Source organism: Erwinia sp. JH02 (assembly GCF_013074405.1).
Taxonomy (GTDB): Bacteria; Pseudomonadota; Gammaproteobacteria; order Enterobacterales; family Enterobacteriaceae; genus Erwinia; species Erwinia rhapontici.
In genome coordinates, this window is sequence record NZ_JABANZ010000002.1 from 576,717 (window position 1) to 633,269 (window position 56,553).

Here is a 56,553-nt window from a genome sequence, read left to right on the forward strand (position 1 = left end):
ACGATGGGCTTCTGATAGCCGGTTTCAACAACACAGAGCAACACGGTTCCTGTGGGGGCTGACCTTTTGTTTCGGTCAGTCCCTTGGACCCATCCACGCCTTTCCTGAAACCTTCCCACTATTCCCCGCATTTTTTGACTTTGGACAAGGCTACCGTCAGTAGCCGTATGCCAAAAGATGAGAATGAGTATTATCTGATGATAACCTCACACGGGAATAACAATGATGATAGCCAATACGCTTACCCGCTTTAACCAGCTGTTTTCTCATCCTGATTTTGCCAAATTATTGCTGCGCCTGACGGTCGGCGGCCTGATGCTGTTCCACGGCTGGCATAAGCTGCATTCCGGCATTGGCGGCATTCAGGGCATGCTGGCCGCGCACGGGCTTCCGTCTTTCATCGGTTACGGCGTGCTGATCGGAGAAGTGGTGGCCCCGCTACTGTTGATCTTCGGCATTCTCTGCCGCCTCTCAGCCCTGACAATCATTGGCACCATGGTGGTGGCGTGGCTGCTGGCGGGTCTCGGCGACACCTTCAGCCTGAGCCCGGTCGGAGCCTGGGCGATTGAGAGCATGGCTTTCTTTGCGTTCGCCTCACTGGCGATCCTGTTCCAGGGCGGCGGAAAATATTCGGTCGTCGGCCACAGCGCCTGGCGTTAATCGGGCCCTCTTCTGTTCAACGCATCCGCTGCGGGTGCGTTTTTTATCTCCCCCCTCTGACCTCACTTCTTCACCCAACATGGTCCTACCAATCGTAAAAAAACAGTCATCCCGGCCACAGAAAAGCAAAAATTGCGCAACAATCATTGTATTCAACTAACAAAATATTAACTATCAGCAGCTGTTAACCCCAGACAGCTGAATTGGTAGGACCATAATCAGCAGGGGGAGAAAAACTCTGGAGAACCCTGCATGCAACCCTGGCAACAAGTGTATGACCCGCTGAACAATATCTGGCTATCCAGCCTGATCGCCGCCATCCCTATCCTGTTTTTCTTCTTTGCGCTGATTAAGCTCAAGCTGAAAGGCTACCTCGCCGCCACCATCACCGTGGTGCTGGCGCTGATGGTGGCGCTGTTTCTTTACCGCATGCCGGTGGATCGCGCGCTGGCATCGGTGGTGTATGGCTTCTTCTACGGACTATGGCCGATTGCCTGGATTATTATCGCTGCTGTTTTTGTTTATAAAATTTCGGTGAAAACCGGGCAGTTCGATATTATTCGTGCCTCAATTTTGTCGATCACCCCCGATCAGCGCTTGCAGATGCTGATTGTCGGCTTCTCGTTCGGTGCGTTTCTTGAAGGGGCCGCCGGGTTCGGTGCACCGGTGGCGATCACCGCTGCGCTGCTGGTCGGCCTTGGCTTTAATCCACTGTATGCGGCGGGTCTGTGCCTGATCGTCAATACGGCCCCCGTGGCCTTCGGGGCAATGGGGATACCGATTATTGTTGCCGGGCAGGTCACGGGGCTGGACAGCTTTGAGATCGGCCAGATGGTTGGCCGCCAGCTGCCGTTCCTGACCATTATCGTGCTGTTCTGGATCATGGCGATCATGGATGGCTGGCGTGGGATCAAAGAGACCTGGCCTGCGGTGATGGTGGCCGGGGGATCGTTCGCCCTTGCCCAGTATCTCAGCTCTAACTTCCTCGGCCCTGAACTGCCGGACATCATCTCTTCGCTGGTGTCGCTGGTATGTCTGACGCTGTTCCTGCGCGTGTGGAAACCGGTGCGCATCTTCCGCTTTAAACCGGCGGATAATGCCCCTGAACAGCCACTGGTGGTGGAGAAATACCGCACCGGGCAGATTGTCCGTGCCTGGATGCCGTTCCTGTTCCTGACCGCCACCGTTACGCTGTGGAGTATTCCCCCGTTCAAGGCGCTGTTTGCACCTGGCGGTGCGTTGTACAACCTGGTGGTGAATATCCCCATCCCGTTCCTCGACAAGCTGGTGGCGAAGATGCCCCCCGTGGTCAACGCCATCACGCCTTACGCGGCGGTGTTTAAATTCGACTGGCTGTCGGCGACCGGTACCGCGATTATCGTGGCGGCGCTGATCTCCATCGTCTATCTGAAGATGAAACCTGCTGATGCCCTGTCGACGTTCCGCAGCACGCTGAAAGAACTGGCATTGCCCATCTACTCTATCGGCATGGTTCTGGCCTTCGCCTTTATTTCTAACTACTCCGGACTGTCAGCCACGCTGGCACTGGCGCTGGCCCATACCGGCCCTGCGTTCACCTTCTTCTCGCCGTTCCTCGGCTGGCTGGGCGTGTTCCTGACCGGGTCGGATACCTCGTCTAACGCCCTGTTTGCCGCCTTGCAGGCCACCACGGCGCAGCAGATTGGCGTGTCCGATCTGCTGCTGGTGGCAGCGAATACTACGGGCGGCGTGACCGGGAAGATGATCTCTCCGCAGTCGATTGCCATTGCCTGTGCGGCGGTGGGGCTGGTCGGGAAAGAGTCGGACCTGTTCCGCTTTACCGTGAAACACAGCCTGATCTTCACCTGTATGGTTGGGGTGATCACCACGCTACAGGCCTACGTGCTGACCTGGATGATCCCATGACCGCCTCAGGCTCACTGATCGATCGTCTGCGAACGCTGATCGCCGATCGCCAGCTGATGGCAGGCGCCCGCCTGCCATCCGAGCGTAAACTGGCGGATGAACTGACGGTGTCGCGATCCTCACTGCGTGAAGCCCTGAAAAAGCTGGTGGGTGAAGGGGTGCTGTTCAGCCGCCACGGCGGGGGATATTACCTGTGTGAAGCGCCGCCACCGTGGTCGGAACAGCGCATCGTCCAGCCGCTGAAAGCGCTGGTGGCAGATGATCCGGACTACCGTAACGATATTCTGGAAGCACGTCATGCCATCGAAGCCAGCACCGCCTGGTATGCGGCGCTGCGGGCGACCGATGCTGATAAAGAAAAGCTGCAGAGCTGTTATGACGCCATCCAGCAGCAGGAGAGTCTGTCACCGGAGATGGCCACGCAGGCCGATGTGCGCTTTCATCTGGCGATTGCTGAAGCCTCGCATAACGTGGTGCTGTTACAGACCATGCGCGGCTTCTTCGATCTGCTGCAATCCTCCGTGGCACACAGCCGCCAGCGTATGTACACCGTACCGACGATTTTTGCTCACCTGACGGAGCAGCATGAAGAACTGCTGCTGGCGATCCTCGCGGGCGATGCGGAACGGGCCAGCCAGGCGGCGAAAAGTCACCTGGGTTTTGTGCAGACCACGCTCAAAACCCTGCATGAAAATGAAGCCCGGCAGCAGCGCAGCACTCGCCTGCCGGATGACGATACCGATGTCACAAGGGAAGAAAATCGATGATTATTTCAGCCGGAACCGACTACCGTGCCGCAGCCAAACGCATCCTGCCCCCGTTCCTGTTTCACTATATTGACGGTGGCGCTTACGCAGAACATACGCTGCGGCGTAACGTCGATGACCTGGCGCAGATCGCGCTAAAACAGCGTGTGCTGAACGATATGTCCACCCTCAGCCTGCAAACCACGCTGTTTAACGAAACACTGTCGATGCCGGTGGCGCTGGCCCCGGTCGGGCTGTGCGGGATGTATGCCCGCCGTGGTGAAGTGCAGGCAGCGAAAGCCGCCGCGGCGAAGGGTATTCCGTTTACCCTCTCCACCGTATCGGTGTGTCCGATTGAAGAGGTGGCCCCGGCGATCTCCCGCCCGATGTGGTTTCAGCTCTATGTACTGAAAGATCGCGGTTTTATGCGTAATGCGCTCGAGCGTGCCAAAGCCGCAGGCTGTTCCACGCTGGTGTTTACCGTGGATATGCCGACGCCTGGCGCGCGCTATCGCGATGCGCATTCGGGGATGAGCGGCCCGAACGCCGCCCTGCGCCGCTACTTGCAGTCCGTTACCCATCCGCAGTGGGCCTGGGACGTTGGGCTGCACGGCAAGCCGCATGACCTGGGCAATATCTCCGCCTATCTCGGGAAACCCACCGGGCTGGAAGATTATATTGGCTGGCTGGCGAATAACTTCGATCCCTCTATAAGCTGGAGCGATCTGGAGTGGATCCGCGAGTTCTGGGATGGCCCGATGATCATCAAAGGCATTCTCGATCCTGACGACGCACGCGATGCGGTGCGCTTCGGTGCCGACGGCATTGTGGTATCCAACCACGGCGGCCGTCAGCTGGACGGCGTGCTGTCAACGGCGCGTGCGCTGCCCGCCATTGCCGATGCGGTGAAAGGCGATATCGCCATTCTGGCCGACAGCGGCATCCGCAACGGTCTGGACGTGGTGCGGATGATGGCGCTGGGCGCGGATACCGTGTTGCTGGGCCGTGCGTATCTTTATGCGCTGGCAACAGCAGGTCAGGCTGGGGTGGAAAATCTGCTGACGTTGATCGAGAAAGAGATGCGCGTGGCGATGACGCTGACCGGCATGAAATCAGTGGCGGATATTTCGCGTTCGGCACTGGTGGAGAACGGATTGGGTTAAACTCAACTTAGCGCAAGGGCCGACCACTGAGAGATCCCCAGTCATTTTTTGTGGCTGCCAGTTTGGCTTCCGGTCTGAGGCCAGTTTGAGCACGCCGGATCGGCAAAACCCGCATCCTTGCGGGCCTCGGCTCGCGGCATCCCTGCCGCGTGACGTCCGGCTTACCTCAAGCTGGCCCCATCCCCGCAAAAACTGTGCTCGCGGTCAGTTTTAAAACCACCATCACATGACGCTCTAAGCGGGAAAGCGAAATGCCCTTGACGTTGACCTGAACAATCCTGCAGGCCATCGTCACAGGTCGATCAGAACAAATTATCGCAATATTATGGCAGCTTTGAAACCATAGGGAGCGCCATGAAAACTCAGTGGCTGCCCCGCCACACTTCTTGTCCATCTCAACAAAGCCCACCGTTGCCCACTGCTTTAGCTTCAACAGGTCAACTCCACTTTGCCTACGGGAAGCTCAATCATGAACGATGTGCACTATCTCAGCCTGTCAGAAGTCGGCCAGCGTATTCAGTCACGCGAACTCTCTTCCGTCGAGGTCACACAACACCTGCTCGCACGTATCGCCCGCCTCGACCCGACGCTGCACAGCTACCTGCATGTCATGAACGAAAGCGCACTGCAACAGGCGCAGCAGGCTGATGATGAGATTGCCCGGGGGCACTTCCGTGGCCCCTTGCACGGCGTTCCCATCGCCCTGAAAGATCTGATCTGGACCAAAGATGCCCCCACCACCCACGGTATGAGCATCCATAAAGATTTCTATCCGGCGGAAGACTCCACGGTCGTGGAACGGTTCCGGGCAGCCGGGGCGGTCATCTTAGGCAAGCTGGTACAGACAGAAAGCGCCTTTGCCGATCACCATCCCGAGGTCACCCATCCCATCAATCCCTGGGGAGAGCCGCTGTGGACCGGCGTGTCGTCCAGTGGGTCCGGTGTGGCCACCGCCGCCGGGCTGTGCTTTGGCGCGATAGGTACCGACACGGGCGGCTCCATTCGCTTCCCGTCCAGCGCCAATGGCCTGACGGGCATCAAACCGACCTGGGGCCGCGTCACCCGCCACGGTGCATTTGAACTGGCCGCGTCGCTTGACCATATCGGCCCGATGGCGCGTTCCGTCGCCGATGCCGCCGCCATGTTGCAGGCCATTGCCGGGCGCGATGAAAAAGACCCGACCTCCAGCACCCAGCCCGTTCCCGACTACCTGGCGCTGATGACCAAAGGGCTGAAAAAATGCCGCATCGGCCTCGACAGCGCCTGGGCGCTGGACGGTGTGGATGCCGAGACACGCAGCGCCCTGACTCAGGTGCTCACCACCCTGACCGCGCTGGGGGCAGAAATAGTCCCGATCACCATGCCAGACACCGATGAAGCGGCCCGTGACTGGAGCGCACTGTGCGCGGTAGAAACGGCCGTCGCTCATGAAAAAACCTTCCCGGCGCAGCGCGACCAGTACGGGCCAGGGCTGGCCGGATTACTCGACCTCGGCCACTCGTTGAGTGCGCTGGAGTACCAGAAGCTGTGGCTGCGCCGTGCCAGCCTGCGCGGCACCCTTAATGCGCTGTTTGAGCAGGTCGATCTGATCTTCGCCCCCGCCAACAGCTTTGCCGGGCTGACCTGGGAAACCATGGACCGCTTCGGCACCGACGACGAGCTGTTCCGGGGTGTGCTGCGCTTTACCAGCGCGTTTGACAGCAGCGGCCACCCGACCATCACCCTGCCCTGCGGCAAAACCGCCGCGGGTGCACCGATCGGCTTCCAGCTGGTCGCGGCCCACTTTGATGAAACCCGCGCCATCCAGGGCGGCTGGGCCTGGCAACAGGTGACCGAATGGCACCGGATGCACCCCGAACTGTAACCTGTCGCCCCGCTGCGGCGCACCCGCTCCCCGCGATGGTGCGCCCGGCTTTGCCCTTCTGCCATGCTGAAAAAATCCCTTTAACATCATCACGTTAAAAACCGTTAATTTTCTCTTTGTCCGCGCGTTATGGCCCTGTTTTTGCAGTATCAGTGATGAGTTCGCGAAGAATATTGCGCTGATGCCCGGTCACTCTGCGAGGAAAGAGCATGAAAGAGTATTTTTCCACTGAGGATTTTGAATCCCGCCACCGTTTTGATGCCTGGCGCGATGCCGTGTGTTCGCGGCTGATCAATGCCCGGGCACAGCAGACCCAGGCCACGGAGTTCTCGGGTAGTTTCACCTACAGCACACTGGCCGATGTTGATATTGCCAGCCATACCTCGCGCACTGCGCTGGTGTGGCAGCGCACCCCACAGTGCATCCGCCAGCACCCGGCCAGTGACTACTATATCGGGTTATTTCGTAGCGGTAGCGGTCAGCTGGAGCAGAATGGTCACCGCAGTACGGCGCAGTCAGGGGATATGGTGATTTATGATGCTGCACGGCCGTTTAACTTCGCCATGGATCAGGCCGCGATCAATATCATCCGCCTGCCGCGCACCGTGTTTGATCACAGCGCACCGGGGATTGATGCGCTTGCCGGTGTCAGGCTTGATGCCCATCGTCCGGGCGTCACCACCTTACGGCAGATGATGCTGGAAGCCTTCGATTACAACAGTGATACCGAGAGTGCCGGGCACACCGGGCAGTTTGCCAGCACGTTGTTTGAACTGATTGCCGCCGCCATTAACCTGCAAAAAAGCGATGCGTCAGGCAAACCGGATCTGTATGCCCGCATGGTCGCCTGGCTGAAGCAGAACCTGCATCAACAGCAGCTTTCGATTGCCAGCCTCGCCAGCGCCCACCACGTTTCCCCCCGCACCGTCAGCCGCCTGTTTGCCGCCCACGACAGTACGCCGATCGGCACGCTCTGGCAGCTGCGCCTGGTCGCCTGCCGCAAAGTGCTGCTGGAAGGACGGGCGCGCAGCATCACCGAAGTGGCGTTCGATCACGGCTTTAACGATATGTCACATTTCAGCCTGGCCTTCCGCAAGGCCTTTGGCTGTTCGCCCACCTCACTGATAAAAAAACGCAGCGTCAGCCTGCCTGGCGAGTGAGGTTCAGGCTGTCATCAATAATGCGGTCGGCCACCTGCTCCAGCGTACAACGTCGGTTCATCGCTTCAGAGCGCAGTAAACGGTGGGCGCTCCCTTCATCAAGGTGGCGCTCACTCATCAGCAGCAGTTTGGCCCGGCTGAGTTTGGTGTGAAGAAACAGACGGCGCTGGCTTTGCGTCAGTTCCTGCTTCAGATGACGCAGCTGTTGCGCCACCTGCGCGCAGGCGTTTAGCTGTGCCGCCAGGGCGAACGGGTTAAGCGGTTCGGCGATGCTTGCCTGTGGGGAGAGTTCCAGCATCAGTGCCAGCGCGGCGAGATCCTGATAGTTCACCAGCGCTATCAGCGGCACTTCGCGCTCGCGCAGCGCCTGGCTCAGGGCCAGCAGCGCCGGGCGATAACGGCAATCGATGCGCACCACCACCACATCCGCCTGCGGCATCGGCTGTGCCAGCGGCCAGCAGTGCAACATTGTGCAGCCCAGCGCAACCAATTGCCCGGCAACGGCATCAATCTCGCGGTTGGCCGGATGCACCATGCACACCTTCAGGCCGTTTAACCCACCCAGCGTTGTATCAGTACCCATCGCATGCATTTCCCGTCAGTGCAGCACGACAACAGGCCGTACCATCATCAGAGAAGGTAACGCGTTGTGCTGTGCCACACTGTGCCGCGCAGGACGGGTATTATATTCAACGCGCCAGGGTTTGCGGGCAGACCGAAACAGAAGGTCATCCCTACGCTACATGGAACCCGATATGCTGTTCGGCAATCGCCTGCGCGCTGGTCTGGCGCGGGTCAATCACTTCAACAATCGCCCCCTTCTCAATCACATGAATACGGTCGGACAGCGCATAAAGGAACTCGATGTCCTGCTCAACCAGGATAATAGAAATATCCATTTCATGGCGCAGCACGCGTAGCGTCTCGATGATCTCCTCACAGATATTCGGCTGGATCCCTTCCGTTGGCTCATCCAGCAACACCAGCTGCGGTTCACCGCACAGGCAGCGGGCCAGCGCCAGCAACTGCTGCTCACCGCCGGACAGCGATCCGCCGGGCTGAGCCACCAGCCGCTTCAATCGCGGAAACAGCTCCAGCATCCGCTCCACCATCGGTGCCGCCTTGGCGAAGTTTTTCACACAGCCCATGCGCAGGTTTTCTTCCACCGTCAGCGTGGGAAAAATCTGCCGCCCCTGCGGCACAAAGCCAATGCCCGCCACCGCGCGCTGATGCGCCTCATAGCGGCTGATATCAATGCCGTTCAGCAACACCTGCCCCTGCCAGCCGGGCAGTTCGCCCATGATGGCGCGCAGCAGCGTGGTTTTCCCCATGCCGTTACGGCCCAGAATGCCAGTAAAGGCTTTGGCACCGACAAACAGATCAACGTTATGCAGCACCGGCACTTTGTCATAACCGGAAACCAGCCCTTTCAGTTCAAGCATGTTTGATCTCCGTATTTCCGAGGTAAGCTTCTTTGACCGCCGGGTTCTGCGTGACCTCGCGGAAGGTGCCTTCCGCCAGTACCTCCCCCTGGTTAAACACCGTCACCTGCTGAGCGATCATGCTGATAAATTCCATGTCATGCTCCACCACCACGACCGTGCTGTTGAGGTTGATCTCTTTGATAAGCTCGGCGGTTTTGCGCACTTCGTGCCAGGTCATCCCGGCGGCAGGCTCGTCCAGCAGCACCAGATCGGGTTTTGAAATCAGGATCATCCCCAGCTCCACCCATTGCCGCTGACCGTGCGACATCTCAGACAGCACCGTGTCGGCGCTGGCAACCAGATCGATCTGCTCCAGCACCTGGGCAATATGCTGCGGGATCTGCGCTTTCGGCAGTTTGATCGCTGCCGCCTGCCACAGATTTTCATAGACGCTTAAGCCCTCGAATACGCTGGGCACCTGGGTTTTAATTCCGATGCCGAGCCGGGCGATGGCCCAGGGTTTCAGGCCGGAGATGACCTGGTCGCGGTAACGGCACTCGCCGCGCGTAGGCAGCACCTGGCCACTCAGCATCTTGAAGAAGGTGCTCTTCCCCGCGCCGTTCGGCCCGATCAGGCAGCGTAGCTCGCCCTCACGCAGGGTAAAATCCACCTCTTTCACCGCATGGACGCCGCCAAAACTGACGCCCATTTTCGTTGTCTGCAGAATAATCCGGCTGTTCACAGTTTCACCTCCGACATCTCAGCATCCGCTTGTGGTCTGGCTTTACGCCGTATCAGCCGCTGTAAGGTAGGCAGCAGTCCACCAGGAATCAGCAGCACAAAGGCGGTGAGGATCACCCCCAGTACCAGATTGGTGTCGACGCTCTGCTGCGCCCCAAGCCGGGTCACCAGCCACTGCAACGCCACACAGCTGATCACCGGGCCGATTAAGGTGCCGCGCCCGCCGACAATCACCCAGATAATGATCTGCGCCGACTGGCTGATGCTGAAGACGCCGGGGCTGACGAATGCCCCCCAGTTGACGTACAGGCAGCCCGCCGCCCCGGCAATCGCACCGCCGATGGCAAAAGTGCCGAGCTTATGGGCCGGGACGTTATAGCCCAGCAGCCCGGCGCGCTGTTCGTTTTCACGGATCGCCACCACGGTTTTGCCAAAGCGGCTGGCCAGCGTCAGCTTCAGCAGCGCGTAACAGAGGATCAGGCAGAAACCGGTGACGGTGAAAATCGCTTCCGGCGACAGAATATCGTCGGGGCTGAACAGGCCGTTCAGCGTTGGCACGGATGGCATGCCGTTAAAACCGCCGAGCAGCGCTTCACCCAGGCGGTATTCGCTGCCGGAGGTGGAGTTCATCCAGTTAAACAGCACCAGGCTGACCGCCAGGGTGATCGCTCCCAGATAGACGTCGCTGACGCCGCCGTAAAAAATCACGTACCCCAGCAGTAGCGAGAACAGCGTTGGCACGACAATCGCTGCCACCACAGCCCAGGTGGAGTCGCCAACGTTAATCGCACAGATAGCGTAGGTGTAAGCGCCAATACCGAAAAACGCCGCCTGACCGAAGCAGAGAATACCGCCATAGCCCCAGATAAATGCCAGGCTGAGCGACAGGATCGCCATCACCAGAAATACCGTCAGCGACAGCAGCGTGTACAGCTCCAGCGCACCGGATAACCATAGCGTCACCCCCGCCGCCGGGATCACCACCAGCAGTGTTTTTACCCATTCAGGCCATGTTTTCATCACAGGGATCTCCGAAAGAAGCGACCAGTAATGCCCTGCGGCAACAGGCGCAGCAGAACAATGGCCGACAGCAGCAGCGCTACCGCACCAAACACCGGCGTAGACATAAAGGTGACCACCTGCGAAATAGAACCAAACAGCGTTGAGGAGGTGAGCGTTCCGGCAATGATCGCGCTACCGCCGCCGATCACGGTGATAAAAGCTTTGGCGATATAGCTGATGCCGATCGTCGGGATCACCCCGGTGATCGGCGCCAGCAGTGCCCCGCCGAGGCCGGAGAGCGCCGCCCCCAGACCAAAGGTCAGGCTGTAGATTTTTCCGGGGTTGGTGCCCAGCGCCGCTGCCATCCGTGCATTTTGCATGGTAGCGCGGGCGCACAGGCCGATGGTGGTGAACTTCAGCAGCAGCCACAGCGCCAGCATCAGACACAGCGAGAAGCCGATCATAAACAGCGCATAACCGCTGGTATTCAGGCTGCCAATGGTCACGCCCCCAAGCGGGGAGCTGATGCCGAGCGTCGTATTGCCAAACACCATGGTTGCCGAGCCGATAATCGCCAGGCTCAACCCCCAGGTCGCCAGCATGGTGTCGATGATGCGCCCGTAGAGGTTACGGATGATCACCCGCTCCACCACGATGCCAAAGATCCCCACCACCAGCGGTGCCAGCACCAGCATGGAGATCCAGATCGGCACGCCCCACTGATTGGTCGCGAGGATCGCCACATAGCCCCCCAGCATCATAAATTCACCGTGTGCCATATTGACGATCTTCATCATGCCGAACACCACCGCCAGCCCAAGGCTCATGACAATCAGCGTGGCAATCGCGTTCAGCACTTCAACGCTGTAGATAATGATCCAGTCCATATTCCCTCCTTACAGCTGTATCTGATACTGCTTGGTGTCACGCGGATTCTTTTTCAGATCGCACACCATTGCAGTATCCAGCGGTGGCTGCTGCGCATAGGTTTCGAGGATCTGCATCTGGTGGTCTTTGACCTCCGCGATATGCACATCCAGCGTCAGATGATGGGTGCCCGCATCGACGGTCGCTTTACCGCTGGGTGAATCAATCGACAATCCGCTTTCCAGTGCTTCAATCACCTTCATCCGGTCGGTATCCCCCGCTTTTCTCACCCCTTCCGCCCATAGCAGGAAGCCCTGATAGGCGCCCATCGCCAGGTCGCTGACATAAGGGGCATTCGGGCCATACTTCTCTTTGAAACGCTTAACGAAGTCGATATTGGTCGGCTGGTTGATCTCCTGCATATAGTTGGCGCAGATCAGCATGCCGTTACTCTCTTCCGGCGAGAGGATGATGTGTTCATTACCGCTGCCGAAGCTGGTGGAGGTCATCGGGATTTTTCCGGTCATGCCTGCCGCGTGCCACTGGCGGTAGAACGACAGGTGCGCCCCGCCCACCAGCGCCGACCAGATAAAGTCCGGTTTCGCCGTCTGGATTTTCGAGATGGCGGCACCAAAGTCGGTGACGTCCAGCGGGAAGAATTCGACGGCCACGGTTTCCCCACCGTTATCGGCAACATACTTCTTCACCCAGGAGGAGATGATCTGGCCGTAGTTGTAGTCGGCCGCCAGGATGTAAACCTTTTTGCCCCACTTCTTCATCGCATAAGGCACCATCTTCTCAACGGTTTGCGCCGGGGTGGAGCCGGAGGAGAAGTAGTTACGGTCGCAGACACCGCCTTCATACTGCGCCGGGTAGAAATAGAGGGTGCGGAAGCGGTCGAGTACCGGGCGGATCACTTCACGTGAAGCAGAGGTGATCCCGGCGTGTACCACGGCCACTTTATCTTTCAGCGCGGCCTGCTGTGCGTACTGCGCATAGAGCTGCATATTCGACTGCGCGTCATAGGTAATCATCTGCAACGGCCGCCCCAGCAGGCCGCCGCTGGCGTTAATTTCGGAGGCCGCGAGGTTGATGGCATCGGCCATCGGTTTACCGTAAATATCCAGGCCGCCTGACAGGTCGAGAATGGTCGCTACTTTGATCGGGTTGTCGCCCGCGGCAAAGCTGAACTTCGGTAACCCCAGCGTTGCCATGCCGACTGCGGATGCCACACTGCCACTGATAAATGAACGCCGACTGATAGCCATAAACACTCCTGATGCTGTTTTTTAATTTATTTCCCCCACGGGAAGCCCTTCATGATCGCCATGAAAGAGAAAGGGGATGTTGGGATGGTTAACGTTGACTGACGCCATTGTCAGGCTAAAGGGTTAGCAGGATTAACTAAGCAATTAACAGGCCAGGATTGCGGGGGCAGGCAGTACGCCGCGTGGGCACTGTCGGTGTGTTTATCAGAGCGATATATGCACTATCCTGGCACACAGCAATGTGCAGATATGGTGCATAACATATTGATTTAATTATTTATTGTTATGGCAGGCAGGTAACGGAGGTTGGCATTTTGAACACAGTGTTATGATGAAAAAGATGTTTTAAAATCATCATCGGCAAGCCCATCAGACCACTTAATCATGAATAAGAAGGCGTCATTTCCTCTTCTGCAACTGATGTTTTTTTGTTCATCCATATTGCAGAATGCTCCTCACAAAACTATAGTACTCAGTACCACAAGGAAAAGAGGCATTACAGCGCGGTGAACGATTATGGAAGAATCGAACCGTGGGTATTTATGTGACCAACCTTTTCGAAAGAAGCCTTAAGAAGCAAAATATCCCAGACACAACACTGTGCAAAATCGCTCAGGAAATTGTCAGCGGACTTTTCGATGCAGATTTAGGCGGAAATGTTTACAAAAAGCGCATCCCTTTACAGCGAGGCAAAAGCGGAGGGTCGCGCTCAATTGTTGCCTTCAGATTGGGCGAAAACCTATTTTTCATTGATGGCTGGATTAAAAGCGATGTCAGCAAACGCGGACAGAAAGAAATTCCAGATGATGATTTGGAAACCTATCGCGATATTGCTCACGATTTTCTCAGCATGTCAGCTCAGACTATTAATAAGGCAATAGAGACAGGCAGATTAAGAGAGGTACATTGTTATGAGCCGTCTTAAACAACTACAGGAAATGGCGCACAGTTTTAATGAAATAGGTGCCGTTTCAGATGAGACAGTGAAACGCCTGGATGCTCGCATCAGAGCGCAGGAAATTCGCGAAAAGTTGCCAAAAATCATGGTAATGGAAGGCAAAGATATCCGGGCTATGCGTGACCGTTTGGGGATCAGCCAGGCCGGACTTGCCTATACGATGAATATGACAGTAGCCAGCATCTCAAAATGGGAACGTGGAGAGAAAAAGCCAAATGGTGCCGCACTTCGCCTGTTAAACACCCTTGATCGTAAAGGGATTGAGGTTTTTGCGGAGTAACGTCGAGCTGAAAAGAAGGTGCACACCATCAACACGGCCGACCGGAAAAAAGAGCTGGCCCGTACGCCAACATCATCATGTCGTGGGGCTAGCTTCCCCGGTTCTCCCGACTCAGCCCCCGCCACACATCGCCACCCGCAGAGTATTCAGAATGTAGCGGATAAAAATAGCGGCTCTGCCACTGCTGTGTTTTGAGCGCCTGGCGCGACAGAGGTGTGACCCAGGGCGCGTAAACCCGCAGCGCACGCTTGCCGCCCACGCCCTGGCGGGAGAACACGCCCTGTTTCACCAGAATGTCGCCATCAAACAGAAAAATACCGCGGTTCTCCTCATCAAAAACGGCCACCATCACGGCGGCAATGTCCTGCTCGCTGTCCAGCGGGGCAATCTCATCACCCACGGCTGGCCGCTGCCATAGCGTGACAAACTGACCGACTTTCGTCGGGGTAGTACGCGCAACACGGAAAACCACGGTTTGATGATTGACCGACAGGCGGCAGGCTCCGTAGTCGGCACTTTCTGCCTCGCGCTGCGGCGCATGGGTCACGACCAGCCCGGCAGGCAGCAAAAGGTTTTCAATACACTCGCAGAGTTGCACTGGCAGCAGGCCGTTTGCCGGGTCGGTCTGCCAGGTCAATGGGTGGGTAACGGTATCAGACACAGATCACTCCCTGTTAAAAGCACGTATCAGTTAGGCACTCCGGCAATCACTTTAGTCGATTATGCCGTCAGTAAAACACCGATGGCAGCATCGTTCTGAAGATAATCCTTTTCCATTCCGGGTCACGTTGATCAGGCCGCTGTCCAGCGTTGGTACGGGGCGATCGGAAAAATGATCGCCCCCTACATCAGATCGAGATGCCGTGGAGGTTTTAAAATCCACAGCAAGCACTCTCTTGCGGGGATGGGGCCAGTTTGAGGTAAGCCGGACGTCACGCGCCAGGACGGCGCGTGCCGAGGCCCGCAGGGATGCGTCTTTTACCGATCCGGCGTGCTCAAACTGGCCCCGGACCTGACACCGGACTCTCCGCCACCAGCACGGGGCGATCGGAAAGACGATCGCCCCCTACATTAGATCGAGATGCCGTGGAGGTTTTAAAATCCCACAGCGGGCACGCTCTTGCGGGGATGGACCAGTCTGGAAAAAGGGTTGCCTTGACAGGCGAAGAGGTTCACAGCGTCCTGATTAGCCGGGCAGGATTGCCGGCATAAATTCCCTTGATGGTCACCGGCTTCACGACCACACTGCCCGCGCCAATCACCGCACCGCTGCATATCGTTTCCGTCAGAATGGTCGCGCCGCTGCCCACGGTAACATGGTCGCCCAGCGTGATGCGCAGCCAGTTTTGCGCATCCGCATCCGGTTTACCGCTGTGAAACAGATCGTTGGCAAAGGTGACGTTATGCCCGATAAAGCAGTGATCGCCCAGCGTGACGTTCTCACAGATAAACGTGTGCGACTGAATACGACTGCCGCGCCCAATCACGCATCCTTTCTGGATCTCGACAAACGGGCCGACAAACACATCATCCTGTAACACACATTCATAGATGTTTGCCGGGGTCATCACCCGAACATTTTGCCCGCTGACCACATTGCGAATGTCACTGTCGATAATCTTCATTGCACCCTCTACTTATACAGCGCCAGATTCCCCGTCAGTTGCGTGATCTTCTTCTTTGGCCCGATTAAGCCAATCGCGACCAGCTCAATCTGTGGGCTGCTGACTGTGGAAATACGTTCCCCATACTCTTCATACGTCCGGCACGACTGTGCCAGCGCGCTAAACGGCATGGCGTAGATATCCTCATCCTGACTGGCGATAGACAGTAATTGTTGCACATAACTGCCCTCTGCCAGCAGCACAGGCAACGGGGCATAGATCACCCCCGGATAGTTCACCCCATCGCCACTTTGCAGATCCGGCCCCACCAGATTGTCGACCGTGCGGCCAAAGCTGATGCCAATCACGCTGGCAGCATTCATCGCCAGCCCGGGGCTGAGTTGATTGTCGATAATAATCGTACAACGGTGCTGCGTGGCGTCAAATTTCATCGAAATTTCCTGGTGTCAGTCACAATAATCAGGCGAATATTATTGCGCAGCGTGGCGGGAAAAGGTTGTCTCAATCTGTTGTAAAAATGCCTAAAAAGGGCAAGATTAACCTATTGAAATATCAATATGAGAAGAAATGGACCTGATGACCTTAAACACAATCGACATGAAAATTCTGGCGCTGCTGCAAAACGATGCGCGCGTCACCAATCAGACGTTGGCCGACCATATCGGTATGTCGGCATCGCCATGCTGGCGTAAAGTGCGCAAGCTGGAAGAGGATGAAGTCATTCAGGGCTATCGCGCCGTGCTGAATCGCAAGAAAATTGGCCTGGGGGTAATGGTCTTTGTCCGCGTATCGATCGATAGCCACAACGAGGCCGAAGCACGCAAATTTGAACAGGAAGTCACCGCACTGGAGGATGTGGTGGCCTGCTACAGTATCGGCGGCGATGCAGACTTTCTGTTACAGGTGGTAGCCCAGGATCTGGATGCCTACGCTGACTTTGCCATGAAAGTGATCCGCCGCCTGCCAGGCATCAAAGAGATGCAGAGTATGTTTGTGCTGAAAGAGATTAAGCCGCTGGTCAGCTATCCCATTAAAGCCGGGTAAATACCCCGGCAGAATTGCGATTAACAGTTAATTGCGTATAATTCGATTATTATTTGCGCGCAAGAATTAAGGTGCATAACGATGAACGAAACAATCGATCACGCCACGTTCAATAAGTTGGCAGAAGCCGGTGCAATCAACTCCGTCCAGGTGGTGGCTCAGCCCGGAGGCTGGATATTGTTGATCCGCTATGGACGCATAGAGAGCCAACTGACTACGCAACGCAGCCGCAAGACGCGTCTGTTTAAACGACTGGAGTCATTGGTTATCTATTTGAAAGACCTGGGCATCGAACGCTTTGATATTGACTCTTCAGGCTTTGACCCACAAATAGGACCAACGGGTACACGGCCCGATCGTTCTGCGGCGCTTAAACGCGCCCATGAAGCCGCAGCGTATGAGCAGTGGTTTAGTGAACAGGTTTTGATTTCACAGAATGATGACAGCCCTTCCCTTGATCATCAGCAAGTCCGGGAAATTTTTGCCGCGAGGAAGCGCGCTCTGCTTAAGGAATAATCATGGAACTGGTATGGAAGCCACATGCCCTGAAGGACAGGGAAACCATCATGGATTATATTGCCAAAGACAACCCGCTGGCCGCAGTTGAACTGGATGATCGCTTTGAAATTATCGCAGAATCAGCATGTCGTCACCCGGACATGTACAAAATGGGGCGAGTGCCCGGCACTCATGAGGCGGTGGTACATCCCCATTACGTCATGATTTATCAGGTCGATAGTTGTAGCCTGCAGATACTGCGTATCCTGCACACTGCCCGTCAATGGCCATAACCGCCACCATTCTCGCCTACACGACCATCACTGTCTTCCCTTTGCCGATCAGTTGATCCAGCACCTCTGGCGGGGCGGCATCATCGGTAATGATGGTGTCGATTTTTGCCAGCGGCAGGACCTGGTTAAAACCTTTGCGGCCGAACTTACTGGCATCGGTTACCACCACCACTTTATGCGCGGCCGCCGCCATGACGCTGCTGATGGCAAACCCTTCGTTAAAGGTGGTGATGCCGTTATCCGGGTCCAGCCCATCGGCCCCGACAAACATCAGATTGGCAGAGACGTCGCGCAGGGCATATTCCGCAATGGAGCCGTGCAGCGAAATGGTTTTATGCCGCAGCGTGCCGCCGCACACCACCAGCGTAATATCTTTGTTTTCCGCCAGGATAAAAGCCGCGGGCAGATTGTTGGTGATCACCGTGATATTGCTGAAAGCCACCAGCTCCTCGGCGATCAGTTTGGTGGTGCTGCCACTGTCGAGGATCAGCGTATCGCCTTCCTGCACCAGCCCTGCGGCCGCAATGGCAATGCGTTTTTTCGGCCAGGAGGCCAGCTGATAACGGTCCGTCAGGCTGACTTCCGCATGATACTGCACGGCCTCAGGCTCCTGAAGCACACTGCTGACTCTGGCGGCACCGCCGTGAAAACGTGTCAGTAACCCTCTCTCTTCCAGCAGCCGTAAATCTGCACGGATGGTGACTTCGGTCACGCCTAACTTCCCCGAAATATCGTTAACCAACAGGCTTCCCTGAGCATTGACCAGCTCAACAATCTTCCTCCGGCGTTCAAACGTATTCATAACGGCTCCTGAAATGATGATAGGCGAAAGCTTAAACGGAAGTATTAGAAAGTAAAAGACAATAAAGACAAAGAAAGATAACGAAAGAATACGAAAAGATTATGACTCCGATCACAAAAGAACAGGAAGCCAATTGCGCCACATTCGAAAACAAACGATTGTTTGCGTAGTCAGCCGGAGGGTATATGAGAAAGATCATTGAACAACACCAGCGAGATCCACAGATTGGCATCTGCTCAGTCTGTTCTGCACACCCGTTAGTGATCGAAGCGGCACTGAGAATGGATCTGCACAGCGATCGTGCGGTATTAATCGAGGCCACATCCAATCAGGTCAATCAGTTTGGTGGCTACACTGGCATGACGCCGGAGAGCTTTCGTGATTACGTGCTGACGATTGCCGACCAGGTGGGGTTTCCGTCACAACGTCTGATCCTCGGCGGCGATCATCTTGGGCCGAACTGCTGGCAGCATGAGCCCGCAGAGCAGGCGATGGCCAAATCCCGGGATCTGATCGCTGCCTATGTGCAGGCGGGTTTCAGCAAGATCCATCTTGATGCGTCCATGCCCTGCGCAGACGATCCCAACCCGTTACCACCGGAAACGGTGGCGCAGCGTGCCGCTGAGCTGTGTTGTATTGCCGAGATTACCGCAACACCTCAGCAGAAAGCCGCACTGACCTACGTGATCGGCACGGAAGTTCCGGTGCCGGGTGGCGAAGCCAGCGCCATTAATACAGTGCATATCACCCACGTAGCGGATGCAGCGGCGACGATTGAGCTGCATCATCAGGCGTTCCGCACTGCAGGGCTGGAAGACGCCATCGGGCGGATCATCGCCATCGTGGTGCAACCTGGGGTTGAGTTCGATCACAGCAGCGTGGTGCACTATCAGCCCGCACTGGCACAAGGGTTGCGCGACTTCATTGCCACCACGCCGCTGGTGTATGAAGCCCACTCAACGGACTACCAGACCCGCAGCGCCTATCGTGCACTGGTGCAGGATCACTTCGCCATTTTGAAAGTCGGCCCGGCACTGACCTTTGCCCTGCGCGAGGCCGTATTCGCTCTGGCCGCGATTGAGCAGGTGTTGATCGCCCCGGAACAGCAGAGCCAGATCCTTGCCGTGATTGACCAGGTCATGCTTAACGAACCCGGCTACTGGAAGAAGTACTACCGCCCGGTATTCAGCGACTCGCTGGTGGATATTCATTTCAGTCTGTCTGACCGCATCCGTTATTACTGGCCACATCCGCGCATTCATCGCGCCTTCAGCCAGTTGATGGATAACCTGGCAACGACAGCGATCCCGTTAGGTTTGCTCAGCCAGTATCTGCCACAGCAGTTTTCCCGCGTGCTGTGCGGCGAACTCACCCCGACACCGACCCGTTTAATCATCGATAAAATTCAGGACGTCCTGCGCGACTATGCCTTTGGCTGCGAACGTCAACCACAGACACTGAAAGGGGTCAGCCATGCATGATTATCGGTTGTTCATCACGTCAGGCGTGCATTTCGACAACGCACAGCAGGTGCTGACGCATATAGGAGAACGGATGCTGGCCGAAGGTGTAGTGCTGCCGGGTTACCCGGCGGCACTGCTGGCGCGGGAACACCGTTACCCGACGGGTATTGCGCTGGAAAATCACGCCGTTGCCATCCCGCACTGTGAAGCTATCCATGCGATTGAACCGGCCATTTATCTGATCCGCCCGGATAAACCGATCGAATTTGACCAGGCCGATGACGACGGAAAAGTGGCCGCCACGCTGATTATCGCGCTGGTGGTTACCCATCCACAACAGCAAATGACGTTACTGCGGGCACTGTTTAGCCAGCTGCAACAGCCAGAATTTATTGAAACGCTACTTAACGTCCCGGAAGCAGAGATTGCCACCTGTTTTAACCGGCAACTGCTGGCGACGGCGGCCTGACCCTTGTCTTACCTGACCCTACAACAGGAGTGACCTATGAAAAGAAAAATTATCGTTGCCTGCGGCGGTGCCGTCGCGACCTCCACTCTGGCAGCAGAAGAGATCAAAGAGCTGTGTGAAGAGCACGACATCACCCTAGACCTGGTGCAGTGCCGCGTCACCGAGATCGAAACCTATATGGACGATGCCGACCTGATCTGCACGACCGCTCGCGTGGATCGCACGTTCGGTGATATCCCGGTGGTCCATGGGATGCCTTTCGTTTCCGGCGTAGGAATTGATGCGCTCCGGCAAAAAATCCTGACGCTGTTGCAGGGGTAATTCTATGTTTACTGAAATTATGCGTTACATCCTCGATCTCGGCCCGACGGTGATGCTGCCGCTGGTGATCATTCTCTTCTCGGTCGCGCTGGGTATGAAGCTGGGGGATGCGTTTAAATCCGGGCTGCATATCGGCATTGGCTTTGTCGGTATCGGGCTGGTGATTGGCCTGATGCTGGACTCCATTGGCCCGGCCGCAAAAGCCATGGCCGAGCATTTCCAGATCGGCCTGGAGGTGGTGGACGTGGGCTGGCCGGGATCGTCCCCCATGACCTGGGCATCACAGATTGCGTTAGTGGCGATCCCAATCGCCATCGGGGTGAATATCCTGATGCTGATCACCCGCATGACGCGCGTGGTGAACGTGGATATCTGGAATATCTGGCATATGACCTTCACCGGTGCACTCGTGCATCTGGCGACGGGATCCTACTGGCTCGGCATTCTGGGTGTGGTGGTGCATGCCGCGTTCGTCTACAAACTGGGCGACTGGTTTGCCCGCGATACGCGTAACTTCTTTGGTCTGGATGGGATTGCCATTCCACACGGCACCTCTGCTTATATGGGGCCTTTCGCCGTGCTGGTGGATGCCGTGATCGAAAAGATCCCCGGCCTGCGCAAGATCCACTTCAGTGCCGACGATGTTCAGAAGCGCTTTGGCGCCTTTGGCGAACCGGTCACGGTGGGCTTTATCATGGGGCTTATTATTGGCGTGCTGGCCTCCTATGATGTGAAAGATATCCTGCAACTGGCGGTGAAAACCGCAGCGGTAATGCTGCTGATGCCGCGCGTGATCAAACCGATCATGGACGGCCTGACACCGATCGCCCGACATGCACGCAAGCGGCTCCAGGCTAAATTTGGCGGCCAGGAGTTCCTGATTGGTCTCGATCCTGCCCTGCTGCTCGGTCATACCGCCGTAGTATCTGCCAGCCTGATCTTTATCCCACTGACAATTCTGGTCGCGGTTCTGCTGCCGGGTAACAAAGTGTTGCCGTTTGGTGACCTCGCAACCATTGGTTTCTTTGTTGCGATGGCGGTTGCGGTACACCAGGGCAATCTGTTCCGCACACTGATCTCCGGCGTGATCATCATGAGCATCACGCTCTGGATTGCCACGCAAACCATCGGCCTGCATACCCAGTTGGCGGCCAATGCCGGTGCGCTGAAAACCCCCGGCGGCATGGTAGCGTCCATGGACCAGGGCGGCTCACCGATCACTTATCTGTTCATCCAGCTACTGACCTGGCAAAACGTCACGGCCCTGATGGCGATTGGCTCGGTCTATGCCATCGGCGTGTTCCTGACCTGGCGGCGTGCACGTCAGGCGATACCCGCACCTGAGGCGTCTGATCTCACCGAACCGTCGAAATAACTCGCGGGGGTCAACCCCGCGTTACCGGAGTAATCAACATGAAATCTGTCGTTATACACGCCGGAGGCAGCGTTACGGTTGAAGAAAGACCGTTGCCTCATCTCGAACAGCCCGATCAGGTGCTGGTACAGGTTGAATGTGCCGGTCTGTGCGGCTCCGATATTCCGCGCATCTTCCACGAGGGGGCGCACTTTTACCCAATTATCCTCGGCCATGAGTTCAGCGGCCGGGTTGCCGCCTGCGGCAGCGATATTACCGATTTACATCCTGGCGATCGGGTCGCCTGCGTGCCATTGCAGCCCTGTTTTGCCTGTGAAGAGTGCCAGCGTCAACTGTGGTCGCAGTGTCGGCATTATCAGTTTATCGGCTCACGCAGCGATGGCGGAAACCGGGAGTTTATCGTCCTGCCGCGCCGTAATCTGTTCCTCCTTCCTCCGGGAACTACCGCGCTGGCGGGGGCCTTTTTTGAACCGCTGACCGTCAGCCTGCACGCCATGCAGTTGGCGGGGGGCTGTGAGGGTAAAGAGGTGTTGGTTATCGGTGCCGGCACCATTGGTCAGCTGGCGTTGCAGGCGGCAAAAGCGCTGGGCGCTCGCAGCGTTAGCGCGATTGATATCAATCCGCAACGTCTGGCACTGGCGCAGCAGCTGGGAGCCGATCGGGTGTTTAACAGCGCTGAGCTGACCGCTGCTGATATGCAGCCCCTGCTGCATGATCAGCGCTTTGATCAGTTGATCCTCGAAACCGCAGGCACCCCGCAAACAGTAGAACTGGCCATTACCCTGGCCGGCCCCCAGGCACAACTGGCGTTGATCGGCACGCTACATCGCGATCTCAACCTCAGCAGCAGCACCTTTGGGCTGATCCTGCGCAAAGAGCTGCACATTCTCGGTAGCTGGATGAACTACTCCGGGCGCTGGCCAGGCGTGGAGTGGCAGCAGGCCGTGGCGCTGTTCAACGCCGGGTGCATTCAGCTCACCCCGCTGATGGCCGAACTGGGCGATGCCGACACTTACGCCAGCGCCATCAGTGCCCTTCATGGTCAGCCGATGAACGGCAAGATCATGCTGAATTTTCAGAATAATTAAGCAACAGGAGGCGTTATGTACTTAGTGTCTAACCGTGAAATGTTGAAGAAAGCCCAGCGCGAGGGCTATGCCGTTCCGGCGTTTAATATCCACAACCTGGAAACCGTCCAGGTCATTGCGGAAACTGCCGCCGAACTGCGTTCCCCGGTAATTATGGCCGGGACACCGGGCACCTATCAGTACGCCGGGCTGAACTATCTGGTTTCCATCTGTCAGGACGCTGCACGCCAGTACGACCTGCCGATAGCGCTGCACCTTGACCATCACGAAACCTTCGATGATATCCGCCATAAAGTGCAGGGGGGTATCCGCTCGGTAATGATTGACGCCTCACATTTTGCCTTCGCACAGAATATTGAGCGGGTACAACAGGTCGTGGCGTTGTGTCAGCGTTACGATGCCAGTGTGGAAGCCGAGCTGGGCCGCCTTGGCGGTCAGGAAGATGACATGGTCGTCAATGAAGAGGACAGTTTCTTTACCGATCCGGCAAAAGCGAAAGAGTATGTGACGCGCACTGGTATTGATTCTCTGGCGGTAGCCATTGGCTCGGCACATGGGATGTATCAGGGTGAACCTCAGCTGGATTTTGCCCGGCTGGCGGCAATCCGTGAACAGGTAGATATTCCGCTGGTGCTGCACGGCGCTTCCGGTATTCCGGAGGCGATGCTGCGCGAAGCCATAGCGCTGGGGATATGCAAGGTGAACGTTGCCACCGAGCTGAAAATCGCTTTCTCCAGCGCGGTGAAGTCCTGGTTTGGTGAACATCCCGCCGCCAGTGACCCACGAGAATATATGGCACCGGGCAAGGCCGCGATGAAGCAGGTGGTGGCAGAGAAAATCCGCATTTGTGGCAGCACCGGGCGGCTGTAAAACGCCACAGAATGACGGGCGGGTCTCTGTACTTATTAATGAGCATAGGATCCTGTTTGCAGCACGGCCTGGACCCTGCACAATGGCTGCCTGATCAACCTCTGGAGTTTGACTGAATGGCGTTAAAAAAAATATTGATGACAGGTGCCAGTGGACGTATAGGGCGAACCTTCTTCAGCGCGATGAAAGATCATTACAGATTTGTCCTGACTGACCGGGTGGCAGCAGATTATGACGTCTCCTCACCACACCGTTTTATATCGCTGGACCTGTCAAAGCCGGGTGCGGCAGCGGAACTGCTGGCCGAAGAGCCGGTTGATGTGGTCATTCATCTGGCGGGAATACCTGACGCCGATGCGTCTTTCACCGATCTGCTGCCCGCAAATATTTTGACCACGACCTATTTAATGGAAGCCGTGGCAGAAACCCCCTGCCAGCGCTTCATTTTTGCCAGCAGTGCACAGACCATTGAAGGATATCCTGTCGACGTACAGATCCATCCCGGAATGGAAGTGTCGCCCGCCAATTTATACGGTGTCACGAAATGTTACGGTGAAGCGCTGTGCTCATTTTATGCCACGCAGCGCGGCCTGAGCTGCGTCGCACTCAGAATCGGTGCGTTTGAACAAAGGCACGCCGACAACCTTCATAACGCACGTGATTACAGTGCATGGCTCAGTCCGGAAGATGCTGTCAGGCTGCTGACGGGGGCGGTTGAAGCAGAGAATATAACGTTCTTCATCGGTTACGGCATTTCGGATAATCGTTTCAAGCGTTTTGATCTGACCCGTACCCGGGAAGTGCTGGGCTATCACCCTTCAGATAATGCATTCAGAGAATTTACACCTGAGAAACTCGCGTTCTGATGAATACGCTCCCGGGGTGTTCATGCTGATGACCCTCCCGGGCGCCTCTCTCCCCGACAGACGACCCTTTCATTATTGATGTGTATTGCGCCCGAGATAACCCCCCTCTCCTGAGATGAATTTCAGATAAACGGATATTTTATAACGTCTTTGACTTTGCCAATAATACGTAATGAGGTAATGTTTGCGCTTAACAGGGCCAGTATTTCCTGAGGCAACGACTCGACTATCCTGGAATATCAATGAAAATCGAATACAGCACGGTAGCTGAACTGCGCCGCGAGTTTATGCGTAGCGTTGTTGCACCCGTTGTGGCCGTGGTGCTTTTTTCCCTTATGGGATGTGGGTTTACTGCATATTGGGTCACCGTGCAAAGCAATGCCAAAGCACAAGAAAAACAACAACAGGTTATTGAAAACATTTTCGCCCAGCACCTGGTCGACTTTACTCTTCAGCACAAAAACCTATTGAATGGACCGGATCTAATTTCACAGCTGGCGAAGCCCACAGAATTTGGCAGCTGGCTGTTTCATCTTGTTGGCGATAATGAAATGTATCTTCTGGATGCAGAGCAGCGTCCAGTGGTCAGCTGGCTGGAGGGCAAGCTGACCCCCGTTTCCAGCTACGATGCGCTCAGCCCGTCACTATCGCACTGGCTGCTTCCCACGGCATCGCCGGCTCTTATCCATGATTTTATCCGCCTGCGTGGCCGGGTTGCGGAGGTGGTGATCGGCACTCTGCCGGATCATTCCGGGCGACGACTGGTGTTTATCCGCTATCTGCATTACAGCTTTATCGATTTCCTTGAGCATCGCGGTGTGGTCAGCCATTTTCGCTTTACCCCCAGCGTGCCAGACCAGCCCAATAGCGCTGGTTTTCTTCTGACCTCAGCAAGCGGTATTCCCGTCAGCAGTGTCTCCTGGATACCCATGCGCCCCGGCAGCCAGATGCTGATGGTGACAGGCCCGCTGATTGCGGTGGCCATTTTGAGTATCACACTGATGTGCATCATTATGACGCGCCGCCTGTGGCATTCATCCCTCAAGCTCTCCAGCTCAATGCGCCGCCTCGCCGCCAGCGAAGCGCACGCCCAGCATCTGGCCCGCCATGATGTGCTCACCGGCTTGCCCAACCGCGCCTGGATAGAAGAACAGCTCAATGAGCGATTGCATCAGTTACCTCTGAAGCGCGGGAAGCTGGCGCTGCTGCTGCTCGACCTCGATCGCTTTAAAATGATCAACGACACCTATGGCCACCATACGGGCGATGATCTGATCGTCGAGATCGGTCAACGGCTGTCGTCGCTGTTACCAGTACAGGATGCTGTCGGACGTCTGGGTGGTGATGAGTTCGTGGTGATGATCGGTGATGTAGAAGACGATCAGCAGGTTGCCGAACTGTGCCAAAAAATTATTGCCCGGCTGGCCGAACCGATGACGCTGCGCGGTCATACGCTATGGGTAGGCGTCAGTATTGGGGTGGCACTGTCACCACGACATGGGCTGGAGCGGCTGGAACTGATGCGCAAAGCCGATATTTCCCTCTACGCTGCCAAAGCGGAAGGACGCGGGCGCTACTGCCTGTTTGTTCCGGCCATGGATGAAGCCCTGCAAAAACGTCAGCGGCTGGCGCAGCAACTCCATCTGGCGCTGGAAAATGAGACGGGATTAATGCAGTGGTATCAGCCGATTATGGATGTCAGTGGCCAAAAAATCATTGCCGTCGAAGCGCTATTGCGCTGGCAGCATTCGCAGCTTGGCAACATCTCGCCGGCGGAGTTTGTGCCGATTGCCGAAGAGACCGGGCTGATTATTGCTCTGGGCGAGTGGGTGCTGGAGCAGGCCTGTAAACTGGCGATCACCTGTCCAAAACTGATCGTTGCCGTCAATGTTTCACCCCTGCAATTCCTTGCCCCTGGGTTTATTGACAATCTGATGGCGATTATGGCGCGGCATGGGATCAATCCGCAGCAAATCGAACTGGAAATTACCGAAGGCGTGCTGCTGGAAAATGAACAGCATGCGCTGAAAACCATTAAGACCCTACGCGCCGCCGGATTCTGTATTGCACTCGACGATTTCGGCACCGGTTATTCCAGCCTGAGCTATCTGGTCCAGTTCCCGGTTGATACCATTAAAATCGACCGCGCCTTCACTCAGTCGCTAGGGGTACGCGAAAACTCAGCCACCATCGTTGAATCGGTGATCAAGCTGGGGCACAGTCTGGGTATTACCGTTACCGCCGAAGGGGTGGAAACCGAAGAGCAGCGATTGATGCTGGCCTCGGCAGGTTGCGATCGTTTACAGGGATTCCTTCTCAGTAAGCCACAGCCGGCGGAACAACTGCATGCGCTGCTGCGCGAGAGGCATGGCTGAGCGCCGTCAGGCTTATTTTGGTCGCCCCGGGCGCATATCTCCGTATAATGCGCCCCCTGATGATAGCCCGCTCCGGGTGAATTGAGTTGATGTGATGAAAAAGCTGTTCTCGCTGTTAGTGCTCGCTGCCGCCGTACTGTCGTTGTGGTGGTTTATGTTCAGAAGCCCGGCCCACGATCCGCATTATGACGCCGCTGCCTGTGCCGCCGTCGATGTGCTGGGCACGCCGACCAGCGAGCAGGACTTCGCCGATAAAATTCGTACAGTTATTATTAACGAAAACAGCTCTTACTCGGTCAAACAGGTCAGCTACGACGAGCGGCTGGGTCGATCGTCGATTGAGAAGTACCAGGCGCTCAGCGTGGAGCAAAAAAAGGCTGCCGCAAAGGATGTAGCCAGCTGCATTGATGTGATGAACGCCGCCGGATACTGACGCTCCTCAGGCAAAGCGGAAGACCGCAATCGCCTGCTGAACAGCCTCAGCCTGACGCTGTTGCAGTTGAGCCACTTCCAGCGTTTCTGCCACATGCTTCAGGTTGTGCTGCACGCTGCTGTCAATGCTCTCCACGCTGTCTTTCATCTGCGTGATACTGGTGAGCTGCTGGTCGTTCATATCGGCCAGCTCCTTCACCAGGTCATTCAATCCGTTGATGGTTTGAATAATTTCCTGCATGGTTTTTCCCGCCTCGGCGACCTGCTCAGTACCGCTGTGGGTGCGTTCTACAGAGGTCGAGATCAGTTGGCGAATATCTTTCGCCGCATTTTCGCAACGCCCGGCCAGAATGCGTACTTCCGCCGCCACCACGGCAAAACCCTGACCGTGCTGACCCGCGTTAGCCGCCTCAACGGACGCATTCAGTGACAGGATATTGGTCTGGAAAGCGATGCCGTCGATCAGTTCCAGAATGACATTAATGCGTTGCGACTCCTGCTCGATCTGCGTCATCGAGTTCACCGCTGAGGCGATATTCTCTCCGCCGCGTTTTGCCACCCTGTTCGCGCCCTGCGCCAGCTGCTGTGCGGCATGCGCTTTTTCACTGGTCAACGTGGCGGCTTCACTCATCTGCTCCATCGCCGTTGCAGCAACGGCCAGTGCATTCGCCTGCTCATCGGTGCGCTGCGAAAGCGCAGCATTACGTTGCAGAATACTGTCTGACTCCTCCAGCAATGTGCTGACCCCTTCGCTCACCTGATTGAGCGTGCCCCGCATGGTACCCAGCGTACTGCTGAACGTGCGGGCAAACGGCGTTTTGCTTTCATTGCTTCCCTGCCCCAGCGTCAGGCGCCCGGGTTCGCGGTTAATCCACGCCGCCAGCTCAGCCACTTCGCACGCCGCGCGGGCATCCGCCGCCATACGGTGGGCGATAAAGATCAGGATAGCGGTTTGTGCCACGACGAAAATGGCGTGGAACACCACCATATGGAAACCGGGATGCGTAAAACAGACGATGCCGTAGAGGTCGTTTTCCTGAAAATAGTTGAACAGAGCATGGTGCACGGCAGCGGTGGCAGCGCCCATCAGCAGCGGACGAAAGTCGCGGTAAGCGAGTAATGCGGAAAGCAGGACAAAGATGGAGAAGTGGTATTCAACTTCTCCCTGACCGAGTTGAATCAACAGCGCGGAAAACGCGATCAACGTAAAAGCAAACCACAGCCGGGTGATCAGGCGGCCAGGCCAGACATAACGTACCAGCGTGGCGACAATCGCCAGCGCCCCGCCAACGCCGAGCGCCAGCATGAAGGAGTCCATCATCCAGCCAATGAGACAGGCAATGGCCCACATGCCCCACGACAGGAAAAGCATCAAAAAATCAGCCTGTTGCCAGATTTTTACCAATGAAACCATCTCACTGCTCCCGCCAATAGCCGGCGGTAACGATGTATCGACCATAATTGTTTCCCGGGCAAGTAAAGTGGGCATCCTGAAAGATCATTAACGGCAGAATTGGCGAGGATCTTTACAACTATATAGCGTTATCTTGCGGGTGGGGTTACGGGGGCGTTATCAATCTGTGAGGAAACAAGTAAAAAAGGCCGCTTTAGCAGCAGCCTTTTACTGAAACGACATCATTTTAAAAAGATTTACTAAAGTGACATCCGGCGTCATCTTCAGACTTCTTTATTTATTCACTTTCTCATCCGCCGCAGACAGGGTCGCTGAAAAAGGACTGCATGTAGAAATTTCCCTGGTGAGGCCGAAATTTTGCCTTGCCAAACTGGAAGGACAGCAGGATATTAGTATCGTCTGATTCACATCGCCGCCCATGACTCATACTTTAGGCATTTTTATCATTCCGGGATAGGGGGAAAAACACTCTTGAAATACCTGGGAATAAATGATAATTACGCGTGGTTAATATACAAGTTATCTTATTAATTGTTATTCGAATAATGAGAGCATGAGGCTAATGAAAATCACTGTAACTGATACGCCCGAAAATGCTGATGAAGCGTTTGTTATCAACAGCCTGTGGCAGCACAATGCAAAAATAACCCCCGTTGATATCCACCCCCTTTTTCTTACGTTACGCGACGAAAACCAGCAAATCTTTGCAGGCCTGGTCGCAAGAACCTGGTGGGGGGGGTTGGAAGTGCAGTATTTGTGGGTCAGCGATGCCTGCCGGGGTAAAGGTGTGGGGCGTGACCTGATGCTGGCAGCAGAACAAGAAGCAAAACAACGCGGCTGTCATATGGCCTATGTTGATACGTTCAATTTCCAGGCCGTCGGATTTTACGAGAAGTTAGGCTACTCCGCTTATGGCGAACTCGGCGATTATGCACATTTGCATACGCGCCACTATCTGGCTAAGAAGATCTGAAATACACCTCAGGGGGAAAAATGGAATCACCGGAAGATAAACCACGATCAAGCCTCAATGCTCTGATTGCCATGATGGAACACTTATCCGAACCCTGGGGTATCAAGGCCCCCGATTCAGAACACCTGTATATGAATAAAGCGGCGTACTTATATACCAATACGCCGAAAAACTTTGCGATTGAAGGCCGATTCGACAGTGATTTTCCTGCCGCATGGGCCGAATGTGAAGACGAGCTTATTGAGCACGATCGTCGCACTCAGGCGTGTAACGGACGGGTTGCCGTGATCGAAACTCACTACTGGTATGGGCAGAAAACCTTAACGCCCTATGTCTGTGAAAAAATCCCACTGTATGGAGAAAATGGGGATTTTATCGGTATTGCATGGAACGCTAAACTGCTCAACACCATGTCACCGCTGAAATATATCACTCAGCAAAAACCCGGGGTGCTGACAACCGAAGTCGATAACGATGTGTTTACCCGTTCCGAACTGGATACGCTTTTTTTGATGCTGCAACGCTTATCTACGAAAGAAATAGCGCGGATTTATAATCTCAGCCATCGCACCGTAGAGAACCGGATTTATAACATCTATCAAAAAGCCGGGGTGCATACCCTGAGCCAGTTCGAAGAGTATTGCCGCCACGCAGGGTTGGACAATTTTATACCGGACCGTCTGATTGAAAAGGGCATCCAGTTTATTTAATTTTTGCTAAGGAAACTCCGTGATTCGTATTGAAGACTACCCGTTAAGTCGCGTACCTGAAAATAAGCGCGTCTCATTTTTAAGCGTTGCCGTGGTCCATATGGGTATGCTTACCGCACTCGACCAATTTATGCTGGGGGCGGTACTGGGGGATTCGATGAGTCTGGCCTCCGCTTTCCTGGCCATTCTGGCCGGCAGCGTGATCTTTGGCATCGTGACCTTCGGGCTGGGCTATGCCGGGATGAAAGAAGGCATATCCGGGAGCTTACTGGCGCGCTGGTGCGGTTTTGGTCGCATCGGTTCGGTGTTGATTGGTCTGGTCGTCGCCGTCAGCCTTCTCGGCTGGTTTGGCATTCAAAATGCCATCTTCGCCAAGTCGTTGAATTTTGCCCTCGGTGGCGCCCTGGGGTTCCCGCTGGCCGCCAGTCTTTCCGGCCTGCTGCTGACCGTGCTGGTAACCTTCGGGTTTAAAGCGCTGCGCGTAACCGCCCGTATCGCCGTGCCGCTGTTTATTTGTCTGGTGGCGTTTATCTCCTTCCAGACGTTGTCCGGCCACACTCTTCAGCAAATTATTGACCTGCCGCCCACCGGTAGCCCGCTGACCATCAGCGCGGCCATCACCATGGTGGTTGGCGGGGCGATTGTTGCCAGCCTGATGACGCCGGATCTGACCCGTTATTCACGCTCATCCAGGCATGTGGCCGGCGTGACTCTGCTGACGATTATTGCCGGAGAGTTTATCGTGAACGGGTTGGCCATTATGATTGCCCGCACGCTGCAAACGGCCGATGTCGTGACGATTATGTCGCAGGTAGCCGGCGGCGTCGGGTTACTGGTGGTGATTCTTTCCACACTGCGCGTGAACGATTTAAACCTCTACTCCTCTTCTCTCGGGGTGATTAACGCCGTCGAAGGTATCTCCGGTAAAAAGTTACAATACCGGAATACCACGCTGGTGATTGGCGTGCTGGGCACCCTGCTCTCGGTGCTGGGTATCCTTGACCGCTTCGTTGACTTCCTCACCGTGCTGGGCGTGGTGTTCCCTCCGATCCTCGGCATTATGCTGGTTGACTATCTGCTGCTGCGCACACACCGTGCCGCGCTGGATAAAAGCCGTGCAGAAGGAAAACTGCCTGGGGACAGCGAAACACCAACCATTGGCTGGATAGCGATTATCGCGACGCTTGTCGGCAGTGTGATTGGCCTGATGACCGAGTGGGGTGTGCCAACGATTAACTCGCTGCTGGTGTCGTGCGTGATTTATTACGTGTTATCGCTGGCGTTGCGTGACCGGGCGGTGGTTCCGTCGCGTTAAGAAACCCTTAAAAAATCGGGCAGAGCACGCTTCGCCTCTGCCCGGTTGGACACACCATTCAAGCGCTATGATAACCTGTCCGTTGTCAGACGATGCTGCTTAATCGCTGTATTTAACAGCACATAGCCACAGCCCGCAATCAAGCCCGCCAGAGCAGATAACAGGACAATCAGCGAGCGTTTTGGTGCATCACGTTGAAGCGGCACCATGGGAGCGCGCATATATTTAAATGGCTGGAAAATCAGCTTGTCGATGTTCAGCTCATTGATTTTTTCAATATACAGATGACGATTCTGCAAATCAGCATTCAGCACGGTCGGGGTCTTAAGAGACTCGACGATTTTCAGCTTACGATCGAGGCCATCTGCCCCCAGCGTCACCGGAAAATCCGGGTCATCCTGATTGGATGAACCATGGCTCCATGACGGTTTCTGCAACCCGGCAGCCTTGGCGATTTCAAGGGCATATTGCAGGCGTTCGAGATTGATACGATAGGCCGTTTCCGCGCGCGCGCTGTCGAAATTATATTTCCCAATGGCCTGGCTTTTACGCATTTCAACCTGATAGCGAAGACGATGATATACATCATCTTCAACCACGGTTGTCACATAGTTAATATAGCCCTGCAGCAGGTCACGCGCGACAACCGGATTTTCAGCACTAAAGGTCACATCGTAGTAAAGATATTCTTTCTGATTCGCGGCTTTATCCTGCAAAGAGCTGCGCGATGAAATATTCCCCTGCAGAATAGCATTGATTAAGCGATGACGCATTTCCGGCGTATTCGCTTTATTTTTAGAGAGTTGTTTAAAATAATCGGTACTGACCAGATATTTTTCACGCAGATTATAGGCGTCAAAATTACGCATAAATTCGGATAACAAAGAACCCGGCGAGATATCCGACTGAATATCCAGCACCTCCAGCGCGGCGAGCATCTTATCCATGCCTTGCAGCTGCGTCGCTTGCGGTATGATCAGCTCCGCTGAACTGGTCCAGCGCTGCGGCAACAGGTAGCTCACCGCCACGCCACCTGACATGGCAATAACGCAAAAGAACATAATGGTGAATTTACTTCTCACCAGAATACTCAGTAGTTCAATTAAATTTATTTCATCATCGGAATGATCCGGTTGAGACAATCCGCCGACGTGCGCAGAACGCACAGGGTCTATTATTCTGGGGGGATTCATGGCATAACTCCTGTAGCGCCAGTAAGGTAGGAATATTCTCAACACAGTCCAGTGCAGTATTTAGCGATAAGATAATACTTATAAAAACGATAATTAAATCATCGTTACTTAACAATGTTTTCTTAACAATATTGGCTTAGATAAAATCGCTCTGAATAATAGCGCAAATGGGCGCCAAAAAAAATCAGTAAAATTACTGATTTTTTTCGGGCCAATCATTCTGCAACAACTGAAACGTCAGGTTCGCCCCAGATAAGGCCCCGCCACCACTGATTCACGCACGATAAGCTGGCCGTTAAATGCCGGTAACGGCTCACCGGGCTGCCCATCGAGCATCAGTACCAACTTTTCCAGCGTATGCCGGATCATCTCTCCAACGGGGACATGAACCGTGGTGAGCGGTGGAACAAAAAACGATGCCATCGGAATATCATCGAAGCTCAGCAGAGACACATCCTGCGGAATGCGTTTTCCCGCGGCAGACAGCGCCCGGGCAGCACCGATGGCCATATCATCGTTACTCGCAACCAGCGCGGTAAACTCAGCGCCGCGCGCCAGCAGCTCCAGACCGGCTTCATAGCCGCTCTGGAGCGACCAGCTGCCCTGTGCCACCCGCTGCGGGTTAAAGGCGATATGGTGCGCCTGAAGCGCTTCACGGTAACCTTTCAAGCGGCTGATGCCCGTAGGTGAACCGTCGGATCCCGAAATAAAGGCAATATCACGGTGCCCCTGAGAAACCAGATAATTAACGGCGTCCAGGGTGTTCTGTTCATGGGCGGCAAAGACGCAGTGCTGAGGATGTTTTTCCAGCTGGCGGTTCACCACAATAATCGGCTTGCGGGTTTGCTCAATAATCTCATCCAGTTCGGCGGTATTGAGGAAACGGGGATAGATGATGATCGCATCGCAGCGCAGATCCAGCAGGAACTCAATGGCCTGGCGCTCCTGACGGGCATCATGCTTACCGTCGGCCAGTAACAGCTGGCGGCCATGCTGCTCGGTTAACGTTGCCGCCTGGAATAACAGCTCACTAAAATAAGGACCGTTATATAAGGTATTGGTGACCACCAGCCCGATATTTTGTGATTTATTGGTCGCCAGATTACGTGCCAGCAAATTAGGCCGATAGCCAGTTTCTTCAATCGCTTTAAATACCCGATCCTGCGTGGTTTTACTGACGTAACTATTTCCTGCCAGCACCCGTGAAACCGTGGCTTTTGAAACACCGGCTTTTTTTGCGACATCCAGCATGGTAATCATCATGGTTTCCTGAAAGCTAAGTTCTGCTTGTTATAATAACCTGTTTTATCGTGCGCCCATACCTAATATGATAACACAATGAAATTATTAGCTTTAGTGTCTGTTAGTGACGTTTTCATCTCACCTGTCAGTTGCCTCTTTCTACGGAAAAAAACCGTTTAAACCTGCCTGCAACGTTATTAGCGATATATCCATTACCCGCACAACTTTGCTGTTTCACCTGCTTTGTCTCTGACCGATGCGATCCCGCTCACAGAACAAATTATTGAATATGAAACCGGTTGCAGAAACAGGTCAGTTTCAGCTATCTATTAAAGAAACCTAGACCGGAGAACAACCATGAATAAAATCTTACTCTGTTGTGCCGCAGGTATGTCCACCAGCATGGTGGTGCAGCGTATGGAAAAAGCCGCTAAAGAAAAAAATATTGCCGTGGAGATTAATGCGGTTGGGCTGGACGAGTTTGTTGAGCAGATCGCCGATTACGACTGCTGCCTGCTCGGCCCGCAAATCAAATACAAGCTGGTGGATTTCAAGCCGCTGGCCGATGAACTCAACAAGCCGATCGCCGTGATCAACACCATGGATTACGGCATGATGAACGGCGAAAAAATCCTCGCAGACGCCCTCTTGATGATCCAGAACGGCGGGGCCGCCAAATGAGTCGCTTCAGCGAGTCCCTGTTCGGCGTGATCGAGAATCGCATCAGCCCGATCGCGGCCAGGCTCTCCAGCCAGCGCCACGTGGTGGCGATCAAAGATGGCTTTATCTCGTCGATGCCGTTCCTGATTGTGGGTTCGTTCATGCTGTTGTTCGCTCATCCACCGTTCGGTGCCGACAGCCAGTGGGCTTTTGCTCAGTGGTGGCTGGGCATGGTGGAGCGTCATTCAGCGCAAATCATGATGCCCTACAATATGACGATGGGCATTATGGCGGTCTATATCGCCGCCGCCATCTCCTATAACCTCGCCATCAGCTATAAGATGAACGGTTTTATGGCCGCCTGTCTGTCGCTAATGTCGTTTCTGCTGGTCGCCGCGCCGCAGGGCAATGGCGCACTTCCTGTGGGTTCGCTGGGGGGAGAAGGGATCTTTACGGCGATTATCGTCAGCCTCTACTCCACTGAGCTGATGCACTTCCTGCAAAAACACCATATCGGCTTTAAGCTGCCAGAGCAGGTTCCGCCGAAAATTCGCCAGTCGTTCGATCTGCTGATCCCGATCCTTGCCATCTTCCTGACACTGTTCCCCCTCAGTCTGCTGGTACAGGATCAGTTCGGTATGCTGCTGCCGCAGGCGATTATGGCGATCTTCAAACCCATTATCTCCGCGTCTGACTCACTGCCAGCGGTACTGATTGCCGTGCTGCTGTGCCATCTGTTGTGGTTTGCCGGTATCCACGGTGCGGTGATCGTCGGTGGGATTTTGCAGGCCTTCTGGCTGACCAACCTCGGCATTAACCAGCAGGAATTAAACGCAGGCCAGCCGATCACGCAAATCTTTATTGAGCCATTCTGGCAGTTCTTTATCGTGGTGGGCGGTTCCGGTTCCACCATGGGCCTGGTGTTCCTCTATCTGCGGAGCCGTTCGGCACACCTGCGCTCCATCGGCAAGCTGGGTCTGGTGCCGAGTATGTTCAATATCAATGAGCCGATTATCTTCGGTTCCCCGGTGGTGATGAACCCGCTGCTGTTTATCCCGTTTATTACCGCACCGCTGGTCAATGCCATTATTGCCTGGGTGGCCACGCGTACTGACCTGGTGAACCACGTGGTTTCGCTGGCCCCCTGGACCACACCCGGCCCGATTGGTGCCGCCTGGTCAACGGGCTGGGACTTCCGCGCCGTGATTCTGGTGGGCGTGCTGATTGTGGTATCAACGCTGATTTACTATCCCTTCTTCAAAATGTATGAGCGCGAGCTGTTGAAGCAGGAGAAGCCAACCCCGTCGGATACTGAACTGAAAGCCGTGGAGAACTGATCATGGATATGGAAACCACCGTAATGGAACTCATCATTCACGCCGGCGAAGCCCGCTCCTGCTCAATGCAGGCGCTGCGTGCAGCACGGACTTATGACTGGCAGGAAGCGGACGCACAGCTGACGGCCGCGACAGCCGCTGCCAGAGCCGCGCATAAGATCCAGACGGCGCTGATTGGCGCTGATGAAGGGGTCGGCAAGGTGCCGGTGAACCTGATTCTGGTCCATGCGCAGGATCACCTGATGAACGCCATGCTGTGCCGTGAGCTAGCGGAAGAGATCATCATCCTGCATCGTGAAGTGCAGGCGTTGAAACAGGCCAAATAATCTCGGGCGAGGCATGCCTCGCCCCAACACGTATTTCGCAGGGATCATGCATGCCTCACCCTGCACGTATTTCGCAGGGGTCATGCATGCCTCGCCCTGCACGTATTTCGTAGGGGTCAGGCATGCCTCGCCCTGCACGTATTTCGCAGGAGTCAGGCATGCCTCGCCCTGCACGTATTTCGCAGGAGTCAGGCATGCCTCGCCCTGCACGTATTTCGTAGGGGTCAGGCATGCCTCACCCTGCACGTATTTCGCAGGGGTCATGCATGCCTTGCCCTGCACGTATTTCGTAGGGGTCAGGCATGCCTCGCCCTGCACGTATTTCGCAGGAGTCAGGCATGCCTCGCCCTGCACGTATTTCGTAGGGGTCAGGCATGCCTGACCCGTCAAAAACGCAAGGAGAACAGGATGCAATACCGCAAGCTATCGCCCTTCCCTGACGGTTTTTTATGGGGAGCTTCCACCTCGGCCTATCAGGTAGAGGGGGCGTCGAACCAGGACGGTAAAGGACCCTCGGTCATTGATAAAGCCCGTTTCGATCCGCGCCTGACAGACTTCACTGTGACCAGCGATCACTACCACCGCTTTGCCGAAGATGTGGCACTGTTCGCTGAACTGGGCCTGAAAACCTACCGTCTTTCTATTTCCTGGAGCCGCCTGTTCCCGCAGGGAACCGGTGAGATCAATGCCAAAGGCGTTGAGTTCTATCAGAAGCTGATCACCGCACTCACCGACAAAGGGATTGAGCCGCTGGTCACGCTGTACCATTTCGATCTGCCCTGGGCGTTACAGGAGAAAGGTGGCTGGTCCGATCCCGCCACCATCGCGGCGTTTGAGCACTTTGCCCGCACCTGCTTTGAGTTGTACGGCGATCGGGTGAAATACTGGCTGACCATAAACGAGCAGAACATGATGATCCTCAAAGGGGATGTCATTGGTACGCTGCCCGCCGGCACACCGGACCCGCACAAAACCCTGTATCAACAGAACCACCATATGATGCTGGCGCAGGCGCGGGCGATGATCGCCTGCCACGAGATGTTGCCTGCGGCAAAAATCGGCCCGGCACCGAATATCTCCTGCGTCTACCCGGCCAGTTCCAAGCCCGAAGACGTGCTGGCGGCGAATAACTTCACCTCTATTCGCAACTGGCTGTACCTCGACCTCGCCTGTTATGGCCGTTACAACACCATTGCCTGGCGCTTTATGCAGGAGAAAGGCTGGCTGCCAACGATTACCGATGCCGAGATGGCGTTGCTGAAGCAGGCGAAACCTGACTTTATCGCCTTCAACTATTATGCCTCCGCGACCGTTGCCGCCGAGTTGAGCGATGAAGGGGAAGGCAACCAGAAAGTTGACCAGCAGATGGCCGGTATCGATAAAAGCGTTTACGTTGGCACCAATAACCCGCATCTGAAGAAAAATCAGTTTAACTGGTATGTTGACCCGGTTGGCTTCCGCATCACTGCCCGCGAGATCTACGATCGTTACCACCTGCCGCTGATTGTCACTGAGAATGGTCTCGGTGCCTTTGACGAGCTGGCCGCCGGGAATAAAGTGTATGACGACTACCGTATTGCTTATCTCAGTGACCATCTTGAGCAACTCCAGTTAGCGATCAGCGATGGCGTCGACCTCTTCGGTTACTGCCCGTGGTCAGCGATCGATCTGGTCAGTACGCATCAGGGGATCAGCAAGCGTTACGGCTTTATCTACGTTAACCGTGATGAGCACGACCTGAAGGATCTGGCACGCTACCGTAAGAAAAGCTTTAGCTGGTATCAGCGCGTGATCCAGACCAACGGGGCGAATTTAAATAAAGATATCGAGTATTAAATCCCGGCATCAATCGTTGGGGATTTGTAGGGGCGAGGCACGCCTCGCCCGCATCATTAAGACGTTGTTAATCTCACCAGAAAGGATGGATTATGTCAGAGCAGCAATTACCAAAAGATTTTTTATGGGGCGGCGCGGTTGCGGCACACCAGGTTGAAGGCGGTTGGGACCAGGGCGGTAAAGGTCCAAGTATTGTCGATGTCTTATCCGGCGGCGCGCACGGCGTGGACCGCGTGATCACCGATGGCATTGACCCGGCGCATCACTACCCGAATCACCTGGCGGTGGATTTCTACCATCGCTACAAAGAAGATATCGCGCTGTTTGCCGAGATGGGCTTTAAGTGTTTCCGTACCTCGATTGCCTGGACGCGCATTTTCCCGAAAGGCGACGAGCTGGAGCCAAACGAAGCGGGCTTACAGTTCTACGACGACCTGTTTGATGAACTGCTGAAATACAATATTGAACCGGTGATCACCCTCTCCCACTTCGAGATGCCTGAGCATCTGGTGAAAGAGTACGGCGGCTGGCTGAACCGTAAAGTGGTGGATTTCTTTGTGCGTTACAGCGAAGTGGTACTGAAGCGCTATCAGCACAAAGTGAAATACTGGATGACCTTTAATGAGATCAATAACCAGCGTAACTGGCGTTATCCGCTGTTCGGTTACTGTAACTCCGGGGTGATTTTTAACGACCACGAAAAACCCGAGCAGGCGATGTATCAGGTTCTGCATCACCAGTTTGTTGCCAGTGCGCAGGTGGTAAAACTGGGTCACGAGATCAACCCGAACTTGCAGATCGGCTGCATGCTGGCGATTGTGCCGCTCTACCCGTGGTCATGCCACCCGGATGATGTGATGTTCGCGCAGGAATCGATGCGTGAGCGCTATCTGTTCGGTGATGTGCACCTGCGCGGTTACTACCCATCGTACATTCTGAAAGAGTGGGAGCGTAAGGGTTACCAGATTGAGATGCAGCCGGGCGATGAGCAGGCGCTGCGTGATGGCTGTGCTGACTATCTGGGCTTCAGTTACTACATGAGTAATGCGGTGCAGTTCTCTGCGAAGGACAGCGACGACGGTCGTCATATTGAAGGTTTCCCGGGCAGCCGTCCGAACCCGCATGTAAAAGCCTCCGATTGGGGCTGGCAGATTGACCCGGTCGGCCTGCGCTACACGCTGAACGCCTTCTGGGAACGCTATCAGAAGCCGATGTTTATCGTTGAGAACGGCTTTGGTGCCTACGATACCGTTGAAGCCGATGGTCAGATCAACGATGACTACCGTATTGCTTATTTGCAGGCACATATTGAGCAGATGAAAATTGCGGTACTGGAAGATGGCGTTGATCTGATGGGTTACACCCCATGGGGCTGCCTCGACTGCGTGTCATTCACCACCGGCCAGTACAACAAACGTTATGGCTTTATCCATGTGGATAAAAACGATGACGGTACCGGCACCATGGCGCGTTCGAAGAAGAAAAGCTTCGACTGGTATAAGCAGGTGATCGCCAGCAACGGTGCGGATCTGTAACGTGTTGCGGTGATGTGGTGTCAAAGGACCACAAAGGGCAGAACGCCGGGACGCCGTAAATCCATCCCTGGAGGCTCCAGCCGCCGCATCCATGCGGCGGAGGCCCGGCTAACCTGTCCCTTTGTGGTCCCTGTCTGACAACATCGTCGCTGTTGAAAAAAGTCACAGCAACACCGTGCTAAATGGCAATCGGGGCTATCCGGGTTAGCGGACCGTTGAGCGCAGGGATGCGCGAACACGAGCCCCCAGGGATGGGTTTACGGCGTGTCCGCGTTTCGGATAGCCCTGATAGGCCGAATGACGGTTTATCAGCGATAAATCAGCCCTTCTTCCCCCCCGATTTACCAATCGACCGATGCAGATCCTGAATGCGCTTCATCGACTTCATGGTTTTCTGCGGGGCAGTAGACGCCAGCGACATGACCAGCATCTCCAGGCATAGCAGGACGGAACCGTGCAGAGGGACTTTGCCGTTTTCCCCGCCGCGCGGCACGGTGATCACCGTATGCGCTTCCCGGCTAAAACGGGAGTCGGGCGCATTGGTCAGTAAGATGGCAGGGATCCCCAGCCGTCGCGCTTCGGCCAGCGTGGTGAGCCCTTCGCGATGCGCCGATTTCTGCCCCATCATGATCAGTACATCGCCGCGTTGGAGATCTAACAACTGTTCCGCCAGCAAAATTCCGGTGCGATTCAGCGCATACGCAGGCGTACCGATACGCGTTAATAATCGCGCCGTGTAGTCAGCCAGAATTCCGGAAGCCCCAATCCCAAAAATCGCTACCTGTCGCGCCTCGGCCAGCAGAGCGACGGCTTGTGCCATCGCCCGACGATTCTGCGGTTCACTTAGCGCTTCACAAGCACGCTGATGCCCTTCCACCACAAAATCAATGCTGGCATTAATATCGCAGGACAGCGCGCTGACCGTGGTATTCATCTTCTCCGCTGAGTTGATCCCTGGCCCCAGGAAACGCTCGATAGTCAGCTTTAAATCACGTAACCCGGCGAAACCCAGCGCCTGCATGGCCCGGATTACCGTCGCATCTGAACTCTGCGTCGCAGCGGCGATCTCCATCGCCGTATTCTCCAGCACCACATGACGGTGCTCGTTGATATAGCTGGCCACCGCATATAACCGTGGGGAGAGTTGATGCGCACGTGCGCGAAAACGCTCGCCGTACAGATCCACACGCCTGCGCCCGGTAGACAAACTCATGGCTGCCCCGCTTTTTCCGGCAGCGTGCGCCCGGAAAGATGCGATTGCACCTGTGCCACCAGCAGCCCCAGCGAGGCATAAGAGTTCGAGATCACTTCGTCGCGTGACAATAAAATGTAATGCCCTTCGCGACAGGCGCGTAAGAAATCACAGAATCCCGGCATGACCCGATTCATATCGGCGATCTCATCAGCAGGTTTACCTCCGGTATCAGCCCGCCAGGTATCAAAAATATAATCTGCATCCAATTCAGGGAGTCTTTCTGCGCTGACATCGACTCTTCCTCCCTCAGGGATCGCGTCCACCAACGGAGGAAAACGAAAACCGGCATCGCGAAGCACCCGCCCAAGCGAATGGTAGCTGTGATGCACGGTTAGCTTGCCATTGTTGGCCTGTAATACCGATACGGTAATGTGCTGCGTATCCACCACGTGTTTAAGCTGTTTGATCTGCTCCTGGTAGCGGCGTTCCAGAATCGCGAGCTGTGCCTGGCTGCCCGTCAGTTGCGCCAGCTTGCTGTAGATACGCGGAGCGCCCCCTTTAAGGTGGTCAATACTGACCGTCGGGGCAATTTTCTCCAGCTGTTCAACCGCCACATTGCGGGCAGGCTCGGTGATGATCAGATCCGGTTTGGCCGCAGCAATCGCTTCAATATCCATATCGGCAGTGCCAATAAACTGAATGGACGAGTTATCGAAATCCACCCCGGTGAGCAGACCGCTTGAACGCAAAAAATGGCTGCCGTCCGGGCGCGTGCGTCCGTGGCTGGCCACAGGCGGTACACCCAGTTCAATCAGGGGAATGGTGATATCCAGATCATGTAGCGAGACGATACGTTTCGGATGCATCGGCACGACCACCTTGCGACCCAGATCGTCGGTAAACGACTGCGTGGGCACCGCAGCAGCAGCGGTAGCCCCGATTAGCAGCAGCAGAGAAAAGAGAAAACGCATAGCAGTTCCTTTAGTAGGGGCGAGGCACGCCTCGTCCGGATTACAGCGCATCACGACGGCGCCAGAGCAACAGCAGGAAAAACGGCCCGCCCACCAGGGCAATCACAATGCCCGCCGGAATTTGCAACGGGGCAAAGGCCAGCCGCCCGATGGTGTCCGTGACCAGCACCAGCAACGCCCCAATCAGCGCGCTGCCGCTGAGCAGCGCAACCTGCCCGCCGCGCAGCAGAAAACGCGCCATATGCGGGGCGATCAGCCCGACAAACCCCAGGCTGCCCACGCACGAGACGCTGGCCGCCGTCAGCAGGACTGGCGCGGCAAAGCGGATCAACGCCAGATGCTGTAGCCGCACGCCCAGACCGCTGGCCGCCTGATTACCGAGCAGCGCCACATCAGAGGCACGGGCAGTAAGAAACAGGATCAGCGCGCCCGGCAGCGCCCAGCAGGCGGCAACGGCCAGCAGTGACCAGGTCGCGGCATGCAGGCTGCCCGCCATCCACACCAGCGCCGTCTGCACATCGCGCACGTCGGCGGTGGTCATAAATACCCCTATCCCAGCCGAGAATGCCCAGGAAACGCCGATGCCGATCAGAATAAAACGGGGACGCGAGAAATCCCGCGCCAGTGCCACCACCAGCAATGCCACCAGCAGCCCGCCCGCCATCCCCGCCAGCGGCCGCCACAGCAGACCGAGCGATGGGAACAACAGGATCAGCGTCAACACCACCGCGCTGGTGCCTTCTTTCACCCCGATCAACCCCGGATCGGCCAGCCCGTTACGGGTAATGGATTGCATCGCAGCGCCCGCCATCCCCAGCATCGCTCCACTCAGGGCGGCCATCAGCAGGCGCGGCAGACGAATATCCCAGACAATGTAGTCCTGCTGTGACGGCAACGGTTGCGGGTAGAACAGTGCCCGGCCAATGGCCGATGCAGGGACGGGCAGCGATCCCTGGGTAACGCCAAAAATCACCAGCGCCAGCGCCAGCAACGCCAACAGCGCAGCGCAGGCCAGTGCACGCGGGCGCAGCAGCAGGCTAAAGGCACCCCACTGCCAGCGCCGATAGCCCACCCGTTGAAGCGACATTTTCATTTAAAAAATCTCGACGCGATAAAGATAAATACCGGCGCACCGACCAGCGCCGTCATCACGCCCGTCGCCAGTTCCTGAGGGGCAATCAGCGTGCGGGCGGCAATATCCGCCAGCAGCAACAACAGTGCGCCGCACAAGGCCGACAGCGGGATTGCCAGGCGAATATCATCGGTGATCAGTCGCCGCACGATATGCGGCACCACCAGACCAATAAAGCCAATGGGTCCTGCCACCGACACCGCCGCACCGCACAGCAGCGCGGTGGCGATCAGCCCCAGCAGCCGGGTACGGGCAATATTCACCCCCAGCCCGCTGGCAATCACATCGCCCAGTGCCAGCACATTCAGACGCGGGGCAATCCACAGTGCCAGAACCATCCCTACCGCACCCGGCAGCGCAGCAGCGCGCGTCAACGTCCAGCTTAGCCCGGCAAGATCGCCCGCCAGCCAGGTGCGTATTTCCATCAGCGTTTGTTCATCGAGGATCAGGATAGCCGCCGTGACTGACGAGGCAAAAGAGGAGACCGCCACGCCACAGAGGGTCACCTTCAGCGGCGTCAGACCGGTACGCCCGGCGGATGCCAGCAGCATCACCAGCGCAAACAACGCGGCAGCGCCCCCAGCCGCAATCAGCGGGCGACCCAACAGCAGCCCGCCCCATTGACTGCCCAGCGCGGACGCAATGACGACTGCCAGTGCCGCCCCGGCATTCAGCCCGAGGATATGGGGTTCGCCCAGCGGGTTGCGGATCACCGCCTGGAGCAGCATTCCGGCCACGCCCAGCACCGCACCGGTCATCAGTGCAGCAACCAGTCGCAGCAACCGCAGATCCACGATCACCTTATGGTCAAAGTTACGTGGGTTAAATTCCAGCAGCGCCTGTAATACCGTACCGGGGCCGATATAACGCGCCCCCAGACCGAGGTGGATCAGCGCGCAGCCCAGCAGGGCCACCAGCAGGATGATCAGTGCCACGCCCGAACGGGCGCGACGACGGCGTACCACCGCAGCAAAATCACTCATCCGGTGCGGTCACCGGGCGCCCGGAACGGCATAAAGAAGGGTTTTCCGGTCAGCGGGTTTACCGACATCTGAACGTCGACATCAAACACCGTTTTGATCAACGCGGGTGTACAGTGCTCTCCTTCGCGGATCACACCCTCCAGGCGCCCCTGTCGCAGGAATACCACTGTATCGGCATAGTTCACGGCAAAGTTCAGGTCGTGCAGCACGACGACAACGGTACGGCCATGCAGTCGCGTCAGATCATGCAGCAGTTCGAGAATATCGACCTGATAACGCAAATCGAGGAACGTGGTGGGTTCGTCCAGCAGGATAGTGGCGGTTTGCTGTGCCAGCGCCATCGCAATCCAGCAGCGCTGGCGCTGGCCGCCGGACAGACTGTCGACAGGCAGATGGGCAAACTCCAGCGTGCCGGTCATCCGCAGGGCATCGAGCACCGCTTCTTCATCTTCCGTTGACCACTGACGCATAAAGTTTTGCCAGGGATAGCGCCCGCGTGACACCAGTTCAAATACGGTTAATCCATCCGGCAACAGCGGCGATTGCGGCAACATGCCCAGCTGGCGTGCCACCGCTTTGGTGGGCTGATCGTGGATGATTTTACCGTCGAGCCGCACGCAGCCGTCGAGAGGCGCCAGCATACGGGCAATGGTGGTCAGCAATGTGGATTTACCGGAACCGTTCGCGCCGACCAGTACGGTCATTTTGCCGTGTTCGATGGTCAGGCTGACACCGTCAACAATGATTTTTTTGCCATAACCGGCAGAGAGTTTGTCGAGGACAATACCCTGTTCTGCGGACGCCGGGAGTGCGCCTGCTGTCTTTTCCACCCGCTGTGGCATCTACCGCTCCTGCACCGCAACGGCGTGGCAACCGGCCAGCGCGCGCGTACGCCTTAAATAAAAATAAATCTCATTCGTTTTCTCGATCATGCGTAGAATGCCTGTAGTAGTCAAGAAATAATAGACAGCTTACTGACAGAGCGATACCCGGTTATAAAAGCCATAAAAAGATGCTGGATATGAAATTATTTAACCTATTTATCAAAAGATTAAAAAATAATACCCGCAATGCGAATGTGATAATTCAGCGGTAATCAGCCTGTCTGTTTTTTTGATGTTTTTTACATTTACTACTACATAACGGCGTGTTTGAATGATTCTCAATTACATATCCGAGCCATGAACACCGGGTTTAACGGATAGGACTGCGCGTGACGCAACCCATCGGGCAATGAAGACAACACACCTTTTCTCATTCAACAGGGAATGAGAAAGCTTGCGGAAAATACAATAAATGACTGAATTATCACCTTCTTTTCTGGGGAAAAAAGGGCGCGTACTGTTTTCAATGCTCTTTATCGGGGTGCTGACAACGCCGGTAGCGATGGCAGCAGTCACGCCAGCCAGCAACGTGAACAAAAGCGATGCCGACAGCAGCAATGATAGCGGCACGCTGACGGTCGAAGCGAAAGTATCCGATGCAGACCAGCCAATGACCTCCGGCTATCAGCCGCTGAACTCTTCCACCGCCACGCTGACCAATACCCCGCTGCTGGATATTCCGCAGGTGGTGAACACCGTCAGCGACCGGGTGATTGAGGATCAGCACGCTACCACGCTGGATGAAGTGCTGAACAACGTCAGTAACGTGGTTCAGACCAACACCCTCGGCGGCACTCAGGACGCGTTTGTACGCCGTGGTTTTGGTAGCAACCGTGATGGTTCGGTGATGACCAACGGCCTGAAAACCGTGCTGCCGCGCAGCTTTAACGCTGCGACCGATCGCGTTGAAGTGCTGAAAGGCCCGGCATCAACGCTGTACGGTATTCTCGATCCCGGCGGCCTGATCAATGTGATAACTAAACGCCCGGAAAAAACCTTCGGTGGCTCGATTCAGGCCACCTCCACCAGCTTTGGCGGCGGCACCGGCAGCGTAGATGTTACCGGCCCGATTGAAGGCACCAATCTTGCTTACCGCCTGATCGGTTCTTATCAGCATGAAGATTACTGGCGTAATTTCGGCAAAGAACGCAGCAGCTTTATTGCCCCGTCTCTGACCTGGTTTGGCGATGATGCCACAGTGACCGTTGCTTACTCACACCGTAACTACAGCACCCCGTTCGACCGCGGCACCATTTTCGATTTGGATACCGGCCATGCGGTGGATGTGAATCGCGAAACCCGTTTCGATGAAGCCTATAACATTACCGACGGTGAGTCGGATCTGGCCCAGTTGAATACCGAGTACCGCATCAATAATCAGTGGACGGCGAAGTTCGATTACAGCTTCAGCCAGGACAAATACAGCGATAATCAGGCGCGCGTGATGGCCTATGATTCCGCCACCGGCAACCTGACGCGTCGTGTCGATGCCACCCAGGGATCGACCCAGCGCCAGCACTCCGCACGTTTCGATCTCCAGGGCGACGTGGTCATCGGCGGTTTCTATAATGAGATCCTGACCGGGCTGTCGTATGAGAACTACGATCTGCTGCGCACCGATATGATCCGCTGTAAGAACGTGAAAGATTTCAATATTTACACCCCGTCCTACGGCACTACCGGGAAATGCACCACGGTATCGGCCGCCGACAGCGACCAGCGCATCCAGCAGGTCAGTTACTCCGGCTACGTGCAGGACTCGCTCTACCTGACCGATAAGTGGATTGCGGTCAGCGCCATGCGCTACACCACCTTTACCGAATATGCCGGTAAAGGCCGCCCGTTCAACGTCAATACTGACAGCCGCGACAGCGCGTGGGTGCCGAAATTTGGTCTGGTGTATAAAGCCACACCGAATATCTCGTTCTTCGGTAACGTTTCGCGTTCGTTTATGCCGCAGTATTCGATTGCCAGCTACATCGGTGAGCTGCCGCCGGAAACCGCGACCGCCTATGAAGTGGGTGCCAAGTTTGACCTGTTCAGCGGTGTGACCGCTAACGTGACAATGTTCAATATCGATAAGAGCCACGTGCTGTATACCGATACGGTTAACGGCGAGAGCGTGGCGAAAACCGCCGGGAAAGTGCGTTCGCGTGGGGTAGAAGTGGATGTGGCGGGTGCGCTGACGCAGAACGTCAACGTCATTGCCAGCTACGGTTATACCGATGCCAAGGTGATGGAAGACCCGGATTATCAGGGCAAGATGTTGCCTAACGTGCCGCGTCACACCGGTTCACTGTTCCTGACCTATGACTTCCACAACGTGATTGGCGGCAATACGCTGACCGTTGGCGGCGGCGGTCATGCGGTGAGCCGTCGTTCCGGTGACAATGGCGAGGATTACTCGTTACAGGGCTACGCGGTAGCGGATGCATTCGCGTCTTATAAGATCAAAACGCAGAACCCGGTGACCTTGCAGGTAAACGTGAAGAACCTGTTCGATAAGACGTACTATACCTCGTCGATCGCCACCAACAATCTGTCCAACCAGATTGGCGATCCGCGTGAAGTGCAGTTCACCGTGAAGATGGATTTCTGATAGTCAAATTTGGGTCAGTTGAAATACGGGTCAGGCATGCCTGACCCCTACGAAAATCGGGACCACAATGCCCCGCGCGGCAAAACCGCACCACAACCGTAGCGACCGGGCATGCCCGGTCCTTTTATGGTCCGTGTTCAAAAACCGTAGCGGATCGCATCCTTACTCTGCTGCATCAACCCGTCGATTTTCTCTGAGTAAAGCTCCACGCCCTTGCCGTCACCCGCCAGTGAACAGGCGCGACGCTTCGCATTCCAGGCCTTCATCAGCTGGGCCTGGGCAAAACCCGGTTTCCCGTAGCGGGCCATGCTCTGCTCCCAGCACTGGATGGCACTGTCGCTGTCCTGCTGCGCCATAAACTGCTTACCCAGCTCATTCAGCGCGTCAGCACAGGCTTTAGCCGGCAGTTCCTGCTGTAAGATCTTCTCAATTGCGTCCATAAAACCTCCTGATTCATTAATGGAAGAAGTTAAGGATATGGCCGAATACCAGTCCGACGCCGATCACATCCGAGTCGCTAAAGGTCACGTTCTGGAAGCCATACTGGCCGAGCAGCGGCAGTAACAGCGCGGGCAGCAGCGTGATAAACAGCCCATGGAACACGCCACCAATCACCGCACCGCGCCGTCCACCCACGGCGTTAGCAAAGATCCCGGCGGTGCCCCCGGCAAAGAAGTTGGTCAGCATTCCCGGCAGGATCATCGCCAGCCCAACCCACGGGAACAGGAACATCCCGATCACCGCACCAATGGTGGTCGAGATAAAACCGATGATCACCGCGTTAGGCGCATAGGGGAACAGCACCGGGCAGTCGAGTGCCGGAACCGCATCCGGCACGATGCGCAGCGCAATACCGCGAAACGCCGGGACAATTTCCGCCAGCAGCAGGCGCACACCCGCCAGCAGCACATACACACCGACAACAAACTGGATAGATTGCAGGAAGGCATAGACCAGATAGTTCACACCATTAGAAGAGGCGGCCACCACTTCCGGGCCTGCAGCAATCGCCGGAATCAAGTAGATCGGGATCATCACCACCATCATCGACAGATAGGTGTCTTGCAGGAAGGACAGCGCCTGCGGCAGCTCCACATCTTCAGTGCTTTTGCTGACATCGCCGGTCACTTTTGCCACACTCGCCTGCACCATATAGCCGATAGTACAGAAGTGGCCGAGGGCAATATCATCACCGCCGGTGATCTTACGCACAATCGGCTGGGCAATCGCGGGCATCAATACCGCCATCACCCCGGCAATGCCCCCGCCAAGCAGGATCAGCTCCACGCCGCGCAGCCCGCCCATATAACCAATCACCGAGCAGACGGTCGCCATCCACAGCGATGCCTGCCCAGTGAGGAAGATATATTTGTAGCGCGTCAGACGGGCGATCAGAATATTGACGACAAAGGCGACCACCATAATCAGGGCTGTTTCACGCCCGAGGGTTTGCTGGGCGATACCGGCGATGGAACCCACATCGGTCACCACACCGCGCATATTAAAGCCTTTCTGGAAGATATCGCCGAGGAAGGTTAATGTGGCAACAATAATACTGGCACCCGACAGCAGCACTAAGAAACCCAGTAACGTTTTTAATGTTCCGGTGATCACCTGGCCCGGGCTTTTTCGCAAAGCAATCAGGCCAATCATGGCAATTAAAGAGATCAGGATAGACGCCTGCCCCAGAACATCATGGACAATAAAGGTAAGGAAAGACATAGAACTCCCCTGTTTACTTTCACATATACCCTTCATACTTCAAGCTACAGATGTGTTGGCTCGAATTATTTTGGGTAGATATTATTTATGATTTAAGGTGCCGAAGGCGACGTAAACCATTTTGGATTTAATCGGATTTTTAAAAAAAATTAGATAAGATAGCCTTTCTCTTTAAGGATCGGCTCTAGTTTTAGTTTTATTTCGTTCTTATCCACCAGACGCTTAAGATAAATAATGGTGGAATTGATGGTGTAATGCTGGAACTGCGAACGGAAATTTTCACCGGTCATGATAATATCTGCACGCGATGAGGTCGCGCTGGAAATATCACAGTGAGATAAGTCGGCATCCACACCCAGATCTTTCAGTGCCGCTTCAATACTCATTTCACAGGCAAAACTACTGCCCAGCCCGGCACCACATACGGCCAGAATAGATAATTTTTTCATCAGGCATACCTTAATTAAGTGTCTGTAAGTCCGCGACCTCTGACTGCGGGTATGATGACGGGCATCCCAGCCCTGACGGCGGTTCAGAACTGCTGCAGAATGTTAAGTACCGCTGACTTATCCCGTGCCTGCCTTAACTGTTCGACCACGCCGTCCTGGCAAAAAAGCTGCGACAGGCTGGCGATCATTTCAATATGCGAGTGGCTATCGATAGCGGCCAGTGCAAATATCACATACACCGGATCATTATCTTCACTACCAAAGTTCACACCCTCAGAAATAATTAATAAGGAGAGTGCCGTATGATTCACCCCTTCCTCTGGCCGGGCGTGGGGCATCGCAATACCTTCACCCAGAACATAATAGGGACCAATCTGTTCATGCATATCATAAATAGCATTAAGGTATCGGGGTTGTACTGCACCATTATCGATCATCGGTTGCAATGCAATCTCAACGGCTTTACGCCAGTTATCCGTATGCGTTAACAGTTTCAGGTTACTGTCATTAATCCAGTCGGTTAACATACATCGTCGCCCTGTTCATTATTCAGCAAGTTAATTCACTATACTTTCCGCAGAATGATAAAAACGTGATCAATATGACTTATTTAATAATAAATTATTAAACATCAGTTAATTAGATTAATAACCATAGCTTCGCCCTGGTTAATTACACCAGTGGTAACACTCTTTATTTAATACGCCGTAAATATTCAGGATTAATCCTGTTTATTTTTGGCAGAGGCGAATAAATTAACTAAGCTTGATTCACGATCTCCTGCGTCCAGCGAATTAACCCATTGAAGTCGATCTCGCTGCGTTGATCGGCAACCCATACCGGCCCGAGTTGCATCGGTTCGGCGCGGTCAGCCAGTTGTTGCAGTTCTGCCACGTATTCCGCTCCCGGATGTCCCGGCAATCTTGCGCCCAGCCTGCTGCTGTAACGCTGCGCTGCCATCTCACCAGGGATCTGGCACCAGATCTCAGCAATGCGATCAATGCCCGCCGCGTCGATAAACCCTGACAGATCCGCTTTTGGCTGGAAGCCAAACCACGCATCAACAATAAAGGTGTTACCTGCCGGGGCAGCGGCAATAATCGACCAAATCACCTGATAAGCGGCAATGCCCAGCTTACGGTTCATCGGGCGGTCAATACCGTCAATCTGACGCATAAACGGCTCTTTAATCTGATCCAGCGTCAGCAGTGGCCAACCGGTCGCCGTCGACAGACGGGTGGCGATATGGCTTTTTCCCGATGCGGGTACGCCGTTCACCATCACCAGGCGTTTACCGTGGTTCCGGGGGGCAGAGTGCTGCAAAACGGGCTGCTCAGGCATGGCTGGTTTTTTCCTCTGTGCTACGGGCATGGAAGTACTTGCCGATCACCGCCTGGATTTCACGCAGGCGTGGGATGGCCAGCGTTTCCAGTTTTTCGCGGGTGATACGGCGGTCCAGCGAGATGCAGTCTTTCCACAATGCACGCCCGGCAATCACACCGGAAGCGCCGTTGCTCATAGCATCCGCCACCTGGGTCAGGAAAGTTGTATGATCCACTCCCGCCGAGAGTACGGCCCAGGGCACATCCCCGGCAAGCTCGGTGATATCGGCACAAGCTTTAGCCGATCCAGGATACGGGATCTTCAGCACTTTGGCACCCAGCTCCAGTGACAGTTTGGTGCCTTCATAGATCAGTGACGGCACACGGCTTTTATACGCGTCGTCCGTCTCTTCCGGCAGGGGATAGGTAAGAAACTCCACCACCAGCAGCAGATCTTCGCGGGCAAAGTCTTCGATGCAGTGGCGCAGAATATCGAGGTTATGTTGATTCGCATCCGGGCGGTCGGCGCGTAAATAGACCATAATTTTACCGCCGTTAGCGCCCAGCTCGCGCACGCGGCGGGCGCTGATGCCCTCCACAAGGCGTGAATTGCGGTAGCCTTCCGGGGTGGTATCAAAACCCGACGCATCCAGGCCAATCAGCAGAGCGGTATCGCGATTGATGATCCCGTGATCCACCAGATCCGGTACAGCACAGACGGCATCCACCAGCACGCAGGAAGCCTGACTGGCGAGATAGCGGGTGATATCCGCCTTGATACCGCCGAGCTGCTGCTCGGAAATGGCTTTTTGCTGGTCGGGATCGGCACTTAACAGCGTTCGCATCGCACCGCGCTGGTCGCAGGCAATCACCAGCATCGCGCCGTTGCTGCCGCAAATTTGCTGATAACCGCGCAGTTCAGAAGTGGACATGTGTGACATTAGGGTGAACTCCTATACAGATTACAGGGTAAAAAAGCCGTCGTAGACGACCCGAAAGTTACCTTTAGCCTGTGTGCACGACGCCGGGCTGTTGCCGGTGAATCTCCAGTCCTGTCAGGGGTTTCAGCCACCTGTGCACGTTGCAATTTTGCTGGTGTTGAGCAATAATTCTCCAACCGATGAACTGAGTGTAATACATTGCAGAAAGGAATTACAACCCTGAAAGAGCCACTTTTACAAGATCCCGCCACCACGCGGGCAATGATGCATATGGTGGCGAAGCTGCACTATCAGTCCGATATGTCGCAGGTCGATATCGCTAAAAAACTGGGCGTGTCCACCGCCACGATCTCGCGTCTGCTGACCAAAGCGCGCGCGGCGGGGATTGTGCGAATAGAGGTGATTGAGCTGACGTCCCCTGAGGAGATCACGGCGGATCTGATTGCCCGGCTGGGGTTAAAAACCGCTGCCGTGGTGGAGTCCCCACCTGCCAATATCCTCAGTGCCCTGAATGCGCCGCTGGCCTCGCTGCTTCAGCAGGCCGACCTGGTCAGTGGTTCGGTCGTGGGCATTGGCTGGGGACGGGCGGTACGTGAAGTGACGCTATCCGGCCTGCCGCGCCTGCCGGGGGTGATGACGGTTGCACTCAACGGCGGTATGCAGCAGGCGGCGGCGCATTTTCAGATTAACGAATTTGTGCGCCAGGCCGCAGAACAGATGGAGGGAACACCGCATTTCCTGCACGCGCCCTATATCTCGTCGCCGGTGCTGCGTGATGCATTTCTCTGCGATCCGGGCGTGCAACAAATTACCTCGCTATGGGATAAGCTGGACGTGGCCATCGTGGGCGTCGGCCTGACGCATCATGCGCCCCACCCCAGCGAAACCAGCACGGCCACCCCTGATGAGCAGGCGCTCAGCCATGCAGCGGGCGATGTTCTGCGCCACTACGTGACCGAACAGGGGGAAGTGCTGCACTGGGAGGGCGAACAGCGGATGATTGCAGCATCACCAGACCAGCTTCGTCAGACCCCGTTATGCATCGGGGTGGCGGCCACGGCAGAGAAAGCCGCCGGGATTATTGGTGCCGTACGTTCCGGCATGATCAACGCACTGGTGACCGATATTAAAACAGCTCAGGCCATCCTTGACCGTCTGGTCACCGAGCCGCAGTAAACCATAACTGCCTTTATCCCTGGCGGATAAAGGCAGTTCATTCTCTGTAAAAATAACACCTTATAAGAAATAACCTATTACGGATTAATTCTCATTCCGTAATATTGATCCAATTTATTTTTTAATAGGAATAGTTATCATAATCATTTAAAAAGCAGAACTGTTTATATTCACCATGGAATGATTATCACTTACCAATCATACTCTTAGGCGATAACAATAAAATTAGCCTATGCTATATAAAACGGTTTTTATTTTATCAATCTGCGTGCATAATGCGCAGAAATCACCTGTTTTACTCGTTATACTTCACGTTACAGAAACATTCACTCTGTCCCTGTAACATGAATTATTGAGAGTAATAAATCGCAAAATATAATGTTAAAGGAGTCACCATGCTGACTAATGAAATGACCGCTCAGTTGAACGATCAACTGAATCTGGAATTCTATTCTGCCAACCTGTACCTGCAGATGAGCGCATGGTGCAACGACAAAGGCTTCGAGGGTGCGGCTGCGTTTATGCGTGAGCACTCCACAGAAGAGATGCAGCACATGCAGCGTCTGTTCAACTACCTGAGCGATACGGGCGCGATGCCGGTACTGGGCACCATTGAAGCCCCACCGGTCACCTTCAACTCCCTGCACGAAGTGCTGGAGCAGGCTTATCAGCACGAGCAGTTGATCACCGCTAAAATCAACGAACTGGCGCACGCAGCCATGACCACCCAGGACTACTCCACCTTTAACTTCCTGCAGTGGTATGTGTCTGAGCAGCACGAGGAAGAGAAGCTGTTCAAATCTGTACTGGATAAACTGGCACTGGTGGGTAACAGCGGTCAGGCCCTGTTCTTTGTGGATAAAGATTTGCAGAAACTGAGCGAACCTGGTGCACACCAGGCGTAATCGCTGACAAACGTCGCCCCTTTTTCAGGGACGACGTTTTTTTCCTTTTCTTGCTCTTTTACTCCCCTTTCCGCAATTTTTTCACCTGCTCCGCCGTCACATCGCTGGCCTGATTTCCCCAACTGTTGCGCACATAGTTACTCAGCTCGGCCACCTGTTGATCCGTCAGCCGCCAGCCAAATCCTGGCATTCGCATACCTGTCAATGCTCTTTCTGTCACCGCAGCCCGGCCTCCGTGCAAAATCATTGAAACCAGTGACGAAGGATCATCCCCCAACAGCGCCGGGTTACTTGCCAGTGCCGGGAAGGTGTGAGTGTATCCCCGACCATCGCTACGGTGGCAGGCGGCACAGTTATCCTGATACAGCACCGCCCCCGGGTATTGAGCTTCGGCATAATCTTCACTGGCTGGCGAAGAAGAGAATTTACCGGGAGGCAGGCTCTTCAGAAACACCGCAATAGCACTAAGATCCGCCGGCGTAAGATGCTGCGTACTCTGCTGCACCACATCGGCCATGGAACCAAATGCCATTGTGCGGTCGTTCTGCCCTGTTTTGAGGAAATTGATAATATCCTGCTGCGTCCAGCTCCCCAGCCCGCGAACGTTGTTGCCCCGCAGATCCGGTGCATGCCAGCCGTTAATGGTTCCTCCGGACAGATAGGCGCTGTCATTGTGGTCCAGCCCTTTTTCCTGCATCGCTATACCGCGTGGCGTATGGCAGCTACCGCAGTGCCCCGGAGCCATCACCAGCCAGGCGCCCCGGTTCCACTCGGCGCTTTTCAGCGGGTCGTTAAGATAGCGTTCATCGTCATGAAACATCATATTCCACACCCACAACGGCCAGCGTATATTTAACGGCCAGGGGATATCGCTTTTTCGGTTTTCCTGCCGGACGGCAGGAACCTCCTGTGTGAAGTACGTATACAGATCGTGCAGCTGCTGGTCGTCAAACTTGCTGAACGCGGTATAAGGCATCGCCGGATACAGATAATGACCATTCCGGGCCTTCCCCTCACGAAGCGCCCGCGCAAAATCCTGATAGCTGTATTGACCGATGCCGGTTTGTGCATCCGGGGTAATATTGGTGGAGTAAATAGCCCCGATGGGGGTATCCATCTTCAGTCCCCCGGCAAAAGGCGTGCCTTTTTCTGCGGTGTGGCAGGCTGCACAATCTGCCGCCAGGGCCAGATAGTGCCCCGGACTGATGCTGCCCTCAGGCACAGCGGCAATGCTGTTACTGGCCACTGCCAGCAGCACACACAGACCGTATTGTCTGATATTCATGGCTCACTCCCTGTCAGGCCTGCACCAGCGGTCCGGGCTGGGCGAAATATTGAGTACGGATGGCGTGCGCTGCCCACAGTGCAGTGGCGCAAACAATACCGGTGGGGTTGTAGGCAAGATTTTGAGGGAAGACAGATGCCCCCAGCACAAACAAATTGTGCACATCCCAGCTTTGCAAATATTTGTTCACCACACTGTTTTTCGGGTTATCACCCATCACTGTCCCCCCCGTGGTATGCGTGGACTGGTAAGGCCGCACATCATAGTGGTCACCGGGCTTCATAAAACCCGATTCAACCTGCTGTGCCCCCATTACACGGGCTATCTGCTCCGCTTTGCCTTGCATGAACTGCGTCATTTTCAGTTCATTCGGCTGCCAGTCAAACGTCATGCGCAGCAGCGGCTGGCCGTGGACATCCTTGTAGGTCGGGTCGAGGTCGAGATAACACTGTTTATACGGCATGACCGATCCCGATGAACCGATGGTCATGGTGTGCAGATAGTGCTGTTTGATGCTTTTTTTCCAGCCGCTGCCCCACTGCGGGGATGCCGCAGGCAACGGCATCTGCTGGATCGGCCGCCCGCCGCTGGTGGCAGCCCCGATGGTGGCGCCGCCAATAAAACCCAGCCCGCTCTGGTCAAAATTCCCGGCATTGAAATCATCAATAAACGTCCCGGTCACGCCAGAGGCGGCAAACGGATTAAAGTTATGCTTCTCGCCAAAGAACAGATTGAGGCTGCCATTCATCTGGTAAGCATAGTTACGGCCAACCACGCCCTCTCCGCTCTGCGCATTGTAGGGTTTACCTATCCCCGACAGCAGCAGCAGGCGAACGTTATGCAGCTGGAAGGCGCTGAGGATCACCAGATCCGCAGGCTGTTCATGCTG

59 protein-coding genes (2 of these 59 running past the window's edge) are annotated in these 56,553 nt (G+C 55.4%); 32 read left to right on the forward strand and 27 right to left on the reverse strand.

Annotation, left to right across the window (positions count from 1 at the left end; genetic code table 11):
- From HHI26_RS07375 to lldD, 5 genes are all read left to right on the forward strand, one after another.
- Nucleotides 1-15 carry the end of a TonB-dependent siderophore receptor gene (locus HHI26_RS07375; RefSeq protein ID WP_171148857.1) on the forward strand. The gene continues 2,184 nt to the left of window position 1, outside the view, so only the last 15 of its 2,199 coding nucleotides appear in the window; its start codon lies beyond the left edge, outside the window; it ends in the stop codon at nt 13-15.
- Nucleotides 16-225: 210 nt separating this feature from the next.
- Nucleotides 226-660 (forward strand): DoxX family protein, encoded by a 435-nt coding sequence (locus HHI26_RS07380; RefSeq protein WP_171148940.1) that lies wholly within the window; start codon nt 226-228, stop codon nt 658-660.
- 252 nt (nt 661-912) lie between these two features.
- A complete protein-coding gene (gene lldP / locus HHI26_RS07385; protein ID WP_133843623.1) occupies nt 913-2,565 on the forward strand; it encodes an L-lactate permease in 1,653 nt (550 codons plus the stop codon).
- Entirely contained in the window at nt 2,562-3,332 is a 771-nt protein-coding gene (lldR, locus tag HHI26_RS07390; RefSeq protein ID WP_171148858.1) for a transcriptional regulator LldR, read from the forward strand. The genes lldP and lldR overlap by 4 nt, the downstream gene beginning before the upstream one ends.
- Complete coding sequence (gene lldD / locus HHI26_RS07395; protein ID WP_159337394.1) at nt 3,329-4,474, forward strand: FMN-dependent L-lactate dehydrogenase LldD; 1,146 nt, start codon at nt 3,329-3,331, stop codon at nt 4,472-4,474. The genes lldR and lldD overlap by 4 nt, the downstream gene beginning before the upstream one ends.
- A 166-nt stretch (nt 4,475-4,640) precedes the next feature.
- Here lldD and HHI26_RS07400 read toward each other — a convergent pair whose 3' ends face one another.
- Nucleotides 4,641-4,907: a hypothetical protein gene (locus HHI26_RS07400; RefSeq protein WP_133843629.1), complete on the reverse strand. Its 267-nt coding sequence runs from the start codon at nt 4,905-4,907 to the stop codon at nt 4,641-4,643.
- A gap of 36 nt (nt 4,908-4,943) precedes the next feature.
- Here HHI26_RS07400 and HHI26_RS07405 point away from each other — a divergent pair, with 36 nt between their 5' ends.
- Complete coding sequence (locus tag HHI26_RS07405; protein ID WP_171148859.1) at nt 4,944-6,338, forward strand: amidase; 1,395 nt, start codon at nt 4,944-4,946, stop codon at nt 6,336-6,338.
- 209 nt (nt 6,339-6,547) lie between these two features.
- Nucleotides 6,548-7,498: a helix-turn-helix domain-containing protein gene (locus HHI26_RS07410; RefSeq protein WP_133843633.1), complete on the forward strand. Its 951-nt coding sequence runs from the start codon at nt 6,548-6,550 to the stop codon at nt 7,496-7,498.
- Here HHI26_RS07410 and HHI26_RS07415 read toward each other — a convergent pair.
- The 6 genes from HHI26_RS07415 to HHI26_RS07440 form a co-directional block, all read right to left on the reverse strand.
- A complete protein-coding gene (locus HHI26_RS07415; RefSeq protein WP_167863869.1) occupies nt 7,479-8,081 on the reverse strand; it encodes an ANTAR domain-containing protein in 603 nt (200 codons plus the stop codon). The genes HHI26_RS07410 and HHI26_RS07415 overlap by 20 nt on opposite strands.
- Nucleotides 8,082-8,232: 151 nt before the next feature.
- Nucleotides 8,233-8,940, reverse strand: coding sequence for an ABC transporter ATP-binding protein (locus tag HHI26_RS07420; RefSeq protein WP_133843637.1), 708 nt, complete (start codon nt 8,938-8,940; stop codon nt 8,233-8,235).
- A complete protein-coding gene (locus HHI26_RS07425) occupies nt 8,933-9,664 on the reverse strand; it encodes an ATP-binding cassette domain-containing protein (protein WP_171148860.1) in 732 nt (243 codons plus the stop codon). The genes HHI26_RS07420 and HHI26_RS07425 overlap by 8 nt, the downstream gene beginning before the upstream one ends.
- Nucleotides 9,661-10,683, reverse strand: a complete 1,023-nt coding sequence (locus HHI26_RS07430; protein WP_167863870.1) for a branched-chain amino acid ABC transporter permease — start codon at nt 10,681-10,683, stop codon at nt 9,661-9,663. Before HHI26_RS07430 ends, HHI26_RS07425 begins: the two co-directional genes overlap by 4 nt.
- A complete protein-coding gene (locus tag HHI26_RS07435; protein ID WP_133843641.1) occupies nt 10,683-11,552 on the reverse strand; it encodes a branched-chain amino acid ABC transporter permease in 870 nt (289 codons plus the stop codon). The genes HHI26_RS07430 and HHI26_RS07435 overlap by 1 nt, the downstream gene beginning before the upstream one ends.
- A gap of 9 nt (nt 11,553-11,561) precedes the next feature.
- The gene (locus HHI26_RS07440; protein WP_133843643.1) at nt 11,562-12,800 is read right to left on the reverse strand and encodes an ABC transporter substrate-binding protein; all 1,239 of its coding nucleotides are present in this window, start codon (nt 12,798-12,800) and stop codon (nt 11,562-11,564) included.
- Between the two features lie 532 nt (nt 12,801-13,332).
- On the opposite strand from HHI26_RS07440, the gene HHI26_RS07445 reads away from it, so the two are divergent.
- Together HHI26_RS07445 and HHI26_RS07450 are read left to right on the forward strand one after the other, a co-directional pair.
- Nucleotides 13,333-13,725: a type II toxin-antitoxin system RelE/ParE family toxin gene (locus tag HHI26_RS07445; protein ID WP_242462129.1), complete on the forward strand. Its 393-nt coding sequence runs from the start codon at nt 13,333-13,335 to the stop codon at nt 13,723-13,725.
- Nucleotides 13,712-14,038, forward strand: a complete 327-nt coding sequence (locus HHI26_RS07450) for a helix-turn-helix domain-containing protein (RefSeq protein ID WP_238337068.1) — start codon at nt 13,712-13,714, stop codon at nt 14,036-14,038. Before HHI26_RS07445 ends, HHI26_RS07450 begins: the two co-directional genes overlap by 14 nt.
- Before the next feature lie 88 nt (nt 14,039-14,126).
- Here the strand turns inward: HHI26_RS07450 and HHI26_RS07455 are convergent, their stop codons facing one another.
- The 3 genes from HHI26_RS07455 to HHI26_RS07465 all read right to left on the reverse strand — a co-directional run bounded on the left by HHI26_RS07455 (nt 14,127) and on the right by HHI26_RS07465 (nt 16,094).
- The gene (locus HHI26_RS07455; protein ID WP_205945428.1) at nt 14,127-14,699 is read right to left on the reverse strand and encodes a MepB family protein; all 573 of its coding nucleotides are present in this window, start codon (nt 14,697-14,699) and stop codon (nt 14,127-14,129) included.
- A gap of 511 nt (nt 14,700-15,210) precedes the next feature.
- Complete coding sequence (locus tag HHI26_RS07460; RefSeq protein ID WP_133843645.1) at nt 15,211-15,663, reverse strand: acyltransferase; 453 nt, start codon at nt 15,661-15,663, stop codon at nt 15,211-15,213.
- Between the two features lie 8 nt (nt 15,664-15,671).
- The gene (locus HHI26_RS07465) at nt 15,672-16,094 is read right to left on the reverse strand and encodes a DUF2000 domain-containing protein (RefSeq protein WP_167863871.1); all 423 of its coding nucleotides are present in this window, start codon (nt 16,092-16,094) and stop codon (nt 15,672-15,674) included.
- A gap of 145 nt (nt 16,095-16,239) precedes the next feature.
- On the opposite strand from HHI26_RS07465, the gene HHI26_RS07470 reads away from it, so the two are divergent.
- The 3 genes from HHI26_RS07470 to HHI26_RS07480 all read left to right on the forward strand — a co-directional run bounded on the left by HHI26_RS07470 (nt 16,240) and on the right by HHI26_RS07480 (nt 17,498).
- Nucleotides 16,240-16,707, forward strand: coding sequence for an Lrp/AsnC family transcriptional regulator (locus tag HHI26_RS07470; RefSeq protein ID WP_133843649.1), 468 nt, complete (start codon nt 16,240-16,242; stop codon nt 16,705-16,707).
- Between the two features lie 81 nt (nt 16,708-16,788).
- The gene (locus tag HHI26_RS07475; RefSeq protein WP_133843651.1) at nt 16,789-17,223 is read left to right on the forward strand and encodes a hypothetical protein; all 435 of its coding nucleotides are present in this window, start codon (nt 16,789-16,791) and stop codon (nt 17,221-17,223) included.
- Between the two features lie 2 nt (nt 17,224-17,225).
- A complete protein-coding gene (locus HHI26_RS07480; RefSeq protein WP_133843653.1) occupies nt 17,226-17,498 on the forward strand; it encodes a type II toxin-antitoxin system RelE/ParE family toxin in 273 nt (90 codons plus the stop codon).
- A gap of 16 nt (nt 17,499-17,514) precedes the next feature.
- Here the strand turns inward: HHI26_RS07480 and HHI26_RS07485 are convergent, their stop codons facing one another.
- Nucleotides 17,515-18,300 (reverse strand): DeoR/GlpR family DNA-binding transcription regulator, encoded by a 786-nt coding sequence (locus tag HHI26_RS07485; RefSeq protein ID WP_133843655.1) that lies wholly within the window; start codon nt 18,298-18,300, stop codon nt 17,515-17,517.
- 185 nt (nt 18,301-18,485) lie between these two features.
- On the opposite strand from HHI26_RS07485, the gene gatZ reads away from it, so the two are divergent.
- The 9 genes from gatZ to HHI26_RS07530 all read left to right on the forward strand — a co-directional run bounded on the left by gatZ (nt 18,486) and on the right by HHI26_RS07530 (nt 27,560).
- On the forward strand, nt 18,486-19,781 hold the full coding sequence (gene gatZ, locus HHI26_RS07490) for a tagatose-bisphosphate aldolase subunit GatZ (RefSeq protein ID WP_159337389.1): 1,296 nt from the start codon (nt 18,486-18,488) through the stop codon (nt 19,779-19,781).
- Nucleotides 19,774-20,232, forward strand: coding sequence for a PTS galactitol transporter subunit IIA (gene gatA / locus HHI26_RS07495; protein WP_171148861.1), 459 nt, complete (start codon nt 19,774-19,776; stop codon nt 20,230-20,232). Before gatZ ends, gatA begins: the two co-directional genes overlap by 8 nt.
- A 36-nt stretch (nt 20,233-20,268) precedes the next feature.
- A complete protein-coding gene (gene gatB, locus HHI26_RS07500; RefSeq protein WP_133843661.1) occupies nt 20,269-20,553 on the forward strand; it encodes a PTS galactitol transporter subunit IIB in 285 nt (94 codons plus the stop codon).
- A 4-nt stretch (nt 20,554-20,557) separates the two neighbouring features.
- The gene (locus HHI26_RS07505) at nt 20,558-21,928 is read left to right on the forward strand and encodes a PTS galactitol transporter subunit IIC (RefSeq protein WP_159337388.1); all 1,371 of its coding nucleotides are present in this window, start codon (nt 20,558-20,560) and stop codon (nt 21,926-21,928) included.
- 38 nt (nt 21,929-21,966) lie between these two features.
- A complete protein-coding gene (locus tag HHI26_RS07510; protein ID WP_159337387.1) occupies nt 21,967-23,016 on the forward strand; it encodes an alcohol dehydrogenase catalytic domain-containing protein in 1,050 nt (349 codons plus the stop codon).
- Nucleotides 23,017-23,031: 15 nt separating this feature from the next.
- Entirely contained in the window at nt 23,032-23,886 is an 855-nt protein-coding gene (locus HHI26_RS07515; protein ID WP_133843667.1) for a tagatose bisphosphate family class II aldolase, read from the forward strand.
- Nucleotides 23,887-24,002: 116 nt separating this feature from the next.
- On the forward strand, nt 24,003-24,752 hold the full coding sequence (locus HHI26_RS07520; RefSeq protein ID WP_133843669.1) for an NAD(P)-dependent oxidoreductase: 750 nt from the start codon (nt 24,003-24,005) through the stop codon (nt 24,750-24,752).
- 242 nt (nt 24,753-24,994) lie between these two features.
- Nucleotides 24,995-27,127 carry an EAL domain-containing protein gene (locus HHI26_RS07525; RefSeq protein ID WP_171148862.1) on the forward strand — a complete coding sequence of 711 codons (2,133 nt, stop codon included), beginning with the start codon at nt 24,995-24,997 and terminating at the stop codon, nt 27,125-27,127.
- Nucleotides 27,128-27,221: 94 nt separating this feature from the next.
- Entirely contained in the window at nt 27,222-27,560 is a 339-nt protein-coding gene (locus HHI26_RS07530; RefSeq protein ID WP_171148863.1) for a hypothetical protein, read from the forward strand.
- A gap of 6 nt (nt 27,561-27,566) precedes the next feature.
- On the opposite strand, the gene HHI26_RS07535 is transcribed toward HHI26_RS07530, so the two are convergent.
- Nucleotides 27,567-29,018: a methyl-accepting chemotaxis protein gene (locus HHI26_RS07535; protein WP_133843675.1), complete on the reverse strand. Its 1,452-nt coding sequence runs from the start codon at nt 29,016-29,018 to the stop codon at nt 27,567-27,569.
- Between the two features lie 517 nt (nt 29,019-29,535).
- Between HHI26_RS07535 and HHI26_RS07540 the strand changes: the two genes are divergently transcribed.
- From HHI26_RS07540 to HHI26_RS07550, 3 genes are read left to right on the forward strand one after another with little or no spacing between them, the layout of a single operon-like run.
- Nucleotides 29,536-29,946 (forward strand): GNAT family N-acetyltransferase, encoded by a 411-nt coding sequence (locus tag HHI26_RS07540; RefSeq protein WP_167863877.1) that lies wholly within the window; start codon nt 29,536-29,538, stop codon nt 29,944-29,946.
- A gap of 20 nt (nt 29,947-29,966) precedes the next feature.
- On the forward strand, nt 29,967-30,656 hold the full coding sequence (locus HHI26_RS07545) for a PAS and helix-turn-helix domain-containing protein (protein ID WP_133843678.1): 690 nt from the start codon (nt 29,967-29,969) through the stop codon (nt 30,654-30,656).
- Nucleotides 30,657-30,675: 19 nt separating this feature from the next.
- Complete coding sequence (locus tag HHI26_RS07550) at nt 30,676-31,971, forward strand: cytosine permease (protein ID WP_133843679.1); 1,296 nt, start codon at nt 30,676-30,678, stop codon at nt 31,969-31,971.
- 65 nt (nt 31,972-32,036) lie between these two features.
- Here HHI26_RS07550 and wzz(fepE) read toward each other — a convergent pair whose 3' ends face one another.
- Together wzz(fepE) and HHI26_RS07560 are read right to left on the reverse strand one after the other, a co-directional pair.
- Nucleotides 32,037-33,164: an LPS O-antigen length regulator Wzz(fepE) gene (wzz(fepE), locus tag HHI26_RS07555; RefSeq protein ID WP_167863878.1), complete on the reverse strand. Its 1,128-nt coding sequence runs from the start codon at nt 33,162-33,164 to the stop codon at nt 32,037-32,039.
- 237 nt (nt 33,165-33,401) lie between these two features.
- Nucleotides 33,402-34,427, reverse strand: a complete 1,026-nt coding sequence (locus HHI26_RS07560; RefSeq protein ID WP_159337380.1) for a LacI family DNA-binding transcriptional regulator — start codon at nt 34,425-34,427, stop codon at nt 33,402-33,404.
- Nucleotides 34,428-34,763: 336 nt separating this feature from the next.
- Between HHI26_RS07560 and HHI26_RS07565 the strand changes: the two genes are divergently transcribed.
- From HHI26_RS07565 to HHI26_RS07585, 5 genes are all read left to right on the forward strand, one after another.
- A complete protein-coding gene (locus tag HHI26_RS07565; protein ID WP_133843682.1) occupies nt 34,764-35,087 on the forward strand; it encodes a PTS sugar transporter subunit IIB in 324 nt (107 codons plus the stop codon).
- Nucleotides 35,084-36,403, forward strand: a complete 1,320-nt coding sequence (locus HHI26_RS07570) for a PTS sugar transporter subunit IIC (protein ID WP_133843683.1) — start codon at nt 35,084-35,086, stop codon at nt 36,401-36,403. Before HHI26_RS07565 ends, HHI26_RS07570 begins: the two co-directional genes overlap by 4 nt.
- Before the next feature lie 2 nt (nt 36,404-36,405).
- Nucleotides 36,406-36,729, forward strand: coding sequence for a PTS lactose/cellobiose transporter subunit IIA (locus tag HHI26_RS07575; protein WP_133843684.1), 324 nt, complete (start codon nt 36,406-36,408; stop codon nt 36,727-36,729).
- Nucleotides 36,730-37,137: 408 nt separating this feature from the next.
- The gene (locus HHI26_RS07580) at nt 37,138-38,565 is read left to right on the forward strand and encodes a glycoside hydrolase family 1 protein (RefSeq protein WP_133843685.1); all 1,428 of its coding nucleotides are present in this window, start codon (nt 37,138-37,140) and stop codon (nt 38,563-38,565) included.
- Nucleotides 38,566-38,657: 92 nt separating this feature from the next.
- Nucleotides 38,658-40,100 carry a 6-phospho-beta-glucosidase gene (locus HHI26_RS07585; protein WP_133843686.1) on the forward strand — a complete coding sequence of 481 codons (1,443 nt, stop codon included), beginning with the start codon at nt 38,658-38,660 and terminating at the stop codon, nt 40,098-40,100.
- 319 nt (nt 40,101-40,419) lie between these two features.
- Here HHI26_RS07585 and HHI26_RS07590 read toward each other — a convergent pair whose 3' ends face one another.
- The 5 genes from HHI26_RS07590 to HHI26_RS07610 are packed head-to-tail and all read right to left on the reverse strand — an operon-like array spanning nt 40,420 to nt 45,223.
- On the reverse strand, nt 40,420-41,313 hold the full coding sequence (locus tag HHI26_RS07590) for a MurR/RpiR family transcriptional regulator (protein WP_133843687.1): 894 nt from the start codon (nt 41,311-41,313) through the stop codon (nt 40,420-40,422).
- Entirely contained in the window at nt 41,310-42,266 is a 957-nt protein-coding gene (locus HHI26_RS07595; RefSeq protein WP_171148864.1) for an ABC transporter substrate-binding protein, read from the reverse strand. Before HHI26_RS07595 ends, HHI26_RS07590 begins: the two co-directional genes overlap by 4 nt.
- A gap of 40 nt (nt 42,267-42,306) precedes the next feature.
- The gene (locus HHI26_RS07600; RefSeq protein ID WP_167863882.1) at nt 42,307-43,359 is read right to left on the reverse strand and encodes an iron ABC transporter permease; all 1,053 of its coding nucleotides are present in this window, start codon (nt 43,357-43,359) and stop codon (nt 42,307-42,309) included.
- The gene (locus HHI26_RS07605) at nt 43,356-44,381 is read right to left on the reverse strand and encodes an iron ABC transporter permease (protein ID WP_159337377.1); all 1,026 of its coding nucleotides are present in this window, start codon (nt 44,379-44,381) and stop codon (nt 43,356-43,358) included. Before HHI26_RS07605 ends, HHI26_RS07600 begins: the two co-directional genes overlap by 4 nt.
- Nucleotides 44,378-45,223 carry an ABC transporter ATP-binding protein gene (locus tag HHI26_RS07610; protein ID WP_171148865.1) on the reverse strand — a complete coding sequence of 282 codons (846 nt, stop codon included), beginning with the start codon at nt 45,221-45,223 and terminating at the stop codon, nt 44,378-44,380. Before HHI26_RS07610 ends, HHI26_RS07605 begins: the two co-directional genes overlap by 4 nt.
- 454 nt (nt 45,224-45,677) lie before the next feature.
- Between HHI26_RS07610 and HHI26_RS07615 the strand changes: the two genes are divergently transcribed.
- Entirely contained in the window at nt 45,678-47,864 is a 2,187-nt protein-coding gene (locus tag HHI26_RS07615; RefSeq protein ID WP_133843696.1) for a TonB-dependent siderophore receptor, read from the forward strand.
- A 137-nt stretch (nt 47,865-48,001) separates the two neighbouring features.
- On the opposite strand, the gene HHI26_RS07620 is transcribed toward HHI26_RS07615, so the two are convergent.
- From HHI26_RS07620 to HHI26_RS07645, 6 genes are all read right to left on the reverse strand, one after another.
- The gene (locus HHI26_RS07620) at nt 48,002-48,304 is read right to left on the reverse strand and encodes a hypothetical protein (RefSeq protein ID WP_133843698.1); all 303 of its coding nucleotides are present in this window, start codon (nt 48,302-48,304) and stop codon (nt 48,002-48,004) included.
- Between the two features lie 16 nt (nt 48,305-48,320).
- Nucleotides 48,321-49,622 carry a PTS sugar transporter subunit IIC gene (locus HHI26_RS07625; protein ID WP_346775677.1) on the reverse strand — a complete coding sequence of 434 codons (1,302 nt, stop codon included), beginning with the start codon at nt 49,620-49,622 and terminating at the stop codon, nt 48,321-48,323.
- Nucleotides 49,623-49,735: 113 nt separating this feature from the next.
- Nucleotides 49,736-50,035, reverse strand: a complete 300-nt coding sequence (locus HHI26_RS07630) for a PTS sugar transporter subunit IIB (RefSeq protein ID WP_133843702.1) — start codon at nt 50,033-50,035, stop codon at nt 49,736-49,738.
- 83 nt (nt 50,036-50,118) lie between these two features.
- Nucleotides 50,119-50,562 carry a PTS sugar transporter subunit IIA gene (locus HHI26_RS07635; protein ID WP_133843704.1) on the reverse strand — a complete coding sequence of 148 codons (444 nt, stop codon included), beginning with the start codon at nt 50,560-50,562 and terminating at the stop codon, nt 50,119-50,121.
- Between the two features lie 232 nt (nt 50,563-50,794).
- On the reverse strand, nt 50,795-51,376 hold the full coding sequence (locus HHI26_RS07640; protein WP_166653728.1) for an AAA family ATPase: 582 nt from the start codon (nt 51,374-51,376) through the stop codon (nt 50,795-50,797).
- The gene (locus tag HHI26_RS07645) at nt 51,369-52,298 is read right to left on the reverse strand and encodes a tagatose-bisphosphate aldolase (RefSeq protein ID WP_159337375.1); all 930 of its coding nucleotides are present in this window, start codon (nt 52,296-52,298) and stop codon (nt 51,369-51,371) included. Before HHI26_RS07645 ends, HHI26_RS07640 begins: the two co-directional genes overlap by 8 nt.
- Before the next feature lie 198 nt (nt 52,299-52,496).
- Between HHI26_RS07645 and HHI26_RS07650 the strand changes: the two genes are divergently transcribed.
- Together HHI26_RS07650 and ftnA are read left to right on the forward strand one after the other, a co-directional pair.
- Nucleotides 52,497-53,474, forward strand: coding sequence for a sugar-binding domain-containing protein (locus HHI26_RS07650; protein WP_227535700.1), 978 nt, complete (start codon nt 52,497-52,499; stop codon nt 53,472-53,474).
- Between the two features lie 395 nt (nt 53,475-53,869).
- Nucleotides 53,870-54,379 (forward strand): non-heme ferritin, encoded by a 510-nt coding sequence (gene ftnA, locus HHI26_RS07655; RefSeq protein WP_133843710.1) that lies wholly within the window; start codon nt 53,870-53,872, stop codon nt 54,377-54,379.
- A gap of 58 nt (nt 54,380-54,437) precedes the next feature.
- On the opposite strand, the gene HHI26_RS07660 is transcribed toward ftnA, so the two are convergent.
- Nucleotides 54,438-55,664, reverse strand: coding sequence for a cytochrome c (locus HHI26_RS07660; RefSeq protein WP_171148867.1), 1,227 nt, complete (start codon nt 55,662-55,664; stop codon nt 54,438-54,440).
- Between the two features lie 13 nt (nt 55,665-55,677).
- Nucleotides 55,678-56,553, reverse strand: the 3' end of a protein-coding gene (locus HHI26_RS07665; protein ID WP_133843714.1) for a GMC family oxidoreductase. Its footprint extends 903 nt past the window's final position; 876 of the gene's 1,779 nt are visible here — the last part of the coding sequence; its start codon lies beyond the right edge, outside the window; it ends in the stop codon at nt 55,678-55,680.

Excerpts from the sequence above, each read along its gene's own strand:
- HHI26_RS07645 (WP_159337375.1), bottom strand. The coding sequence starts at position 52,298 with ATGTCACACATGTCCACTTCTGAACTGCGCGGTTATCAGCAAATTTGC.
- HHI26_RS07410 (WP_133843633.1), top strand. The coding sequence starts at position 6,548 with ATGAAAGAGTATTTTTCCACTGAGGATTTTGAATCCCGCCACCGTTTT.
- HHI26_RS07485 (WP_133843655.1), bottom strand. The coding sequence starts at position 18,300 with ATGAATACGTTTGAACGCCGGAGGAAGATTGTTGAGCTGGTCAATGCT.
- HHI26_RS07450 (WP_238337068.1), top strand. The coding sequence starts at position 13,712 with ATGAGCCGTCTTAAACAACTACAGGAAATGGCGCACAGTTTTAATGAA.
- HHI26_RS07585 (WP_133843686.1), top strand. The coding sequence starts at position 38,658 with ATGTCAGAGCAGCAATTACCAAAAGATTTTTTATGGGGCGGCGCGGTT.
- HHI26_RS07560 (WP_159337380.1), bottom strand. The coding sequence starts at position 34,427 with ATGATGATTACCATGCTGGATGTCGCAAAAAAAGCCGGTGTTTCAAAA.
- HHI26_RS07475 (WP_133843651.1), top strand. The coding sequence starts at position 16,789 with ATGAACGAAACAATCGATCACGCCACGTTCAATAAGTTGGCAGAAGCC.
- lldD (WP_159337394.1), top strand. The coding sequence starts at position 3,329 with ATGATTATTTCAGCCGGAACCGACTACCGTGCCGCAGCCAAACGCATC.
- HHI26_RS07525 (WP_171148862.1), top strand. The coding sequence starts at position 24,995 with ATGAAAATCGAATACAGCACGGTAGCTGAACTGCGCCGCGAGTTTATG.
- HHI26_RS07590 (WP_133843687.1), bottom strand. The coding sequence starts at position 41,313 with ATGAGTTTGTCTACCGGGCGCAGGCGTGTGGATCTGTACGGCGAGCGT.
- gatZ (WP_159337389.1), top strand. The coding sequence starts at position 18,486 with ATGAGAAAGATCATTGAACAACACCAGCGAGATCCACAGATTGGCATC.
- HHI26_RS07630 (WP_133843702.1), bottom strand. The coding sequence starts at position 50,035 with ATGAAAAAATTATCTATTCTGGCCGTATGTGGTGCCGGGCTGGGCAGT.
- HHI26_RS07540 (WP_167863877.1), top strand. The coding sequence starts at position 29,536 with ATGAAAATCACTGTAACTGATACGCCCGAAAATGCTGATGAAGCGTTT.
- HHI26_RS07440 (WP_133843643.1), bottom strand. The coding sequence starts at position 12,800 with ATGGCTATCAGTCGGCGTTCATTTATCAGTGGCAGTGTGGCATCCGCA.
- HHI26_RS07575 (WP_133843684.1), top strand. The coding sequence starts at position 36,406 with ATGGATATGGAAACCACCGTAATGGAACTCATCATTCACGCCGGCGAA.
- ftnA (WP_133843710.1), top strand. The coding sequence starts at position 53,870 with ATGCTGACTAATGAAATGACCGCTCAGTTGAACGATCAACTGAATCTG.
- gatA (WP_171148861.1), top strand. The coding sequence starts at position 19,774 with ATGCATGATTATCGGTTGTTCATCACGTCAGGCGTGCATTTCGACAAC.
- HHI26_RS07570 (WP_133843683.1), top strand. The coding sequence starts at position 35,084 with ATGAGTCGCTTCAGCGAGTCCCTGTTCGGCGTGATCGAGAATCGCATC.
- HHI26_RS07610 (WP_171148865.1), bottom strand. The coding sequence starts at position 45,223 with ATGCCACAGCGGGTGGAAAAGACAGCAGGCGCACTCCCGGCGTCCGCA.
- HHI26_RS07470 (WP_133843649.1), top strand. The coding sequence starts at position 16,240 with ATGACCTTAAACACAATCGACATGAAAATTCTGGCGCTGCTGCAAAAC.
- HHI26_RS07510 (WP_159337387.1), top strand. The coding sequence starts at position 21,967 with ATGAAATCTGTCGTTATACACGCCGGAGGCAGCGTTACGGTTGAAGAA.
- HHI26_RS07420 (WP_133843637.1), bottom strand. The coding sequence starts at position 8,940 with ATGCTTGAACTGAAAGGGCTGGTTTCCGGTTATGACAAAGTGCCGGTG.
- lldP (WP_133843623.1), top strand. The coding sequence starts at position 913 with ATGCAACCCTGGCAACAAGTGTATGACCCGCTGAACAATATCTGGCTA.
- HHI26_RS07640 (WP_166653728.1), bottom strand. The coding sequence starts at position 51,376 with ATGCCTGAGCAGCCCGTTTTGCAGCACTCTGCCCCCCGGAACCACGGT.
- HHI26_RS07380 (WP_171148940.1), top strand. The coding sequence starts at position 226 with ATGATAGCCAATACGCTTACCCGCTTTAACCAGCTGTTTTCTCATCCT.
- lldR (WP_171148858.1), top strand. The coding sequence starts at position 2,562 with ATGACCGCCTCAGGCTCACTGATCGATCGTCTGCGAACGCTGATCGCC.
- HHI26_RS07635 (WP_133843704.1), bottom strand. The coding sequence starts at position 50,562 with ATGTTAACCGACTGGATTAATGACAGTAACCTGAAACTGTTAACGCAT.
- HHI26_RS07565 (WP_133843682.1), top strand. The coding sequence starts at position 34,764 with ATGAATAAAATCTTACTCTGTTGTGCCGCAGGTATGTCCACCAGCATG.
- HHI26_RS07615 (WP_133843696.1), top strand. The coding sequence starts at position 45,678 with ATGACTGAATTATCACCTTCTTTTCTGGGGAAAAAAGGGCGCGTACTG.
- gatB (WP_133843661.1), top strand. The coding sequence starts at position 20,269 with ATGAAAAGAAAAATTATCGTTGCCTGCGGCGGTGCCGTCGCGACCTCC.
- HHI26_RS07620 (WP_133843698.1), bottom strand. The coding sequence starts at position 48,304 with ATGGACGCAATTGAGAAGATCTTACAGCAGGAACTGCCGGCTAAAGCC.
- HHI26_RS07600 (WP_167863882.1), bottom strand. The coding sequence starts at position 43,359 with ATGAAAATGTCGCTTCAACGGGTGGGCTATCGGCGCTGGCAGTGGGGT.
- HHI26_RS07430 (WP_167863870.1), bottom strand. The coding sequence starts at position 10,683 with ATGAAAACATGGCCTGAATGGGTAAAAACACTGCTGGTGGTGATCCCG.
- HHI26_RS07505 (WP_159337388.1), top strand. The coding sequence starts at position 20,558 with ATGTTTACTGAAATTATGCGTTACATCCTCGATCTCGGCCCGACGGTG.
- HHI26_RS07480 (WP_133843653.1), top strand. The coding sequence starts at position 17,226 with ATGGAACTGGTATGGAAGCCACATGCCCTGAAGGACAGGGAAACCATC.
- HHI26_RS07460 (WP_133843645.1), bottom strand. The coding sequence starts at position 15,663 with ATGAAGATTATCGACAGTGACATTCGCAATGTGGTCAGCGGGCAAAAT.
- HHI26_RS07535 (WP_133843675.1), bottom strand. The coding sequence starts at position 29,018 with ATGGTCGATACATCGTTACCGCCGGCTATTGGCGGGAGCAGTGAGATG.
- HHI26_RS07605 (WP_159337377.1), bottom strand. The coding sequence starts at position 44,381 with ATGAGTGATTTTGCTGCGGTGGTACGCCGTCGTCGCGCCCGTTCGGGC.
- HHI26_RS07580 (WP_133843685.1), top strand. The coding sequence starts at position 37,138 with ATGCAATACCGCAAGCTATCGCCCTTCCCTGACGGTTTTTTATGGGGA.
- HHI26_RS07515 (WP_133843667.1), top strand. The coding sequence starts at position 23,032 with ATGTACTTAGTGTCTAACCGTGAAATGTTGAAGAAAGCCCAGCGCGAG.
- HHI26_RS07465 (WP_167863871.1), bottom strand. The coding sequence starts at position 16,094 with ATGAAATTTGACGCCACGCAGCACCGTTGTACGATTATTATCGACAAT.
- HHI26_RS07660 (WP_171148867.1), bottom strand. The coding sequence starts at position 55,664 with ATGAATATCAGACAATACGGTCTGTGTGTGCTGCTGGCAGTGGCCAGT.
- HHI26_RS07415 (WP_167863869.1), bottom strand. The coding sequence starts at position 8,081 with ATGGGTACTGATACAACGCTGGGTGGGTTAAACGGCCTGAAGGTGTGC.
- HHI26_RS07520 (WP_133843669.1), top strand. The coding sequence starts at position 24,003 with ATGGCGTTAAAAAAAATATTGATGACAGGTGCCAGTGGACGTATAGGG.
- HHI26_RS07405 (WP_171148859.1), top strand. The coding sequence starts at position 4,944 with ATGAACGATGTGCACTATCTCAGCCTGTCAGAAGTCGGCCAGCGTATT.
- HHI26_RS07625 (WP_346775677.1), bottom strand. The coding sequence starts at position 49,622 with ATGAAGGGTATATGTGAAAGTAAACAGGGGAGTTCTATGTCTTTCCTT.
- HHI26_RS07545 (WP_133843678.1), top strand. The coding sequence starts at position 29,967 with ATGGAATCACCGGAAGATAAACCACGATCAAGCCTCAATGCTCTGATT.
- HHI26_RS07530 (WP_171148863.1), top strand. The coding sequence starts at position 27,222 with ATGAAAAAGCTGTTCTCGCTGTTAGTGCTCGCTGCCGCCGTACTGTCG.
- HHI26_RS07435 (WP_133843641.1), bottom strand. The coding sequence starts at position 11,552 with ATGGACTGGATCATTATCTACAGCGTTGAAGTGCTGAACGCGATTGCC.
- HHI26_RS07595 (WP_171148864.1), bottom strand. The coding sequence starts at position 42,266 with ATGCGTTTTCTCTTTTCTCTGCTGCTGCTAATCGGGGCTACCGCTGCT.